Source organism: Streptomyces sp. NBC_00224 (assembly GCF_041435195.1).
In the GTDB taxonomy this organism is placed as follows: domain Bacteria; phylum Actinomycetota; class Actinomycetes; order Streptomycetales; family Streptomycetaceae; genus Streptomyces.
Genome location: NZ_CP108106.1, coordinates 3,026,737 through 3,083,624 on the forward strand (window position 1 = coordinate 3,026,737; position 56,888 = coordinate 3,083,624).

Here is a 56,888-nt window from a genome sequence, read left to right on the forward strand (position 1 = left end):
TGGTCTTCCTCGTCAGCCCGGTGTCCGGCCTGAATCCCTCGTACGGGACGGGGGACGCGCTGCTGGCGGCGCAGAGTTCGTACTTCGCCCGGTGGGGTGTCATCCCGAACGAACTCACGGCCGGTGACCCCGGCACGCTCGTCACCCCCCTCACGGCGCTCTTCGTGCACGGCAACTGGCTGCACCTGCTGGGGAACATGCTCTTCCTCTACGTCTTCGGCGTGATGGCCGAGGAGCGCATGGGCAGGATCGGGTTCGCGCTGTTCTACCTCGGCGCGGGCTACCTCGCCCTGCTCGCGTACGCGGTGGCGCACGCGTCGTCCGACCAGACGCTGGTGGGCGCGTCGGGGGCGATCTCGGCCGTCCTGGGCGCCTTCCTCTATCTCTTCCCCCGGGCCAGGGTGACCAGCCTCTTCCCCTTCCTCTTCTTCCTGCCTCTGCGCTTCCCCGCCGCGATGGTGCTGGTGTTCTGGTTCGTGCTGCAGTGGCTGGCGGTACGGGCGGCGCCGACGGGGCCCGGGGTGGCGTACTTGGCCCATCTCGTCGGCTTCGGCCTGGGGTTTCTCTACGCCTGGGGCCGGTTCCGCGGGGCGGCTAGAGTGAAACGACCGAAGCCACCCGCGTCGGCCGCCACCGAGGGAGAGAACCAGCCGTGATCACCGCGATCGTGCTCATCAAGACCAGCGTGGACCGGATTCCCGAGATCGCGGAGTCGATCGCGTCGCTGGAGAACGTCAGCGAGGTGTATTCGGTGACCGGCACCTACGACTTGATCGCGCTGGTCCGGGTGGCCCGCCACGACAACCTCGCGGACATCATCCCCGGGCGCATCAGCAAGATCCCCGGCGTGGAGGCGACGGACACGCACGTGGCGTTCCGGACGTACTCCCAGCACGACCTGGAGGCGGCGTTCGCCATCGGCCTGGATGCGTAGCCCTCGGGCGGGCGGCGGGACGGGACAGGGGTTTTCGTTCGTCTGCGGGTTCGGTGGGGGCTGGTCGCGCAGTTCCCCGCGCCCCTTCTCAGCCCGGTGTTTGTCTGCGGGCTGTGTGTGGCTGGTCGCGCCGTTCCCCGCGCCCCTAAAGGCAGAACGGGGGCCGGGCAAATTCAGCCCCTCCGGCGTTTGAGGAGCGGGGGCCGGGGCGGAGCCCCGTAGCGGGGTGCAGGGGCCGCAGGCCCCGCAAACGGGGGTCTGGGGGCGTAGCCCCCGGGAAACCCTCCTCCACCCCCACCCACCCCCGGAGGGTTAAGGGAACGGGCGGGGAGGGGCAACTCACACCGCCGGGACGCAGCGGCCCTCCTCCGTGCGGTACGTCCACTTCGCCCCACCCCGCACCAACTCCCGCACCGCCCCCACAAACCGCTCCACGTGCTCGTCCGGCGTCCCCGCCCCGAAGCTGACGCGGATCGCGTTGAGGGTGGGGGTCCCCCCGGACGAAGTCTGGGGGAGCTCGCCCGGCTCCGCCTCGGGCGCGCCGCACTCGCCCGGCTCCTGCGGCTCGCTGCCGAGGAGCGTGCGGACCAGGGGGTGCGCGCAGAACAGACCGTCGCGGACGCCGATCCCGTACTCCGCCGACAGCGCCGCCGCGAAGTGCGAGCTGTTCCAGCCGTCCACCACGAACGAGATCACGCCGACCCGGGGCGCGTCGTCGCCGAACAAGGAGAGGACGCGGACCTCCGGGACCTCCGCCAGCCCCTCCCGCACCTTCGCGATCAGGTGCTTCTCCCGCTCCACCAGCCCCTCGAAGCCCGCCTCGGTCAGCGCCTTGCAGGCGGAGGCGATGGCGTACACCCCGATCACGTTCGGGGATCCGGCCTCGTGGCGGGCGGCCGTGGTGTGCCACTCGACGTCCACCCCGCCGTCCGCGCGCCGGGCGACCTTGCGGGAGGCGCCGCCGCCCGCGAGGTACGGCTCGGACTCCCGCAGCCAGTCCGCGCGGCCCGCCAGCACTCCGGAGCCGAACGGCGCGTACAGCTTGTGGCCCGAGAAGGCGATCCAGTCGACGTCCAACTCCTGTACGGAGACCGGGTGGTGGGGCGCCAGCTGCGCCGCGTCGAGCACGATCCGCGCCCCGTGCGCGTGCGCCGCCGCCGCGAGCTCGCGCACCGGCCACAGCTCGCCTGTGACGTTGGAGGCGCCGGTCACGCAGACCAGGGCCGGGCCGTACGGGTCGCGGTCGGCCAGCGCGCGCTCCAGCGTCGCCACCGCCTGCTGCGGCGTACGCGGCGCGTTGAGGTACGTCACCCGCGCGTCCCGCCACGGCAGCAGCGACGCGTGGTGCTCGGTCTCGAAGACGAAGACCTCGCAGCCGGCCGGGATCACCTGGGCGAGGAGGTTGAGCGAGTCCGTCGTCGAGCGGGTGAAGACCACCTGGTCGCCCGCGCGGCAGTCCAGGAACTCCGCCACCGCCGCCCTGCTGTTCTCGAACAGGTCCGTGGACAGCTGCGAGAGGTAGCCCGCGCCGCGGTGCACGCTGCCGTAGTAGGGGGCGTACGCGGCCACGTCGTCCCACACCCGCTGGAGGGCCGGGGCGCTCGCCGCGTAGTCGAGGGCCGCGTACGTCACCTCTCCGCCGGTGACCAGCGGCACGGTGACGTCCCGGCCGAGCACCGGCAGCGGCGCCGCACAGCAGGGTTCGGCGGAGGAGTCGGAGGCGGCGGAGGACGTGGCGGTGGGCGTGACGGCGTATGCGGACATGGCGGTTTCTCCCGGCAGGACGAGGCGAGATGACTGTGGAGCCCCACGGAACGGCGGCGGCAGTCCAACTGGCGCCGGGTACACGGGGGTTGACCTCGAACACGGGCATGACGAGCCCGCGGAGGTGTACAGAAAGAGGGGCCGGAGGCCCTATCGCATTCGCTTGCTCACGAGACTGCTCCCTTGAGGACCAGGACCCCAGGGGCGCGCCACTCCGAAGGGAGTGCGCAGGGGTCCGCGCTTGCCGCAGACCTCGCTGCCTGCGACCTGGTCTTCACCCGGGGCACCCCGCCACGGACGGAGGGTTGCCGGACAGCGGGCCGGGGCCGTAGTCGCTGTCACTCATGACCTTGGAAAGCATCCTGCCATACGTCCGCGTACGCGCAAGGCGCAGTCCGGATGCCGGACTGCGCCTTGCGTCACACCTCGCGGGCTCCAGGCCCTGGCGGCCCTCAGGCGTTGCTGGCGGCCACCCAGCGCTCCAGGGCCCGCCGCGCCGCGCCCGAGTCCACCGACTCGGCCGCCACGGCGATCCCGGCCCGGATCTGCTCGACCAGGCTCCCCTCGCCCGGATCGAGCGCGACGAGCGCCGCCGCCGAGTTGAGCAGCACCGCGTCCCGCACCGGCCCGGTCTCGCCGGCGAGCAGCCGCCTGGCGACGTCCGCGTTGTACGAGGCGTCCGCGCCGCGCAGCGCCTCGACCGGCACCAGGTCGATGCCCACGTCCCTGGGGTCGAACGACTCCTCGCGCACGGCCCCGTCCCGTACCACCCAGACCCGGGAGGTCGCGGTGGTCGTCAGCTCGTCCATGCCGTCGTCGCCGCGGAACACCAGCGCGGAGGAGCCGCGCTCGGCGAGCACCCCGGCCACGATCGGCGCCATGCGCGCGTCCGCGACCCCGGTGGCCTGGGCCTTGACCCGGGCCGGATTGGTGAGCGGACCGAGGAAGTTGAAGGTCGTGCGGATGCCGAGTTCCCGGCGCGCGGCGGCGACGTATCTCAGGGCGGGGTGGAACTTCACGGCGAAGCAGAAGGTGACGCCCGCCTCCTCGGCGACCTGGACGACCTGCCGGGGCGTGAGGTCCAGGTTGACGCCGAGCTTCTCCAGGACGTCGGAGGCGCCGCTGGCCGAGGAGGCGGCCCGGTTGCCGTGCTTGACGACCTTGGCGCCGGTGCCCGCCACCACGATCGAGGACATGGTGGAGATGTTGACGGTCTTGGCGCCGTCGCCGCCGGTGCCGACGATGTCCACGGTCCGGCCGGGCACCTCGATCACATTGGCGTGCTCGTACATCGCGCGGACCATGCCGCTGATCTCGGTGACGGTCTCGCCCTTGGCCCGCAGCGCCACCGCGAACCCGGCGATCTGCGCGTCGGTCGCCTCGCCGCGCATGATCGAGTCCATCGCCCAGGCGGTCGCCTCGGCGCTCTGGTCGGTGCCGCTGAGCAGCGAGTCCAGTACGCCCGGCCAGGAGTAGGCCGCCACGCTGTCGCCGCCGACCGGGGTCACAACGTTCATGGTCCGCTCCTGGGTCCACCGACGGATAGGGATGGGAACACCCTATCCAGCCCCGGGGAACAGCGAAGAGCCCCGTCCATCGCGTGGACGGGGCCCTTTTGCTGTGTGGCGTACAGCAGTGTCGCTGAGAGGGGATCAGTGGTGGCCGTGGCCGCTGGTGATCTCCTCGTACTCCTCAGAGGTCGGCTTGGCGATCTGGCTCTGCTCGCCGTAGTAACCCTTGTGGATCTTGACGCGCAGCTTCTCCATGCGGGAGACCTTGCGCTTGACGCCGTTCTCGTCGACCGCCGCGGGCAGCTCGTGCGGACGGGGCTGCTCGTGCGCGGTGAGCTTGTACAGCTGGCCCGCGTCGAGCGGCTCGTGGACCTCGACGAACTCACCGTGCGGCAGCCGCTTGATGATGCCGGTCTCACGACCGTGCAGCACCTTCTCGGCGTCCCGGCGCTGCAGGCCCAGGCAGATCCGCTTGGTGATGATGAACGCGATGACCGGGCCGACGAAGAACGCGATCCGGACGAACCAGGTGATGGCGTTCAGCGACAGGTGGAAGTTGGTCGCCCACAGGTCGTTGCCACCACCGACGAGCATCACCATGTACGCGGTGATCCAGGCCACGCCGATACCGGTGCGGACGGGAGCGTTGCGCGGACGGTCGGCGATGTGGTGCTCGCGGGTGTCCTTGGTGATCCAGGCCTCGATGAACGGGTAGGCCGCGATCGCGAAGAGCACCAGCGGGAAGATCACCAGCGGGATGAACACGCCCAGGACCAGTGTGTGGCCCCACGCGTTGATCTCCCAGCCCGGCATCACTCGGATGAGGCCTTCGGCGAAGCCCATGTACCAGTCGGGCTGGGCGCCGGTCGACACCTGGTCCGGGCGGTACGGGCCGATCTCCCAGATCGGGTTGATCGAGGCGATCGCCGAGATGACCGCGATGACACCGAACACCAGGAAGAAGAAGCCACCGGCCTTGGCCGTGTAGACGGGCAGCAGAGGCGCGCCCACGACGTTCTTGTTGGTGCGGCCGGGGCCCGCGAACTGGGTGTGCTTGTGGTAGAAGACCAGGATCAGGTGAGTGACCATCAGGCCGAGCATGATGCCGGGCAGCAGCAGGATGTGGACCGAGTAGAACCGGGCCACGAAGTCGCCGCCGGGGAACTCGCCGCCGTAGATGAAGAACGACAGGTACGTGCCGATGACCGGCACGCCCAGGATGGCGCCCTCCATGAACCGGACGCCGGTGCCCGAGAGCAGGTCGTCCGGGAGCGAGTAGCCGGTGAAGCCGGTGAACATGCCGCAGAAGAACAGCAGGAAGCCGAAGAGCCAGTTGACCTCGCGCGGCTTGCGGAACGCGCCCGTGAAGAAGACGCGCATCATGTGCACGAACATCGCCGCGAGGAAGATCAGCGCCGCCCAGTGGTGGATCTGCCGGATCAGCAGACCACCGCGCACATCGAAGCTGATGTGCATGGTCGAGTTGAACGCCTCGGACATCTGCACACCCTGGAGCGGAACGTAGGAGCCGTCGTAGACGACCTCGTTCATGCTCGGGTGGAAGAACATCGTCAGGTACACACCCGTGAGGATGATGATGATGAAGCTGTACATGCAGATCTCGCCGAGCATGAAGGACCAGTGGTCCGGGAAGATCTTGCGCATGTTGCTCTTCGCCAGGGTGTAGATCCCCAGCCGGCCGTCGGCCCAGTCGGCGAACTTCTCGCCGTTCCCGGGCTCGCGCCGTTCGTCAGTCGTGGTGGTGCTCATCCGCGCTCCCAGAAGGCAGGACCGACGGGCTCTTCGAAGTCGCCGAGCGCTTCGAGGTAACCCTCGCTGTTCACGCCGATCCGCAGCTGCGGCAGAGCGTGACCGGCCGGGCCGAAGATGACGCGGGCCCCGTCGGAGAGGTCGAAGGTGGACTGGTGGCACGGGCAGAGCACGTGGTGGGTCTGCTGCTCGTACAGGCTGATCGGGCAACCGACGTGGGTGCAGATCTTCGAGAACGCCACGATGCCCTGGTGCGACCACTCCAGCTCGCGCTTGTCCTTGATGTTCTCCGGCTGCAGCCGGACGATCATCAGGGCCGCCTTGGCGATCTGGGTCTGGAAGTCGTGCTGGTCCTCCTCCAGGCCCTCGGGCTTGGCGAAGGTGAGCGAACCGACGGCCACGTCCTCGGGACGAAGCGGCTCGTTGGTGTTCATGTTGATGAGGGCCTTGCCCTTGGCCCACATCGTCTTGCGCAGCTTGTCCTCGGGCAGGGTGCCCAGGTCGCGCAGCAGCACCACACCGGCGAGCGGCACCATGGCCAGCGCGCCGTACATGGTGTTGCGGATGAGCTTGCGGCGGCCGAAGCCGGACTCGCGGACGCCGTCCGCCCAGTCCTGCATGACCTTCTCGCGGACCTCCGGCGGCGCCGCGATCTCGTGGCGCTCGTCGGACATCTCCTCGTCGGACATCAGCGTGCGGGCCCAGTGGACCGCGCCGGCGCCGATGCAGAACAGCGCGACACCCAGGGTCAGACCCAGGGAGAAGTTCAGCGCGCTGACGTGCCCGATCGGGAAGATGTAGACGATCTTGTCGATCGGGAAGATCACGAAGGACGCGATGAAGGCGACCGTCGCGACCATCGAGAGCATGAAGAGACCGGCGACCACGCGCTCGGAGCGCCTGGCAGCCGCCTCGTCGATGTCCTGGACGCGCGGCATGTGGGGCGGCAGCCCCGGGTCCGCGAACGGGTCGCGGGCGCGCTCTACCGAGCCGTGCTCGGGGTCCTGCTCGCTGGGCAGGTTCTCGGAATTGTCTTGGCTACTCATGACTTCTTGGCCTTAGCGGAGTGGGCCGCGATCCAGATGGCGACTGCGATGAGAGCACCGAGTCCGAAGATCCACGCGAACAGACCCTCGCTGACGGGGCCGAGGCCACCGAGCGAGAGACCACCGGGGCTCGCCGTCTTCTCACTGTTCACGGCGTCCAGGTACGCGATGATGTCCTGCTTCTGCTTCTGCGGCATCGTCGTGTCGGGGAACGACGGCATGTTCTGCGGGCCGGTCTGCATGGCCTCGTAGAGGTGCTTCGGTTCCACGCCCTCAAGGCTGGGGGCGTACTTGCCGTGCGTCAGCGCACCGCCCTTGCCGGAGAAGTTGTGGCACTGGGCGCAGTTGGTGCGGAACAGCTCGCCACCCTTGGCGATGTCCGCGCCTTCCGGGCTGTACTGCTTCTCGGTCGGCGTGATCGGGCCGGCGCCGAGGGAGGCGATGTACGCGGCGAGCTGGTCGATCTCGGCCTGCGAGTAGATGACCTTCTTCTTCGGCACCTGGGCGCCGGGCTGCTGCGCCGGCATACGGCCGGTGCCGACCTGGAAGTCCACGGCCGCGGAGCCCACGCCCACCAGGGACGGGCCGTCAGTGGTGCCCTGACCGCCGGTTCCGTGGCAGCTGGCGCAGCCGACGGAGTAGAGCTTCTTGCCCTCGTCGATGGCGAGGGACTGGGCGGTTTCGTCGGCCTTCGCCTTGTCCGCGGGCGCGAACGCGGCGTACAGCCCCCCGGTGGCCGCCAGCGCGAGGAGTAGGACGACGAGCGCCGCCAGCGGATGGCGTCGTCGTGCGGAGAGCTTTTTCACGGATTACCCCGGTGTCAGGATCTTCTGCGTCGATGCGGGATGGTGTCGGGTTCTGCGGACCCGATTACTTGATCAAGTAGATCGTGGCGAAGAGGCCGATCCAGACGACATCGACGAAGTGCCAGTAGTAGGACACGACGATGGCGGCGGTTGCCTGCTCGTGGGTGAATCTCTTGGCCGCGTAGGTCCTGCCGAGAACCAGCAGGAAGGCGATCAGACCGCCCGTCACATGCATGCCGTGGAAGCCGGTCGTCAGGTAGAACACCGAGCCGTACGGATCGGAGGACAGCGAGAGGCCGTCCTTCTTCACCAGCTCGGTGTACTCGAAGACCTGGCCTCCGATGAAGATCGCACCCATCACGAACGTGATCATGAACCAGGTGCGCAGCTTCTTCACGTCGCCCCGCTCGGCGGCGAAGACGCCGAGCTGGCAGGTGAGGGAGGAGAGCACCAGGATCGTGGTGTTCGTCGCCGAGAACGGAAGGTTCAGCGAGGACGCCATTTCCTTCCAGTGCTCGGCGCCCGTCACCGATCGCAGGGTGAAGTACATCGCGAAGAGGGCCGCGAAGAACATCAGCTCGGAACTCAGCCAGATGATGGTTCCGACGCTGGTGAGGTTCGGCCGATTGACCGACGGGTGCGCGTGCCCGGTTTCTACTGTCGTTGCTGTCGCCACGACCGACATTATGTCGGTCGCTTATCTCGCGCTCACTCCGGGGGGTGCCGTTCGGTGTGTCCGGACCCCGTGTCCTGCCCGAACGGCCCATCCCGGCGCCCGCCGAACCGGTGTTGACGCGGTGTCGGACGGAGTAGCATCCGCGCATCGGCTCCCGAGCCCGTACCGCCGTCGAATCGGAGGAACAATGCAGTCGAGCGCCACCGTACTTGTCTACAGCGACGACGCGAACACCCGTGAGCAGGTGCGGCTCGCCGCCGGACGCAGGCCCGCCTCCGACGTTCCCCCGGTGACCTTCCTGGAGTGCGCGACCCCACACGCCGTCCTCAAGGAGCTGGACCGCGGCGGCATCGACGTGTGCGTCCTGGACGGGGAGGCCGTCCCGGCCGGCGGCATGGGGATCTGCCGGCAGATCAAGGACGAGATCTTCCAGTGCCCGCCGGTGCTGCTGCTCATCGGGCGCCCTCAGGACGCCTGGCTGGCCACCTGGAGCCGTGCGGACGCCGCGGTGACCCTCCCGGTCGAGCCGGTCGAGTTCGCGGCCGCACTGGCCGCCCTGATCCGTTCGCGCCGCCCGGACGGCGCCGTGGCCACCCGGGCCTGATCCGCCCGCCCCAACCCCCACCGGGCAGGCCCTAGACCTGCGGCCGTAGCCGGGCGGAGTTCAGCTTGCTCTGCCCGGCCTTCAGGTCGGCCTGCAGCACGCTGCCCCTGTGCCACTTGTCCCAGCCCACGTTCCAGTCGCCGAACCCGTTGTCGAAGGGCGTCATGTCCTCGCCGATGCTGTTGACGACCTTGACGATGTCGCCCTCGGTCACGGTCTCGTAGAACCACGCGGCGTTCCCGGTGGACATGCCCGTACAGCCGTGGCTGACGTTCTCGGAGCCCTGCGAGCCCACCGACCAGGGCGCGGCGTGCACGTACTCGCCGCTCCAGGTGACCCGGGTCGCGTAGTAGACCGGCAGGTCGTACGCGTCGGCGCTGCCGGCCGAGATGCCGACCGTCTCCCCGCGCATCCGTACGAAGTACTGCTTGCCCAGCACCACCTTGACGCCGTTTCGGGTGGAAAAGCCCGGCTTTCCGGTGGTCACCGGAATGGTATTGATCACTTCTCCGTTGCGTTTGACCGTCATGTAGTGCGAGGACGCGTCGGTGATGGCCTCGATGCGGTCGCCGGTGGTGATCTTCAGGGGCTGCGCGGGGCCGCCGTACAGCTTGTCCGCGATCCGCACGCCCTCCAGGCGCGAGGAGGCCCTGATGGTCGCGTTGGTGGGCCAGTACTCCTTGGGCCGGTAGTGCAGCGTCTTGTCGTCGACCCAGTACCAGGCGCCCTCCACCGACGGCGTGGACTCCACCTTCAGCGCCCGCTCCACGATCGCGCGGGCCGCCTTGTCCTTGACCGGCTTGCCGAGCTCCGCCGTGATGGGCTGTCCGACGCCGTACTTGCCCGCGTCCGGGCCGAATTCGACCTTCACGACGTCTTTGGGCGCGGAGGTGTCGAACGTCAGCGTACGGCGCCCCGGAGCCCCGTCGGAGTCCTCCGTGGAGACCACCACCGTGTAGTGGGCGCCCGCGACCAGCGGGGCCGTGGAGTGCCAGCGGTTCCCGTCGCCGTCGAGCTCGCCCGCCAGATGGCGCCCCGCGGCGTCCATGGCCATCACGTCCGTGATGCGCCCGCGGCCGCCCCTGGCGGAGATCTCCAGGGGCTTCTCCGGATCCGCCTTCGCACTGCCCGCCGGGCCGTTGTACGCGATCTGGCCCGCCGCGTCGTACGGCTTGGCCGAGAGCGGGTTGCTGTCGGAGCGGCCGCACGCGCCGGCGCCCGCCCCGAGGGCAATGACCAGCAGGGTGCAGCTCAGGACGGTACGGGTACGCGGTGCGTGACTCATGACCACACGTTATGAAAAATAGTCATATTCAGCGCGCGGTATGACTGCAAACGGGCGGCACGCCCTCGGACGGCCCAAAGCGCCCCGCACGGGCCCCGCGTACGTGAAAGGGCCCCGCGGCTCGGATGAGCCGCGGGGCCCTTTCACAGGTACCTGCGAGGACCTACTGGTTCTGGTTCTCGCCCCGGTAGTACTCGAACACCCAGCCGTAGATACCGATCAGGATCAGCGGCGCCGAGAAGTACAGCAGCCACCAGCCCATCGCGATGGCCAGGAACGCGAGCGCGCCACCGATCGCCAGCGAGAGCGGCTGCCAGCTGTGCGGGGCGAAGAACCCCAGCTCACCGGCGTCGTCCGCGACATCGGCCTCCTTGTCGTCCTGCGCACCCGCATCGACCCGCTTGGCCGTGAAGGCCAGGTAGAAGCCGATCATCACGCTCAGGCCGAAGGCCATCACGAGAGCGGTCGCACCGGCCGGCTCCTTCGACCACACGCCGTACACGACGGCCATGATCAGGATGAAGACGGAGAGCCAGAGGAACATCTTGCCCTGGATCTTCACTTGCCCGCCTCCTTGCCGCCGGCGAGGGCTGTGTTAGTGGCGACACCATCGCCGCCGTGGTTCTCAAGCTGGTCGAGAGCCGCGATCTCAGGGTGGTGCAGATCGAACGCCGGCGATTCGGAGCGAATACGCGGCAGGGTGAGGAAGTTGTGCCGCGGCGGCGGGCACGACGTCGCCCATTCGAGCGAACGGCCGTAGCCCCACGGGTCGTCGACCTCGACCTTCTTGCCGTACTTGGCGGTCTTCCAGACGTTGTACATGAACGGCAGGATCGACAGACCGAGCAGGAAGGAGCTGATGGTCGAGATCGTGTTCAGCGCGGTGAAGCCGTCGGCCGCGAGGTAGTCCGCGTAACGACGCGGCATGCCCTCGGCACCGAGCCAGTGCTGCACCAGGAACGTGCCGTGGAAGCCCACGAACAGCGTCCAGAAGGTGATCTTGCCCAGACGCTCGTCCAGCATCTTGCCCGTGAACTTCGGCCACCAGAAGTGGAATCCGGAGAACATCGCGAAGACCACGGTGCCGAAGATGACGTAGTGGAAGTGCGCGACGACGAAGTACGAGTCGGATACGTGGAAGTCCATCGGCGGCGAGGCCAGGATGACGCCGGTCAGACCACCGAAGGTGAAGGTGATCAGGAAGCCGACAGCCCAGAGCATCGGTGTCTCGAAGGACAGTGAGCCCTTCCACATCGTGCCGATCCAGTTGAAGAACTTCACACCGGTCGGTACCGCGATGAGGAACGTCATGAACGAGAAGAACGGCAGGAGCACGCCGCCGGTGACGTACATGTGGTGCGCCCACACGGTCACGGACAGACCGGCGATGGCGATCGTCGCGCCGACCAGGCCCATGTAGCCGAACATCGGCTTTCTGGAGAACACTGGGATGACTTCGGAAATGATTCCGAAGAACGGCAAGGCGATGATGTACACCTCTGGATGGCCGAAGAACCAGAAGAGGTGTTGCCACAGCAGCGCGCCGCCGTTGCCGGCGTCGAAGATGTGGGCACCGAACTTGCGGTCCGCCTCCAGGGCGAACAGCGCGGCGGCCAGCACCGGGAAGGCCAGCAGGACCAGCACACCGGTCAGCAGGACGTTCCACACGAAGATCGGCATACGGAACATCGTCATGCCGGGAGCGCGCATGCAGATGATCGTGGTGATGAAGTTGACCGAGCCGAGGATCGTGCCGAAGCCGGAGAAGGCCAGACCCATGATCCACATGTCGGCGCCGACGCCCGGCGAGCGGACCGCGTCCGACAGCGGGGAGTAGGCGAACCAGCCGAAGTCGGCCGCGCCCTGCGGGGTGAGGAAGCCACCGACCGCGATGAGCGAGCCGAACAGGTAGAGCCAGTAGGCGAACATGTTCAGCCGCGGGAACGCCACATCGGGCGCGCCGATCTGCAGCGGCATGATCCAGTTCGCGAATCCGGCGAACAGCGGCGTCGCGAACATCAGCAGCATGATCGTGCCGTGCATCGTGAACGCCTGGTTGAACTGCTCGTTCGACATGATCTGCGTGCCGGGACGGGCGAGCTCGGCGCGCATGAGCAGCGCCATCACCCCGCCGATGCAGAAGAACACGAACGACGTGACCAGATACATCGTGCCGATCGTCTTGTGGTCAGTGGTGGTCAACCACTTCACGACGATGTTCCCCGGCTGCTTGCGCCGGACCGGCAGCTCGTTCTCGTACGAGTCGTCTGCTGCCGCGGCACCCTGAGATTCGTTGAGGATGCTCACAGTTTGTTCGTCTCCGCGTTCTTGGCGGGGTCGGTCTGAGCGATGCCTGCCGGCACGTAGCCGGTCTGGCCCTTCGCCGCCAGCTCCTTGAGGTGCTGCTGGTAGCGCTCCGGGGAGACGACCTTCACGTTGAAGAGCATCCGGGAGTGGTCGACACCGCACAGCTCGGCGCACTTGCCGAGGAAGGTGCCCTCCTGGGTCGGGGTCACCTCGAAGGAGTTGGTGTGCCCCGGGATGACGTCCTGCTTCATCAGGAAGGGGACCACCCAGAAGGAGTGGATGACGTCACGGGACGTCAGCACGAAGCGGACCTTCTCGCCCTTGGGCAGCCACAGCGTGGGCCCGGGGTTTCCGGTCTGCGGGTTCCGCGTGCCGGGGATGCCGACGTCGTAGACGCCGTCGGCACCGGCCGGGAAGTCCTTGGTGAAGCGGTCCGGAATGGCGGACAGCTCCTTGGACTTCGCGGCGTCGCCCGTGGCCGGGTTGCCGTCCACGTCCTCGACGTAGTTGAAGCCCCAGCTCCACTGGTAGCCGACCACGTTGACGGTGTGAGCCGGCTTCGGGGAGAGCTCAAGGAGCTTCGACTCATCACGCGCGGTGAAGTAGAAGAGCACCGAGACGATGATGAGGGGGACGACCGTGTACAGCGCCTCGATGGGCATGTTGTACCGGGTCTGCGGAGGTACCTCGACCTTGGTGCGGCTGCGCCTGTGGAAGATGACACTCCACAGGATCAGGCCCCAGACCAGCACGCCCGTGGCGAGCGCTGCCGCCCACGAACCCTGCCAGAGGGAGAGGATCCGCGGAGCCTCTTCCGTCACCGGGGTGGGCATACCCAGGCGAGGGAAGTCTTCCCAGTTGTACGAGCAACCGGACGCGGTAGCCAGGACCAGGCCCGCAGTCAGCGCCTGCAGCAGCTTCCGCCGCATCGGGCGCCTCGACGTGGGGGAACCGCCCGCGCCTTTCAGGCAGCGGGGGAGGTCGGAGCCGTTGGGACTCACGTAGCGCCTTCCCGAGAGTCTCGCCCGCGCCGGCCGGCTACGGCCGTCCGTCACGCTGGTCGGTCGCCGCCCTGGCCGCGGGCAGGGGTTTGGATGTTTATGCGGACCAAACCCTACTGGACGCTATTTGGGGTCGCGCGGGGAGGGTGCCCAACGCGCCGCCCGAGCCCCCAAAGGGATGGAATCCCCGCTTCCGGGGGGTATCTGACGGGGCTTCCTGTACGGGTGTACGGAGAGTGGTGCGGCGCGGGGACCCCTTGAAGGGGCGCGGGGAACTGCGCGCCCGGCCACAGCCGGGTCCGCGGCCGAACGACGACGCCCCAGCCGAACCCCCCACGGCGTTAGCGTGGCACCGTGCCCTACTTCGACGCCGCCTCCTCCGCCCCCCTGCACCCCGTGGCCCGCCAGGCCCTCCAGGCCTCGCTCGACGAGGGCTGGGCCGACCCGGCCCGGCTCTACCGCGAGGGCAGGCGGGCCCGGCTGCTGCTCGACGCGGCCCGGGAGGCCGCGGCCGAGGCGGTCGGCTGCCGGCCGGACGAGCTCGTGTTCACCTCTTCGGGGACGCGCGCGGTGCACTCCGGAATTCACGGCTCCCTCTCCGGCCGTCGGCGTGTCGGCCGCCATCTGGTGGTGTCGGCGGTGGAGCACTCCTCGGTGCTGCACGCGGGCGCGGCCCTGGAGGCGGACGGCGGCACGGTGACGGAGGTCCCGGTCGACCGGGCCGGGGCGGTCTCCCCCGCCGCGTACGCCGCCGCGCTGCGCCCCGACACGGCGCTGGCCTGCCTCCAGTCCGCCAACCACGAGGTGGGCACGGTCCAGCCGGTCGCCGAGGTGGCCGAGGCGTGCCGGGCGGCCGGGGTGCCGCTGCTCGTGGACGCGGCCCAGTCGCTGGCGTGGGGCCCGGTGGAGGACGGCTGGTCGCTGCTCGCCGCGAGCGCGCACAAGTGGGGCGGCCCCGCGGGGGTGGGGCTGCTCGCGGTCCGCAAGGGCGTCCGGTTCGCCCCGCAAGGCCCCGCCGACGAGCGGGAGTCGGGCCGGGCGCCCGGCTTCGAGAACATCCCGGCGATCGTGGCGGCGGCCGCGTCGCTGCGGGCGGTGCGGGCGGAGGCGGCGGCGGCCGAGGCGGAGCGGCTGCGGGCCCTGGTCGACCGGGTGCGCACCCGGGTGGCGGAGCTGGTGCCGGACGTGGAGGTGGTCGGGGACCCGGTGCGGCGGCTGCCGCATCTGGTCACCTTCTCGTGTCTCTATGTCGACGGGGAGACCCTGCTGCACGAACTGGACCGCGAGGGTTTCTCGGTCTCCTCCGGTTCGTCCTGTACGAGCAGCACGCTCACCCCGAGCCATGTGCTGCGGGCGATGGGCGTACTGAGCGAGGGCAACGTCCGGGTCTCGCTGCCCCTGGGCACGGCCTCCTCCGACGTCGACCGCTTCCTCGCGGTGCTGCCCGGGGTGGTGTCGTCCGTCCGCGAGAAGCTCGGCGCGCCGGTGTCCTCGCCGACCCCCGCCACCCCTCGCGGTGACCTGACCATCGACGCGCTCGGCAAGCGCTGCCCCATCCCGGTGATCGAACTGGCGAAGGTGATCACCGACGTCCCCGTGGGCGCCACGGTCACGGTCCTCGCCGACGACGAGGCGGCCCGGCTCGACATCCCGGCGTGGTGCGAGATGCGGGGGCAGGAGTACGTGGGGGAGACGCGGCGGGAGCGGGGGTCCGCGTACGTGGTGCGGCGGGTGGGGTGAGGCCGGCATGGGGGTACGGAGTACCCCCACACCGGTAAGGACGGGTGGGGCTAGGCCAGGTACTCCCGGACCTCGGCCGCCGCCTCGTCCCCGTACGCCTTCGTGAAGCGGTCCATGAAGTGGGCGCGGCGCAGCTGGTACTCCTGGGTGCCGAGCGTCTCGATCACCAGCGTCGCCAGCATGCAGCCGACCTGCGCGGCGCGCTGGTGGCCGACGCCCCACGACAGGCCCGACAGGAAGCCCGCGCGGAACGCGTCGCCGACGCCGGTCGGGTCGACCTTGGCCTCCTCCTCGGCGCAGCCGACCTCGATCGGGTCCTCGCCGACGCGCTCGATGCGCACGCCCCGCGAGCCGAGGGTGGTGACCCGGTAGTCGACCTTCCCGAGGATCTCCGCGTCGCTCCAGCCGGTCTTGGACTCGATGAGCCCCTTCTCGTACTCGTTGGAGAAGAGGTACTTCGCGCCCTCCAGCAACGTACGGATGTCGTCGCCGGACATCCGGGCGATCTGCTGCGAGAAGTCCGCCGCGAACGGGATCCCGCGCGTCTTGCACTCCTCGGTGTGCCGGAGCATCGCCTCGGGGTCGTCGGCGCCGATCAGGACCAGGTCGAGGCCGCCCACCCGCTCGGCCACCGCCTGGAGCTCGATCTGGCGGGCCTCGCTCATCGCGCCCGTGTAGAAGGAGCCGATCTGGTTGTGGTCGGCGTCCGTGGTGCACACGAAGCGGGCGGTGTGCAGGACCTCGGAGATACGGACCGAGTCCGTGTCCACCCCGTGCCGGTCCAGCCAGGCCCGGTACTCGTCGAAGTCGGAGCCGGCGGCCCCGACGAGGATCGGTCGGGTGCCGAGCTGCCCCATTCCGAAGCAGATGTTCGCGCCGACACCGCCCCGGCGCACGTCGAGGTTGTCGACGAGGAAGGAGAGGGAGACCGTGTGCAGCTGATCGGCGACCAGCTGGTCGGCGAATCGGCCGGGGAAGGTCATGAGGTGGTCGGTGGCGATGGAGCCGGTGACTGCGATACGCACGGCGAGGACACTCCTGCGTGGAGGACTGTTGACAGTTAACGCTACCGGGTCGCGGGGGTTCACCTGAAGGGCTGAAATTACCCGATAGTAGTCCTTTTTTCGCATGGTTCCTGATGCGTACGGTGCGGAATATGGAAACCATGGAGCAGACCGGGAACGTCATGACGTCCGAACCGGGCTTGGCGGAGCTGCGCGGCGACTGCGCACGGATGGCCCCCCACTGGGTGGTGCCAACGGAGGCCGGACCGGCGCCCGTCCCACCGTCCCGCATCCACGGGGTGTCCGTGCCACCCGACTCGGTCCGGCTGATCGCCACCATGTCCGAGTACGGCGACTGAGCGGACCAGAGCGGACCCGAGCGACGGGGCAGCGCGCGGAGGGAACCGTGCGCTCCCCCGCTCCGTCCAAGGCCTGTCCCCCGTAAAGGGGATGCGGGATACGACTGGACAGGAGCGATGCGGTGAGCAGCGAGCACACGCAGGACGAGTCGCAGCAGCGGCGGACGCGACGATCCCCCTTCGTCCTCGCCTCGGTCGCGGCCGCGGTGCTGGTCGCGGGCGGCGGCGGGGCCTACTGGGCGTCCACCGCCTCGGACGGCTCGCCCGCCGCCGGGGGCACCGCCGACGCGAAGGCCGGGGCGGGCGCGGACTCCACTCCGCCGCCGCTCGGCCTGGACAGCGGCAGGGAGGGCATCGCCCCCGGCGAACCGGACCCGAACGGCGTGGTCTACCGCGCCGAGGGGAAACTTCCCGACGGCCCGGCGAAGGCGTCGGTGTACCGCCCGGGCGGCACGGTCGGCGAGGCCGAGGTGGCGAAGCTGGCGAAGGCCCTGGGGATCGACGGTCCCCCGCGCCTGGAGGGGACGGTCTGGAAGGCCGGGATCACCAAGGACGGCGGCGGACCGGTACTGACGGTCAATCAGAAGGCGCCGGGCAGCTGGACGTTCGCCCGGTACGGCAGCGGCGGTACGGACAACTGCCCCAAGGGCAGCAAGTGTCCGATGCACACCACCGGAGCGGACACCTCCACGAGCTCGGTTCCGGGCATCGCGCCCGGCGAGCACGACCCCACGGGAGGCGGCTCGGCGGTGAGCGAGCAGGCCGCGAAGGCCGCGGCCGCCCCCGTACTGAAGGCGCTGGGCCAGGACGACGCCAAGCTGAACGCGTCCCAACTGATGGGCGCGGTACGGGTGGTGAACGCGGACCCGGTGATCGGCGGTCTGCCCACGTACGGCTGGACGACCGGCGTCCAGGTCGGCCCCGACGGCCAGGTGGTCGGCGGCAGCGGTCAGGTGAAGGCGCCGGAGAAGGGTGCCACGTACCCCGTGCTGAGCGCCGAGGAGACGCTGAAGCAGCTGAACGGATCGGGCGGCGGGCGCCCGGCGAGCAAGGACTGCACGGGCCCGGTGCCGCTGGAGGACCAGCCGCAGGGCGAGCCCACCAAGGGCAGGCTGCCGAGCGACCCGCAGCGCAAGCTGCCCAGTGACCCGCAGGGCAACATCCAGCGGCAGCCGTGCAAGCAGGGCACGCCCTCGACGGTGACCGTGGACAAGGCGGTGTTCGGGCTCTCCGCGCAGTACGTGGACGGGCAGCAGGTGCTCGTACCGTCGTGGCTCTTCGAGGCGAAGCCGACCGGCGCCGCGCAGCCGGTCACCATCACCGCCCCGGCGCTGGCCCCGCAGTACCTGGCGAAGCCGCCGGTGGCGCCGTCCGGGCCCGGCACTCCCCTGCCGACGCCGTCCGGGTCGTCACCGGTCGGCCACCAGGCTCTGCTCTCGTACGCGATCGGCCAGGACGGCCGGACGCTGACCGTGACCTTCTGGGGCGGGATCTGCGACACCTACGCGGCGACGGCGGACGAGAGCGGCACGGAGATCCGGGTCACGGTGGGCGTCGCGCACCACGACCCCAAGAAGATCTGCGCCATGATCGCCAAGAAGGAGACGGTCTCGGTGACGCTGCACCAGACGCTGGGCGAGCGTCAGGTGGTGGACGCCAACACCGGGAAGGCGCTGCCGAAGAGCTGAGCCGCGGTCGTACGGCATGCACCTACGACGAAGGCGGGCACCCCGGAAAGGGTGCCCGCCTTCGTCATGGCGCGAGTCGGCACGTATCGGCCGACGCGCGATTTAGCTGAAGGAGTCGCCGCAGGCGCAGGAGCCCGACGCGTTCGGGTTGTCGATCGTGAAGCCCTGCTTCTCGATGGTGTCCACGAAGTCGATCGAGGCGCCGCCCAGGTACGGGGCGCTCATGCGGTCGGTGACGACCTTCACGCCGCCGAAGTCCTTGACGACGTCGCCGTCGAGCGAGCGCTCGTCGAAGAAGAGCTGGTAGCGCAGGCCGGAGCAGCCGCCGGGCTGGACGGCGACGCGCAGCGCCAGGTCTTCCCGGCCTTCCTGGTCAAGGAGGGCCTTGACCTTGGCCGCGGCGGCGTCGGACAGGAGGATGCCGTCGCTCACAGTGGTGGTCTCGTCCGATACGGACATCTGCTTCTCTCCCGGGTTGTACGGAGACTGCTTGCCGACGGTGAAAACCGGCGGGACCCCGGATTCATTCCGGGCCGTGCGTGGGCCTTGGCCGTGCCTTGGCTCACCTTCATGCTCGCACACCCCGGCGCGGGCCGGAAAAGACCTGTGGACAACCGCGGGCGAGCGGCGGAGCGAGAGGGAAAGGGGATGTGTCACATCGACGCTATGGCCATCGTCAAACTGACGTGAAGCAGTTATGATAGATAGCGTCATTTAGACGAAAACTCGTCTGCGAAAGAGAAAGGGTGCGTGACGTGACCACCGCCCAGCCCCTGGATGTCCAGCCGACGCCGCTCGCCCTGCTGCTGCTCGGCCGCGAGGCCGACCCGAAGAGCGAGCGCGGCGTGGAGTGCCCCGGCGACCTGCCGTCGCCGTCGGACCCGAACCTCGTGGCGCGCGCCCGCGCGGCCAAGGAGAAGCTCGGTGACAAGGTCTTCATCCTCGGCCACCACTACCAGCGCGACGAGGTCATCGAGTTCGCCGACGTCACCGGCGACTCCTTCAAGCTGGCCAAGGACGCGGCCGCCAAGCCGGAAGCCGAGTACATCGTCTTCTGCGGTGTGCACTTCATGGCCGAGTCCGCGGACATCCTGACCTCGGGCGACCAGAAGGTCGTGCTGCCCGACCTGGCCGCCGGCTGCTCGATGGCCGACATGGCCACCGCCGAGCAGGTCGCCGAGTGCTGGGACGTGCTGACCGAGGCGGGGATCGCCGAGCAGGTCGTGCCCGTCTCGTACATGAACTCCTCCGCCGACATCAAGGCCTTCACGGGCAAGCACGGCGGCACGATCTGCACCTCGTCCAACGCCAAGAAGGCGCTGGAGTGGGCGTTCGAGCAGGGCGAGAAGGTGCTCTTCCTGCCGGACCAGCACCTGGGCCGCAACACCGCCGTCCGCGACATGGGGATGTCGCTGGACGACTGCGTGCTCTACAACCCGCACAAGCCGAACGGCGGCCTGACCGTCGAGCAGCTGCGGAACGCCAAGATGATCCTGTGGCGCGGCCACTGCTCGGTCCACGGCCGGTTCTCGGTCGACTCGGTCAACGACGTGCGCGCCCGCATCCCCGGCGTGAACGTCCTGGTCCACCCCGAGTGCAAGCACGAGGTCGTGGCGGCCGCGGACTACGTCGGCTCGACCGAGTACATCATCAAGGCGCTGGAGGCGGCCCCGGCCGGCTCCAAGTGGGCCATCGGCACCGAGCTGAACCTGGTCCGCCGTCTGGCGAATCGATTCGCCGCGGAGGACAAGGAAGTCGTCTTCCTCGACAAGACGGTCTGCTTCTGCTCGACGATGAACCGGATCGACCTGCCGCACCTGGTGTGGACGCTTGAGTCCCTCGCGGACGGCAAGCTCGTCAACCAGATCCAGGTGGACGCGGAGACGGAGAGCTTCGCGAAGCTGGCGCTGGAGCGGATGCTGGCTTTGCCGTAGGCGCCCGGTTTTCGTCTGCGGGTCGGCTGTGGCTGGTCGCGCCCACGCGGCGGAGCCGCAGATGTCACAGCCCCGCGCCCCTTGAATGCCGCTACGCGGCAATCCTCGGGGCGCCCCGAAGGGGCGCCCTTCAGAGGCGCGGGGGCCAAGACCCGGCTATTCCACCCTCGGCCGCACCAGGCCCGACTCGTACGCGATCACGACCAGTTGGGCCCGGTCCCGGGCGCCCAGTTTGGCCATCGCGCGGTTGACGTGGGTCTTCACCGTGAGGGGGCTGACCACCAGGCGTTCGGCGATCTCGTCGTTGGAGAGGCCGCCGGCCACCTGGACGAGGACTTCGCGTTCGCGGCCGGTCAGGGCGGCCAGGCGTTCGGCGTGGGCGCCGGGCGGGTCGCCGGAGCCGTCCCAGCTGCCGCCCTGGGCGAGGAAACTGGCGATGAGGCCCTTGGTCGCGACGGGCGAGAGCAGGGCCTCGCCCGCCGCCGCGATCCTGATGGCGTTCAGGAGCTCGTCCGGCTCGGCGCCCTTGCCCAGGAAGCCGGAGGCACCCGCGCGCAGGGACTGCACCACGTACTCGTCGACCTCGAAAGTGGTGAGCATCACCACGTGGACGTCCGTGAGTTCGGGGTCCTCGCTGATCATGCGGGTCGCGGCGAGCCCGTCCGTGCCGGGCATCCGGATGTCCATGAGGACGACGTCGGCCCGGGTCGCGCGGGCCACGGCGACCGCCTCGGCCCCGTCCGACGCCTCGCCCACCACGTGCATGCCCGGCTCGGAGTCGACGAGGACACGGAACGCGGAGCGCAGCAGCGCCTGGTCGTCCGCGAGTACCACCCTGATCGTCATGCGTAGCCTTCCCCCGGTCCCTCGGCCGCCCGGACGGCCTCGGCCTCCTTGCGGGTCCGCGCCGTACGGGCCGTGTCGGCCGTCTTGACCGGCAGTATCGCCTGCACCCGGAAGCCGCCGCCGTAGCGGGGTCCCGCCGTGCAGGTGCCGCCGAGCGCGCTGACGCGCTCGCGCATCCCGAGCAGACCGTGGCCCCCGCCGTCGCCCCCGGTGGCGCCGTCGCCGTTCCCGGTGCCGTTGTCGATGACCGTGATCTCCGTGTTCGGGCCCACCCGCACCACGCTGACCTCGGCCTTCGCGTCCGGGCCCGCGTGTTTGCGTACGTTGGTGAGCGCCTCCTGGATCACCCGGTACGCGGCGAGGTCCACGGCCGCCGGGAGCCCGGCGCGGACGGCCGCGTCGAGGGGGGCGAGCTCGACCGGGAGCCCGGCGCGGCGGAAGCCGCCCAGCAGGTCGTCCAGGAGCGCGAGGCCGGGGGCCGGCTCGGTGGGGGCCTCCGGGTCGCCGGACTGGCGCAACAGGCCGACGGTGGCGCGGAGTTCGTTCAGCGCCGAGCGGCTGGCCTCGCGTACGTGCGCGAGGGCCTCCTTGGCCTGGTCGGGGCGCTTGTCCATGACGTGCGCGGCGACCCCGGCCTGGACGTTGACCAGCGCGATGTGGTGGGCGACGACGTCGTGCAGATCGCGGGCGATGCGCAGGCGCTCCTCGGCGACCCGGCGGCGGGCCTCCTCCTCACGGGTGCGCTCGGCCCGCTCGGCGCGCTCGCGGATGGACTCCACGATGGCCCGGCGGCTGCGGACGGCGTCGCCTGCGGTCGCGGCGAGGCCGGTCCAGGCGAGCACGGCGACGTTCTCCTGCGCGTACCAGGGCGCGTCCCCGAAGCACATCGCGGTCGCGGTGAGGACGGCCATGGTGGTGATGCCGACGCGGTAGGTGGTGGGGCGGTCGGTGTGCGCGGCGACCGTGTACAGCGCGACGACCGGGCTGATCGCGATCGGGGCGGGCGAGTTGCCCGCGAGCAGGTCGGCGACGGTGACGGCGCCGGTCAGGCCGAGGACCGCGAGCGGGTTGCGGCGGCGCAGCACCAGGGAGACGGCGCCGAGCACGGCGAGGACGAGGGCGGTCACGCTGGGCGTCCTGGTCCCGAAGACGGGGCCGTTGGAGCCGTGGGGGTCGGCGAAGGAGCCGACGATCATGCAGATGAGGACGACCCCGGCGAGGGCGGCGTCCCCGGCGAGGGGGTGGGCGCGGAGCCATCCGTGGATGCGGGCGAACGTCACGCCTCCCTACGGTACGGGGCGCTGGCTGGTCGGGGCTGCGCCCCGAACCCCCCTTGTTCGGCTGATCGCCGTGGGTCCGTTGTGCCCACCCGTTCCGCCCCAGCGGAAGGACTGCCCACAACGGATGCCGGAACGTCAGCCCCGGCCCAGCGTCAGCCCGGGATCAGCCCGTCGTCGCTGAGCATCTCCCTGACCTCGTCCAGGGTCGCGTCCTCGGCCGGGAGGATGAGCTCCGACGGCTCCAGGGCGTCGTCCGGGAGGGGTTCGCCCAGGCGGCGGACCGCGTCGAGGAGGGCGCCCAGCGTGCGGCGGAAGCCCTCTGCGTCGCCCGCCTCCATCTCCTCCAGCAGCTCGTCGTCCAGCTTGTTGAGCTCGGTGAAGTGACTGTCCGCCAGCTTCACCTGGCCCTCCCCCATGATCCGTACGATCATGGCGACTCCTCCTTGGCCCTCGGCCCTACTGCTTGTCGAAGCGGGGGGTCTGCTGCTGCGGACGGTCCTGCGGGCCGGCGGTGCCGCCCTCGATGGCCTGCTGGCCCGACGTGCCGCCGGTGAGCTCGGCCTTCATCCGCTGCAGTTCCAGCTCTACATCCGTACCACCGGAGATGCGGTCGAGCTCGGCCTGGATTTCGTCCTTCTGGAGGCCGGACTGGTCGTCGAGGGCGCCGGAGGCCAGCAGCTCGTCGATCGCACCGGCCCGCGCCTGGAGCTGCGCGGTCTTGTCCTCGGCCCGCTGGATGGCCATGCCGACGTCGCTCATCTCCTCGGAGATGCCCGAGAAGGACTCGGCGATCCGGGTCTGCGCCTGGGCCGCCGTGTACGTCGCCTTGATCGTTTCCTTCTTGGTGCGGAAGGCGTCGACCTTCGCCTGGAGCCGCTGGGCCGCAAGGGTGAGCTTCTCCTCCTCACCCTGCAGCGTCTGGTGCTGCGTCTCCAGGTCGGTGACCTGCTGAGTGAGGGACGCGCGGCGGGTCAGCGCCTCGCGCGCCAGGTCCTCGCGGCCGAGCGCCAGCGCCTTGCGGCCCTGGTCCTCCAGCTTGGTGGACTGGCTCTGGAGCTGGTTCAGCTGCAGTTCGAGCCGCTTGCGGGAGGTCGCCACGTCGGCGACACCGCGACGCACCTTCTGAAGCAGCTCCAGCTGCTTCTGGTACGAGTAGTCAAGGGTCTCGCGCGGGTCCTCGGCCCGGTCAAGGGCCTTGTTCGCCTTCGCGCGGAAGATCATCCCCATACGCTTCATGACACCGCTCATGGGCTTCGCGCGCCCCCTTCTGACGGACTCCAGCTCCAGCTGCTGCAACAGAACCCACAGTACGGGCCCTGCATCCATTACCGCACTGTTCGGGCGCGGATGCGGTCATCCGCAAGGACGACTACGCCCCCGCCCGCTCCGGCGCAAGGAGTAGGTGACGGTCAGGGACCGCGCTGCTACTGCCCGCGAACCCGCCCTCTCACACCCCGAGGACGCAAGGCGTTGCCGGATCGTTCCCCACCGGCCTGTGGTCCATGCGCGCGACCCCGTACCCTTGGGCTTTGTGTTCCGTAGCCGTTCCAAGGAAGAGAAGGCCCCCACCGACAAGGTGACGGCGGACCTCTCCAAGCAGCCCCGCGACCCCGAGGCCCCCAAGGGCCGGCCCACCCCCAAGAGGAGTGCGGCCCAGACCCAGCGCCGTCGGGCGTCGACCGTGCCGAGCGACCGCAAGGAGGCCGCCAAGCGTTCGCGCGAGGTCCGCCGCATCGAGCTGGCCAAGCAGCGCGAGGCGCTCGCCAACGGCGACCAGCGCTATCTGCCGGCCCGCGACAAGGGTCCCGTGCGCAAGTTCGTGCGCGACTATGTCGACTCCCGGTTCTGCGTCGCCGAGTTCTTCCTGCCGCTCGCCGTGATCATCCTGGTCCTCTCGATGGTCCGGATCGGCAGCCTGCAGAACATCTCGCTGCTGCTGTGGCTCGCCGTGATCGTGCTGATCGTGATCGACTCCATCGGTCTGGCGTTCCGTCTCAAGAGGCAGCTCAAGGAGCGCTTCCCGGACGAGCCCACCAAGGGCGCGGTGGCGTACGGCCTGATGCGTACGCTCCAGATGCGCCGGCTGCGTCTGCCGAAGCCGCAGGTCAAGCGCGGAGAACGGCCCTGAGCACGGAAGTCGCCGCCTTCAGCGGCGCCTCCGGCCACTGGCTGAAGGGCCTGGGCGGACTGCGCAACACCGTGCGCCAGGAGCTCGTGGCCCGTCAGCTCGACGAGCAGATAGCCGCCCGCTTCCCGGTCGGCCAGCGGCTGCGCGTCCTCGACGTCGGTACGGGCCAGGGCACCCAGGCCCTGCGCCTGGCCCGGGCCGGGCACACGGTGACCGGCCTGGAGTCCGACCCCGAGATGCTCAGGGTGGCGCGCGAGTCGCTGTCCACCGAGCCGGAGGGCATCCGCGAGCGGGTCCGGCTGATCGAGGGCGACGGCAACGAGACCGGGGTGCACTTCCTGCCCGGCTCGTTCGACGTGGTGCTCTGCCACGGCGTGCTGATGTACGTCCAGGAGCCCGACGCCATGCTGGCGGGCCTGGCCCGGATGCTGGCCCCCGGCGGCCTGCTCTCGCTGCTCGTACGCAACGCGGACGCGCTCGCGATGCGCCCGGGGCTCGCCGGGGACTGGCCCGCGGCGCTCTCGGCCTTCGACACCGACGCGTACACCAACCGGCTCGGGCTCTCGGTCCGCGCCGACCGCCTTGAGAACCTGACCCGCACCCTGGACGGCATCGCGGCCCCGCTGCACGTCTGGTACGGCGTGCGCGTCTTCACGGACAACGTGCCCAACGACGTCCAGCTCCCGGCCGCCGAGGAGCTCGACCGGCTGCTCGCCGCCGAGGACAAGGCGGGCCGCACGGATCCCTACCGTCAGGTCGCGGCGCTGCTGCACCTGTGCGGAGTGCGGGGCTGACTACTCCGTCCGGGTGAGTCAGGTAAGGCGGCACTTTTCACGTCCTACCGGTGTGACCACTGACGACGCGAGCTCCAAGCTGCCCGCCCGGGAGACCTGGCGGGCGCTCTACCGCCACTTCCGGCCGCACCGCGCCACCGTCGCCCTCGGGGCGCTGCTGACCCTGGCGGGCGCGGCCACCGGGCTCGCCCAGCCGCTGGCCGCCAAGGCCCTGGTGGACCGGCTCGGCGGGGACGAGCCGATCGCGGGGGTGCTCGTCCTGCTCACCGCGCTCGTGGTGGTGGGCACGGTGGTCGAGTCGTTCGGGGCGTACGTCCTGGAGCGCACCGCCGAGTCCGTGGTCCTCTCCGCCCGGCGCACCCTGATCGGGCGGCTGCTGCGGCTGCGGCTGCCCGAGGTCGAGCGGCTGCCCCCGGGCGATCTGATGTCCCGGGTGACCTCCGACACCACCCTGCTGCGGGCGGTCACCACCCAGTCCGTGGTCTCGGCCGCCACCGGCGGGCTCACCTTCCTCGCGACGATCGCGATGATGGCGTACATGGACGCGGTGCTGCTCGGCGTCACGCTCGGCGTGATCGTACTGATCGGCTCGGCGGTGGCGACGGTGATGCCGCAGATCTCCCGGGCGACCGCGCGGGCGCAGGCGTCGGTGGCCGAGATATCCACCGTCCTGGAGCGGGCGTTCGGCGCCTTCCGCACGGTCAAGGCCTCCGGCGCCGAGGAGCGCGAGACGGCGGTGGTGGACGCGGCGGCCGAGGAGGCCTGGCGGCACGGGGTGCGCTCGGCCAAGTGGCAGTCGGTGGCCGGGACTTCGGTCGGCCTCGCGGTGCAGGTGTCGTTCCTCGCGGTGCTCGGCATCGGCGGCGCGCGGGTCGCCTCGGGCGCGATCTCGGTGTCGACGCTCGTCGCGTTCCTGCTGTTCCTGTTCTATCTGATCGACCCGGTCTCCAGGCTGGTGCAGGCGGCCACGCAGTACCAGGTGGGCTCGGCCGCGATCGCCCGGATCGAGGAGGCCGAGCGCCTGGAGACCGAGGAGCAGGGAGCCGCCGCCGCGTCCACGCCGCGCACCGGGCCCGCCTCGGTGGTGTTCGACGAGGTGACCTTCCGCTACCGGGACGACCTTCCGTACGTCCACCACGGGGTCTCCTTCACGGTGCCGGGCGCCGGGATGACCGCGTTCGTGGGGCCCTCGGGCGCGGGCAAGACGACCGTGTTCGGCCTGGTCGAGCGGTTCTACGAGGCGACCGGCGGCCGGATCCTGATCGACGGCCGGGACGTGCGCGACTGGCCGCTGGCCGAGCTGCGCGCCACCATCGGCTATGTCGAGCAGGACTCCCCCGTGCTGGCCGGGACCGTCCGCGAGAACCTGGTCTTCGGCGCCCCGGACGCCACGGACGCGGAGATCGCCGACGTCCTCGTACGGGCGAAGCTGGACGCGCTGGTGGAGCGGCTGCCGGACGGTCTGGACACCGTGGTGGGGCACCGGGGTTCGAAGCTGTCGGGCGGCGAGCGGCAGCGGGTGGCGATCGCGCGGGCGCTGCTGCGCAGGCCCCGGCTGCTGCTCCTGGACGAGGCGACCTCGCAGCTGGACGCGGTCAACGAGCTGGCGCTGCGGGACGTGGTGGCCCAGGCCGCCCGGGACACGACGGTCCTGGTGGTGGCGCACCGGCTGTCCACGGTGACGCTGGCGGACCGGATCGTGGTGATGGAGGCGGGCAGGGTACGGGCGGTGGGCACCCATACCGAGCTGGTGGCCGGGGACCCGCTCTACGGGGAGCTGGCGGCGACGCAGTTCCTGGCGACGGCGTGACCCGGCGGGCCTGGGGCCTGCGGGCCTGCGGGCCTGCGGGCCGACCTGATCGGACCGTCGTGGGAGGCCGTGCGGCGGGGCCGGGGCAATACTGCGGACCATGGATGGATCCGTGACACGCGGCCGGGTTCGCCGGCTGCTGCTCCCCCTGACGGCGGCCTTCGCCACCGCCACCCTGCTGGCCGGCTGCTCCGGCTCCGGCGCGTCGCACTCCTCCCCGGCGCAGGCCAACGCGGCCGCGCCGAAGAAGGCCGAGGCGCCCCGCAGGGCGGACGGCAACGGGCTGCAGGCCGACTACGAGCGGGTGATCAAGGACGTGCTGCCGTCGGTCGTCCAGATCGACGCGGCCAACAGCCTGGGCTCCGGCATCGTGTACGACGCGCAGGGGCACATCGTCACCAACGCCCATGTGGTGGGCGGCGAGAAGACCTTCAAGGTGTCCACCGCCACCGGCGGCGGCGCGATCGGCGCCAAGCTCGTGGCGGCCTATCCCGAGCAGGACCTCGCGGTGATCAAGCTGGACTCGGTGCCGAACGGGCTGAAGCCGGCCAGGTTCGGCGACTCCACGAAGGTCGCGATGGGCCAGATCGTGCTGGCCATGGGGTCGCCGCTCGGCCTGTCCAGCAGCGTCACCCAGGGCATCGTCTCCGCGACCGGCCGGACGGTGACCGAGAGCCGCGCGGGCGGCGGCACCGGCGCCACCATCGGCAACATGGTGCAGACGTCGGCGGCGATCAACCCCGGCAACAGCGGCGGCGCACTGGTCAACCTGGACAGCGAGGTCATCGGCATCCCGACGCTGGCGGCGACCGACCCGGAGATGGGCGGCAGCGCGGCCCCGGGCATCGGCTTCGCCATCCCGGTCTCGATGGTGAAGACGGTCGCGGACCAGATCATCAAGAACGGCAAGGTCACCGACTCCGGCCGGGCGGCCCTGGGCGTGACCGGGCGTACCGTCGTCGACTCCGACTACCGGCCCGCGGGCGTCGCTGTCGTCGAGGTGAAGGGGGGCGGGGCGGCCGACAAGGCGGGGATCAAGGCCGGGGACATCCTCACCCGGCTCGGGGACACCGACATCAGCACGATCACCTCGCTGTCGGAGGCGCTGGCCGCCGACAGGCCCGGCCAGACCGTCCAGGTGACCTACACGCGCGGCGGCTCGGTGAAGACCGCCCAGGCCACCCTCGGCGAGATCTGAGCGCACCCGCGCGGGGAGCGCACGGCGGCGCCCGCGGACCTCTCCGGTCCGCGGGCGCCGCCGTGTGCCACCGTGCGTCCGCGCGTCAGGACGCGTCGGCCTGCAGGCTCATCGGGCCGTAGATCTTCTTGCCGTCGTCGAAGAGGTGCACCTGGTCGGCCCCGCCCTCCAGCAGGTCCTTCCAGACCTCACCGATCCAGGACTCCGCGTCGCCCTGGGTGGTGAACTCCTCCGGTGCCACCGTCGGCTCGACCTCCGTCCCGTCGGACTTCTCGAATCGCCACGTCCACGCCATGTGCGCCTCCCGGGTCACGTTGCTGCCCGCAGCGTAGCCGGGCGCGCACCGGGTGCGGTGACGCGGGAGGATCGTCTTCGTGGAACTGACTCTCCTCGGCACCGGAGCCCCCGGCGGGCTGCCGAGCCCCGACTGTCCCTGCGCCGCGTGCGCCTCGGCCCGCGGCGACCAGGCGCGCGCCGCGACCGCCCTGCTCGTCGACGGCGCCCTGCTGCTCGATCTGACCCCCGGGGCGGCGCTGGCCGCCGCCCGGGCCGGGCACTCGCTCACGGGCGTACGGCAGGTCCTGCTCACCCATCCGCACGACGGGCCCGCGGTGGAGCTGCCGCCCGGGCTCCCGTCGGCCGGGCGGGTGCCGGACGGCCGGGTCCTGACGCTGATCAGCGGGCACCGGGTGCGGGCCGTGCCGATGGACGCGCCGGGCACGGGGTACGAGGTGACCTCGCCGGAGGGCGAGCGGCTGCTGTATCTGCCGCCGGGGGGCGCGCCGTCGGGGATGGCCGGTGCCTCGCCCCCGTACGACATGGTGGTCTGCGACGTCCTGGGGCGGCCGGACGCGCTGGCGCGGCTGCGGGCGGCGGGCGGCGTGGGGCCCGCCACCGATGTGGTGGCCGCGCACATCGACCACGGCGTGCCGCCCGGCCGGGAGCTCGCCCGGCGGCTGGCGGCGGCCGGGGCGCGGGTGGTGGCGGACGGGACGACGCTGATCGTCGGGGAGTACCACGCGGTGCCCGATCTGCCGCGCCGCACCCTGGTGCTCGGCGGGGCCCGCTCGGGCAAGTCGGTGGAGGCCGAACGCCGTCTGGAGGCCTTCCCGGAGGTCGTGTACGTGGCGACGGGCGGCACCCGGGACGGCGACGCGGAGTGGGCGGCGCGGGTGGGGCTGCACCGCGACCGGCGGCCCGGCGCCTGGCGCACGGAGGAGACCTGCGACCTGGTGCCGCTCCTCGCCTCGGCCGGGCCCGCGCTGCTCGTCGACTGTCTGGCGCTGTGGCTGACCGACGCGATGGACCGGACCGGGGCGTGGTGGGAGGAGGAGAAGCTGCCGGAGGCGGTGCGGGAGCGGGTGGCCGAGCTGGTCGCGGCGGTCCGGGCGACCTCCAGGACCGTGGTGTTCGTCAGCAACGAGGTGGGCTCCGGGGTGGTGCCCTCGACGCGCGCCGGACGGATGTTCCGGGACGAGCTCGGCAGGCTCAACGCGGCGGTCGCGGGCGAGTGCGAACACGTGCTCCTGGTGGTCGCCGGGCAGGCTCTGGTGCTGCGCGGCTGAAGCCGGGCCTGATCTTGCCGCACCACCCGTGGGGCGACCGCGAACTGCCGGTACTGTTCAGCGAATGAGCAGGCTGAATCTCGACGACTTCTCCGATCTGATCGAACGCCCCGACAGCGGTGTGCGGCGTGACGCCGAGGAACGCCGGGAGCGGCTGACCGTGCCGTCCGGCGCCCTCGGCCGGCTCGACGAGCTGGGCGAGTGGCTGTCCGCCGCGCAGGGCACGGTTCCGGTCAAACCCATCGAGCACCCGCGCATGATCCTCTTCGCGGGTGACCACGGCGTCGCCGAGCTGGGCGTCTCGGCCCGCCCGGCGGGCTCCGCGCACACCCTGGTGCGGTCGGTGCTCGACGGCGCGGGCCCCGTCTCCGTACTGGCCCGCCGCCTCGGCGCCCCCGTACGGATCATCGACGCGGGACTGGACTGCGACCCCGAGCTGCTGCCCGAGGACGTCGTACGGCACCGGGTGCGGCGCGGCAGCGGGCGGATCGACATCGAGGACGCGCTGACCGTCGAGGAGGCCGAGGCGGCCGTACGCCTCGGGATGCGCATCGCCGACGAAGAGGCCGACTCCGGCACCGACTTGGCCGTGCTCGGCGACCTCAGCGTCGGCGGCACCACCGCCGCGGCCACCCTGATCGCGGCGCTCTGCGGAACCGACGCCTCCGTGGTCACGGGGCGTGGCGGGGCCGCGATCGACGACCTGGCGTGGATGCGCAAGTGCGCGGCGATCCGGGACGCGCTGCGCCGCGCGCGGCCGGTTCTGGGCGACCAGCTGGAGCTGCTGGCGGCCGTCGGCGGCGCCGACCTTGCCGCGACCACCGGTTTTCTGCTTCAGTGCGCGGTGCGCCGAATGCCGGTCATCCTCGACGGGGTGGTCTCCTCGGCCTGCGCGCTCGTTGCTCAGCGGGCCGCCTTCCGGGCTCCGGACTGGTGGCTGGCCGGTCAGCTGAGCGGTGAACCGGCCCAGTCCAAGGCACTGGACCGGATGGCACTCAACCCTCTGCTCGATCACGGCGTCACTGTCGGTGAAGGAACCGGGGCCCTGCTCGCTCTCCCTCTCGTGCAGGCCGCCGCCGCCCTGGCCGCGGAGCTGCCCGAGCGCGCGGAGACCGAGAGGGATCGCGCCGAAGACTGAGCCGCGGCGCGGCCGGGCACCGCCCCGGCCGCGGCCGTGACCGCCATGAGGCGCGATGTCCGATGCCCCATATGATCGCGTTTCATGGGAGAAGTCCGCTTGACCACCGAAGGATTGAACCGGAGTACCGTCCGGTCGCGACGCAGTGCGGCATTCGCCGTCTGGTACCTGCGCGCCGTGACGTTCATCAACTTCCTGAGCGCCGTATGGGTTTCGCTGGGCCAGGACCTTCGGCGTCACAACACGGACGAGTACTTCACGCCGTATCTGCTCGACGCCGGTTTCGCCTCGGGCGTGCTCACGCTCTTCCTCGCGGTCACCATGCGCCGCCGCAAGCGGGCCGCCTGGATCCTGAACATGGTGCTCAGCGGCCTGGTCCTGCTGCTGTACGCGTTCGTCATGGTCTTCCCGGACTTCCGGCAGTACGCGCAGAACTGGGTGTCCCTGGTCCTGACCGCCGCCTTCGTGCTCGCGCTGCTGTTCAGCCGGCGCGAGTTCTACGCGAAGGGCGACCGCTCCAACCCCAGGCTCGCGGCCGCCGTCGCGGGCGTCGGGCTGCTGGTCACCTCGCTGGTGGCCACGCTCCTGGTCACCGTCGCCAACACGTACGAGGGCAGCCAGCACTCCACGTTCCTGGGCCGCTGGCGGTACGGCGTGATGCGGCTCGTCTCACTGGTGCCCGACGACCACGACATCACCGGGATCGACACCCCGGGCTGGGTCGACGTCACCATCAACGTCCTGTCCACGCTGCTGCTCATCGCCGTGATCTACGCGGCCTTCCGCAACCGCAAGGCCGTCGACCCGATCACCGTCGAGGACGAGGAGAAGCTGCGCGCGCTCCTGGACAAGCAGGGCGAGCGCGACTCGCTCGGCTACTTCGCGCTGCGCCGCGAGAAGAGCGTCATCTGGTCCCCCACCGGCAAGGCCGCCGTGGCCTACCGGGTGGTCGGCGGCGTCTCGCTGGCCTCCGGCGACCCGATCGGCGACCCCGAGGCGTGGCCCGGCGCGATCGAGCCGTGGCTGGCCGAGGCGCGCGAGCACGGCTGGACCCCGGCGGTGATGGGGGCCAGCGAGGAGGCGGGCACCATCTACGCCCGGCACGGCCTGGACGCGCTGGAGCTCGGTGACGAGGCACTCGTGGAGACCGCCGACTTCACCCTGGACGGCCGCGCCATGCGAACCGTCCGCCAGGCGTACAACCGGGTGAAGCGTGCCGGGTACGAGGTGAGGATCCGCCGTCACGCGGACATTCCTGCCGATGAGATGAGTGAACTGCTGCGCAAGGCCGACGACTGGCGCGACGGCGCCACCGAGCGCGGTTTCTCCATGGCCCTGGGCCGTCTGGGGGACCCGGCGGACGGCCAGTGCGTGATGCTGGAGTGCACCGACGGCAACGGCGACCTGCGGGCCGTCCTGAGCTTCGTGCCGTGGGGCCCCAACGGACTCTCCCTCGACCTGATGCGCCGCGACCGGGACTCCGAGAACGGCCTGATGGAGTTCATGGTCATCGAGCTCCTCCAGCGCGCCAAGGAGATCCAGACCACCCAGGTCTCACTGAACTTCGCGATGTTCCGCTCCGTCTTCGAACGCGGCTCGAAGCTCGGCGCCGGTCCCGTGCTGAGGCTGTGGCGCTCGCTGCTCAGCTTCTTCTCCCGCTGGTGGCAGATCGAGTCGCTGTACCGGGCCAACGCCAAGTACCGCCCGATCTGGGAGCCCCGCTTCATGCTCTTCGAGAAGTCCGCCGACCTGCCGCGCATCGGTATCGCGGCCGCGCGCGCGGAAGGCTTCCTGGAGGCCCCCGGGCTGCCCAAGTGGCTGCACCGCAAGCACCTGGAGTCCCAGAGGTGAAGGCCACCCGCTCCCTGATCGGCAACGGACCAGTACGTCGGTTCGCCCGTCGGGAGTGGGGTCCGCTCCACCTGGCCGTCCGCTACGCGCTCACCACCCAGCGCTGGCGGGCGGTCCCCATGACACTCGGCGCGGTCGCGCTGACATCGTTGTTCCAGGTCATCCAGAACCAGCCCTGGGGCTTCCGGCCGGTCCAGCTGATCGGCTCGGTCAAGGCCGAGGACGCGCTGTGGATCTCGCTGCTGCGCACCCCGCTCTCCCTCTTCGTCCCGGCCCTGGACCTGCCGGTCTGGGGCGCGCTCGGCCAGCTGCTGCTGGTCTTCGGGATCGCGGAGATCTGCATCGGCCGCCGCCACACCCTGCTCATCGCGTACGCGGCGACCCTGGCCGGGACGATGTACGCGCGCGTGGGCATCGCACTCGGCCCCGACAGCGTCCTGGGGCTGCCCGCCTCGGACGCCAAGATGGTCGACACCGGCCCCTCGGCCGCGGTGGTGGGGCTCGCGGTGTACGTGTGCTGGCGCTACCGGGCGTACTGGACGGCCGGGGTCGTGGTCGCGTCGATGGTCGGCGAGGTGCTGCTCAAGGACAACCTCGCGGGCAAGGAGCACCTCGCGGCGATCGTCGCGGTGGGCGTGCTGTGCTGGATCACCACGGTGCGCCAGAAGCGCCGCCGCGACCGCGCCGCTCAGGGGCGGCGCACCGGCAGCCTGTCCGGGGCACCGCCGATAAAGTCCTGAGCCCGGCGCCGCAGCCGCGTCCAGCGCCGGTCGTGCCGGTAGACCCGCATGGCCGACCGGGCGCGGGCCCGGGGCCGCTCGCGGTAGAAGCGGCGGGCCCACGGCGAGCCGGGCCGGGCGAGCCGGATCGCCCCGACGAGCGCCACGAACGGGATGAGCGTGCCCATGATGGCGAGCCGGAACTTGCCCTTGAAGAGCGCGAGCAGCACGAAGCAGAAGTTGATCGAGAGGGTGAGGATGAACGACGCCCGGTCGTGCTGCTCCTGCGCTGTCATGTCGTTGACGCCGAGCGGCGAGAACCCGCCGAGTGCGAGCAGCACCAGGGCGGCGGTCAGCACCACCACCTCGACGCTCTTGCGGCCCTGCTCGGTCCAGTAGACGTCGTCCAGGTGCAGGATCAGCGCGAACTCGTCGAGGACCAGGCCCGCGCCGACCCCGAAGACCACCGCGAAGACACCGGCGCCGATCCCGTGCCGCCCGCTGCCGACCGCCCCGAACCCGCCCACCACGGTGAGGATCACCCCGGGCACCACATGGTGGATGTGCATCCCGCCCGGCCTGATGTTGCGGAACGGGCCGCGCCCGGCCCGGATGAGCCGGGTGATCGTACGGGTGACGAGGAAGGTCAGCACGAACGACGCCAGGGCGAGCAGCATCGGAAGCTTGCCCGGCTCGACGAAGTTCCGGTTGAACCAGCTCATCCCCATCCGCCCTGAATCGGAGGAGTGCACGCAATACGCGCAATTTACCCCGGTGGGGCCGGGGACGGCGCCCGGGATACCCTGCGGCCGATGAATCCCATGGACGGCATACGCTTCGCCTTCGGCACGCTCACCGCGCTCCCGGTACGGGTCACCCGCTGGGACCGCGAGGCGGCCCGGGCAGGGATGCTCTGGGCGCCGCTGGCGGGTCTGGTGATCGGCGCCTGCGCGGCGGCCACCGGGGGGATCCTCCTGCTCCTCGACTCGGGCCCGCTGCTCGCCGCCGTCGCCACGGCCGCGGTCCCGGCCGCGCTCACCCGGGGCCTGCACCTGGACGGCCTGGCGGACGTGGCCGACGGCCTGGGCAGCGCGAAGCCCGCCGAGGACGCGCTGCGGATCATGAAGCAGTCGGACATCGGCCCGTTCGGCGTGCTCACCCTGGTCTTCGTGCTGCTCGGCCAGGTGGCCGTGTTGGCGGAGCTGTACGCGGCGAGCTGGGAGCGGGGCGCGGTGGCGGCCGTCGTCGCGGCCGTCACGGCCCGCCTGGCCCTCACCCTGGCCTGCCGCCCGGGCGTCCCTGCGGCTCGGCCGAACGGGTTGGGGGCGGCCGTGGCAGGCGTGGTGCCCCTGCGGGCGGCAGCGGGGGTGGCGGTGCTGGTCGCGGCCGGGTGCGCGGCCGGGGCGTGGGTGCTGCTGGGCCCCGGCGCGGCCCTCCACCACGCACTGGCGGTCGCGGCGGGCCTGCTGGCGGCCCAACTGCTCCTGACCCACTGCGTACGCCGCTTCGGCGGGGTCACGGGGGATGTGTTCGGCGCGCTGGCCGAGACGGCGACGACGACGGCCCTGATCGTGTCGGCGCTGGGGGCGAGCTAGGGCCTGCGGACCGTGCTGGGCCGAGCGCGCAGTTCCCCGCGCCCCTTCATGGCCCGGTGTTCGTCTGCGGACCGTGCTCGCTTCTCGCGCAGTTCCCCGCGCCCCTTAGGTAGTCCGCCGCAACCGGAGAACCCAGCTCAGCCACAGGCTTTTAGGGGCGCGGGGAACTGCGCGACCAGCCCAGCACGGTCCGCAGCCGAAATCGCTAGCAAGCCTTACGCCACGTACCCAGCTCCAACTGCTTCTGCATGGAGCTCAAGTGCAGCTCCCGCGCCTCGGCGCAGAACCTCGCGGGCGCCTTGTCGTACTCGACATGGAACACCGCTTTCCCGGCGCGAGTGAACGCGCCGAGCACGTCGCACTCGCCGAACTCCGCGCACTGCTCGTTCACCGCGAAGTCGAAGTCCCCCACCAGCTCCGGGATCTGGTCGAGGTCGTTCTTCAACCCGACCGCCAGCCCCCGGTCATGGGCGAGCCGCGCGACGAGCCGGTTGTACGCGAGCTGCTGCGCGGCCGTGAGAGGGAACCCGGTCTCGTTGTCGTAGCCGTCCATGTTGTCCGGCTCGACCGCGTCGAACCCCTTCTCCCGGCACATGTCGAACCGCTTGGCCATCAGCGGCCCCAGCACGTCCGTGCGGCGGACGTCGAGCCAGCGCTCGCCCTTCCAGCCGTTGCTCTTACCGAGCACCGACTTGGGGAACCGGTCGGCGTCCGGGCGGAAGTCCTCCCAGGCGCCGGTCGAGACGTAGCAGATGACCTTGCGCCCGCGCCGGTGCAGATCGTCGATCTGGGCCTTGGTGACGTTGAAGCCGTCGACGTCGTACACCGGCACGTCCACCGTCGGGTCGAGCTTCCCGGTGAGCTGCCACTGCCAGGCCAGCCCGGGCCGCGGCTGCCAGCGCGCGCCGATGGGCGTCGGCGAGGGGGTGGAGGGGGTGGAGGGACTCGGGCGGGACGCGGACGGGGTCGGCGCGGTCGGGGTCGGCGCGGCGCTGGACTCGTCCGGCCCCGGCCTGTCGTCGTCGTCCGACGAGGACGAGGAGCACCCCGCCACCAGGAGCAGCAGCAGGACCAGCGCGAGCGGGAGGCGTCTCATCGGGCGGACTCCAGGAGGTGCGGCAGGGTGCCCCACGGGTGCGGCGCGTCCCCCGGCACCGCGCAGTGCACGGACGTGGCGGGCCGGGCGCCGGGCGGGGCCGCGTACACGAGGTGGCAGAAGCGCTCGGGCGGGTGGCCCAGGGTCCACTCCGGGGCGCGCACCTCGGGATAGGCCGCCCAGGTGCCCTCGAACGTGACGAGCAGGTCCGCGAGTTCGGCGTAGCCGGGGTCGGGGTGGGCGCCGTGGTTGAGGACCAGGGTGCGGGCCCCGGCGGCGCGGGCGGCGACCGAGAGCCGCCGGTAGTGCGGCAGCAGCCCCGGGTCGGTGGCCACCTGGTCGAGGAAGGCGCCGTCGGCCCCGTACCAGTCGCGGTGGCGCAGCAGGTCGCGTACGACGTCGGCGTGCGGGCGGCGGCCGTAGTCCGTGTCCGCGTAGCCGAGGACGGGGACGTCGGCCGCCCGCAGCCGGGCCGCGGCCTCGGCGAACGCCGGGTCGGGGGCCTCCCCCGCGCCGCTGGCCGGGTTGAGCACCACCCCGTACAGCAGGGGGGCCGCCGCGATCAGCGTCTCCCAGGCCTCGGGCCGGTCGGCCGGGTGGTCGTAGAACGGGACGAGGAGGTTCCGCTCCGGGGCGGAGGTGAGGGGTGCGGCGTGCATGGTGTGCGTGACTTCCGTCCTGATGCGCGCGGCTGCTGCGGGCCCCGCTCCGAATGCGGTCATACCCGATGTGGTCGTCCCCGATGCGATCATGCCCGGTGGGCCGTAACCCTTCCCAGCAGTGCCCCCACCAGACCGGCGAGCACCACCGCCGCCGCGCCCGTCACCACCGGCCCGACCTCGCGGGGGTGGCCCGCCCCGGCCGCCAGGGCGAGGACCTGCACCCCGCCCGCCGTGCAGCACACGGCGGCGGCGCTGCGGACCGCCCCGAACGACTGGAGCAGCAGCGCGGTCCACAGGACCATGCCGGTGAACAGCAGCCCGGTGAGGCGCAGCGCGCCCAGTGCGGGGGCGTCCGGCCACAGGAGCGTGCCGACGACGGTGAGGGCGAAGAGCACGGCGAGATAGCCGCTCAGACAGACCACGATGGTGATCACGGTCGCCTTGCGGAAGCCGTACGCGGTGGTGCTGGCCCGCAGCCCGGCCACGCTCTCTCGGCGGAAGCGGTGGAGCAGCCACTCGGCGGGCCCCATGCTCAGGGTGAGCGCCACGGCCGAGGGCGCGGCCACGGCGGCCCCGGCCCCGTCGGCGAGCACCTCCCCGACGGCCGCGTAGAGCACCAGGACGCCGGTGCCCAGGCCGAACAGGGCGTACGGGACGGAGGCGGCGAGCCGGGGGCCCGGCCGGTCGTCGTCCGCTCCCCCGCCGCCGCCCGCCGCACCGGCCAGGGCCCGCCGGGCGAAGCCGGCCGCGGCGGCGAGCGAGAGCAGCAGCAGCCCGGTGCGCAGGGCCTCGGGCAGGTCGTACGGGACGGTGAGCGCGGCGCCCGCCGCCATCGGCAGCAGCGCGCACAGCAGGTCCCGCTCGCGCCCCATGGCGAGCAGCACGGTCGCCGCCGCCAGATAGACGGCCTGCCCGGCGGCGAAGCCGGCCGCGGGCAGTTCGCCGGGCCCGCTCGCCGCCAGCGCCACCAGGGCGCTCAGCACGGCCCCCAGCGGCGCCCCGGTGCGCAGGGCGGCGGCCGCGGCGGGCCGGTCGCCGAGGCCCAGCCAGGAGTACGCCCGGTGCGAGAGGCCCTGGTTCCACGCCCAGCCGATGATGGCCCCGGCGAGCAGCGGGACCGTACCTGCGGGCAGGCCGAAGCCGTCCGGGGGCCCGGCGAGCAGCGGCGCCCCCAGGACGTACGCGAGGCCGGGCAGGGCGAAGACCAGGCCGCGCAGCAGACAGGCGGGCAGACCGGTGTGCCAGGGGTCGGCGGCCGGGGACGCGGCGGGCGGGTAGCGGCGCTCCACGCGCGCGTAGAGGTCCTCGGCGAGCTCGAAGGAGTCCTGGCGGCCGTAGGTGGTGCGTATGTGGGCGTCGGTCATCCCGTCGGATTCGAGGATGGCCGCCACCTCGTCGGGGTGGACGGCGGCGGCGATCAACTCCTCCAGGCGGGCGGCCAGTTCGTCGATGGGGTCGGGGGCGGCGGCGTGCGGGCGCTGCCGCGGGATGAAGGGCAGGGTGTCCTGCCCCTCCTTGCCCAGCCAGAGCGAGCCGCTCACCAGACGGATCCGTCCGACGCCAGCTCCCGGTACCAGGGGTCGGCGAGTTCGAGCGTCCAGTCGTCCGACTCCCGCGGCACCTCGACACGCCGCTCGGCGGCCGCCGCGTACCGCGGTACGGGCTCCGGGTCGCCGGCGAGCTCCAGATAGATCCGGCGGAAACCGTCCACGGACCGGTGCAGCGTGAACTGGTCGACGACCCGGCTGCGGGCCCGCGCGCCCAGTTCGGTGCGGTACGCGTCGTCACGCAGCAGCGCGAGGGTGGCCTCGGCCATCAGCGCGGGCTCGCGCGGCGGCACCACGAGACCGGCGTCCCCGACGGCCTCGCGCACCCCGCCCACGTCCGTGGACACCGTGGCGCGACCGCAGGACATCGCCTCTATCAACGAGAAAGGGAACCCCTCACTGATGCTGGAGAGCATCACCAGGCTCCCCGCCGCGTACGCGCCGGCCACATCGCTGACGCGGCCCTCGTAGCTGATGCCGTCGGTCACGCCGAGCTCGGCGGCGAGCTTCTCAAGGCGGGTGCGGTAGTCCTCGTTGCCCGCCGGGACGGGGCCGAACAGCCGCAGCCGTACCTCCGGCAGCTCTGCCCTGACCATGGCGTACGCCCGGATCAGGGTCTCCAGGTCCTTGATGGGATCGATGCGGCCGCACCAGCTGAGCGTGGGCACCGCCGGGTCGGGTCCCGCGTGCGGGAAGAGGTTGGGGTCGACCCCGTTGTAGACGGTCCTGATGCGGTCCACCGGCGCCCCGCCGCGCTCCTCCCAGCGGCGGTTGTACTGGTTGCACGGGGTGATGAGGTCGGCCTGGCGGTACCCCATCGAGTTGAGTTCGCGGTAGAAGCTGAGGATCACCGACTTCACCGGCCAGGTCTGCTCGCCCGTGCGGTAGCCGAGGTAGCGCTCGCGCAGATAGATGCCGTGTTCGGTGAGGAGAAAGGGCACGCCGTCGAAGTGCTGGGCGGCGAGCGCGGGAAGGGTGGCGAGTCCGCTGCTGACCGCGTGCGCCACGCAGTCCTCCGGGAGCCGGGCGGTCAGCGGGCGCAGCGCGTGTTCGAGGAGGTCGGTGGCGGTCAGGGCGTCGTGCACGGTGGGCCGGGCCGCGGCTATCTGAAGGTGCGGCATGGTCCAGATCCACATCAGCGACCGCAGCGCGGCCTCCGAGCGCAGCGCCGCCGAGAGCCGCCCGGCCCGGGCCAGCCGCGCCAGGGCGTACAGCCCCTGGGTGAAATCGCAGCCGGACTCCGGGTCGAGCATCGAGAGCAGGAACCGCTCATAGACGTCTATGAAACGGCGCCGCTCCTTGCCGAGGAGTGGCCGCCGCCCCGGCGCCGGCCCCCACAGGGGGAACGCCGTGTGCCGGTACACGTTCGGCGGGAGCTCCCAGGTGACCGGCTCGCGGCCGCTGCCGGTGAGGGCAAGGACGTTGAAGTCCACCTCCGGCATACCGCGGACGAGCTGGTCGCACCAGGTGCTCACACCCCCGTGAATGTGCGGATAGGTGCCTTCCGTGAGCATGGTGACATGACGGCCACTGCTCGGCATTGTTGTCCCCCCTGGACAGCGAATGTCAGTCGGCTGGTCAGGCCGGAAGCTTCAGCGTGATCGCCGCCTGCAGCGGTCCGGGTGCGGACCAGGCGGAGCGCTGACCCGCGTACGGCGTGCCGAACACGGTGGTACCGAGGAGCTGTTGCTGACGGGTGCCCTCGGGAGCGGTGACGGGTGCCACCACGCCCGACGGCCCCTGGACGGTCACGGCGGTGCCGATGCGGTACGCGGTGACCTTGCCGTCCGCGACCGCCTTGGCCCACGCGGACTGGCGGCCGAGTTCGGTGCCGATGTCCCGCTGACGCAGGTTGACCACGGGCGCGCTGTCCGCGAACAGACCACGGTAGTCGCCGAGCACCTTGTCCAGGACCGGGTAGAGGATCCGCTCCTCGGCGAGGTTGGACTGGTGGACGTAGTGCGGCCGCGGGTCGTTGCCGAGCACGTGGCGCAGTGCGGTGCCGGCCTCCTGGGGAACGATGTGGGACTGGTAGCCGGTGGCGGTGTCCAGCGGCGCGGGCAGGCAGGTGGACGTCGGGTTGTCCTCGCAGATCCCGCTGCCGCCGTCCGCCTTCGAGGTGTAGATCCAGTTGTACTCGTCGGTCATCTCGGCCGCCCTGCCGACGTTGTAGTACACGTTCATCGGGTAGCGCGGCACCGTGAGGGCCTTGCCGACCGGGCGCTGCTGCGGCTCGCGCGAGTTGTCGCTGCCGGTCCACTTGACCCCGGCGTCGAGGAGCCCGGCGGCCAGGTTGGGGTTGTCCTGGGGCTGCTGCGGCAGGGTCTTCAGGCCGGAGTGCTCACCGGTGACCAGTTCGGTGCGGTCGACCGGAAGGCCCTTCTGCACGCCCCAGTTGTAGTTGTTGTTGATCTGGCCGGAAATGTCGCTCCGGCTCACCCACTTGGTGCTGCCGTCCGCGTTCTTCGCGCAGGTCCAGGGAACGGTGGTGGTGTCCTGGACGCAGCCGAGGAACTCGTGCGTGTAGGTGTGGTTCTCCCAGCGGAACTTGGCCTTGTCGGCGAGGAGCTGGGTGGTGAGCGCGTCGGTGCCGCCGTTCTCGGCCTTCCACTCCTCACCGGAACCCGCGTTGTACAGCAGGTCGAGGGTGAAGCCGCTGGTCTGCTCCCACTGGGCGGCGTACTGCGCGTCGGCCGCCGTCATCCGGATGTCGCTCGTCTGACCGCTCCCCCCGGCACAGTCGAAGTCACCGGGCGTGCAGTTGAGCGTGGTGTCCCAGCGGGCGTCCGGCGCGAAGACATCGTCGACATGCACCGCAAAGTAGTTGCGGCTCTGCCCGAGGTGTACGCCTTGAGTCAGCCATTCCACCATGCCGCGGGCAAGTACCTTGAACTGCTCCTGGTACTGGTTGTACGCGAAGGTGACGACGAGTTCGCTGCGCCCGTCGTGGGTGTAGGACCCGACCAGGGAACCGCCGGTGGGCGCGGTGAGATAGCTGCTGTAGCCCTCCCGGGGATGGCCCGCGTACCCGTAACTCTCCGACACCATGGCCGAGTTGTCCTCGAAGAGGACCGGCCCGTCGAGGTAGTTGAACGGCCCGGCCTTGCCATCCGCGGTGACCTGGGTCGTGGCGCCGTCCAGGACGCCCGCCCAACCGCCGTTCTGGTCGGTGTAGTCGAGCCCGACCTCGGGGTGGGCCCAGGTGTAGGCGTCAATCTGGCGGATGCCGAAGGTCTTCTCGTACGCCGCGAGCGCGGTCTGCTCGGGGGCGTCGGCCGCGCCGAACGGGATCTCGTTGGGCGCCACCACGCCCTGGAACTTGGCGCGGGGCCGCCCGTTCACCGTGTCGCTCAGGAATGCCGCATCGATCGTCTGGCGCCCGGCGTCGTTCAGCTTCACCGTCTGGTACGGCAGCCCGATGCTCTTCAGCTGGGCCACCAGCGCGTCCACCGCGCTGCCCCCGTCGTCCAGGACGAGCACCTTGAGGTCGATGCGCGGAGGTGTCGCCGTCGTGTCGGCCGCGGCGGCGGGTATGCCCGCCACCAGGACGCCGGCGGTGAGCAGCGCGACGGTGGCTCTGCCCGCGTTCAAGCGGTTCGCCTTCTTCAATGTTTCCCCCCTCATGGGGGTCCTTCCGTATGCGCGCACATGGGAGGACCTGTGGAGATGATGCAAAGGAGCCCCGTGCGCCCTTGCCCGAACGGGCCGAGTGTGACTGAGCGCTCACAGTCTGGCGGGGAAACGTTGAAGAGACACCACGGATGAGTGAATTGCCGCCACCGTGATCGAAGCGCATCCGCGCGCGTACGCTCGTATCCGCGCCCAACTCGGCCGATTTACGATGCGCCGGGGCACAGCCGACCCATCCCTCGGCTCGAAAACTCAACGGAAGAGAGACTTCACCACCGTGACTGCTCTGACTCTCAGCACTGCCGGTGCCGCGACGCTGCGCGCCGACGCCGTGGTCGTCGGCATCGCCAAGGGCACCGGCCCCAAGGCGGGTCCGGTCGTCGCGCCGGGCGCCGAGGCCGTGGACAAGGCGTTCGGCGGCAAGCTCGCCGGCGTTCTGGAGACCCTGGGCGCCTCCGGTGCCGAGGGCGAGGTGACCAAGCTGCCGTCGCCGTCCGGCCTGAAGGCGCCGGTCGTGCTGGCGGTCGGGCTCGGCACGGCCCCCGAGAAGGACGAGGCGTTCGCCGCCGAGGTGCTGCGGTCCGCCGCCGGCGCCGCGGCCCGCGCACTCACCGGCACCAAGAAGGCCGCGTTCGCGCTGCCCGTGGAGGCGGCCGAGGACGTGGCGGCCATCGCGGAGGGCGCGCTGCTCGGTGCGTACGCCTTCACCGCGTACCAGGACGGCGGCAAGAGCGCGAAGGCGCCACTGGCCGAAATCGCCTTGATCGGCGCCAAGCCGCGTGACAAGGCTCACAAGGCGGCCGCCGAGCGCGCCATCACGCTGGCCGAGGAGATCAACCGCGCCCGCGACCTGGTGAACACCCCGCCGAACGACCTCTACCCCGAATCCTTCGCCGCAGTCGCCACCGCGGCCGGCAAGGAGCACGGCGTCAAGGTCCAGGTGCTCGACGAGAAGGCGCTCACCAAGGGCGGCTTCGGCGGCATCCTCGGCGTCGGCATCGGCTCCGCCAACGCGCCCCGCCTGGTGCGCATCGCCTACACCCACCCGGCCGCGGCCAAGTCCCTCGCCTACGTCGGCAAGGGCATCACCTACGACTCGGGCGGCATCTCGCTGAAGCCGGCCGGCCACAACGAGACGATGAAGTGCGACATGGCCGGCGCCGCCGCCGTCTTCGCCGCCGTCGTCACGGCCGCCCGCCTCGGCCTGAAGGTGAACGTCACCGGCTGGCTGGCGCTCGCCGAGAACATGCCGTCCGGCACCGCCACCCGCCCCGGTGACGTGCTGCGCATGTACAGCGGCAAGACCGTCGAGGTCCTCAACACCGACGCCGAGGGCCGGCTCGTGCTGGCCGACGCCCTGGCCAAGGCCTCCGAGGAGAACCCGGACGCGATCGTCGACGTGGCGACCCTGACCGGCGCCATGATGATGGCGCTCGGCAGCCGCACGTTCGGCGTGATGGCCAACGACGACGCCTTCCGCACCGCCGTCCACGAGACGGCCGAGGAGGCCGGCGAGCAGTCCTGGCCGATGCCGCTCCCCGCCGACCTGCGCAAGGGCATGGACTCCCCGACCGCCGACATCGCCAACATGGGCGAGCGGATGGGCGGCGGCCTGGTGGCCGGTCTGTTCCTGAAGGAGTTCGTGGGCGAGGGCATCACCTGGGCCCACCTGGACATCGCGGGCCCGGCCTACAACGAGGGCGGCCCCTTCGGCTACACCCCCAAGGGCGGCACCGGTTCCGCGGTCCGCACCCTGGTCCGCCTCGCCGAGCGCACCGCCGACGGCGAGCTCGGCTGACGCCGTGTGACACCGATGGCCTCGGGCATATGCCTGAGGCCGTTCGTGTTCACCCCCCGTATACGTGTGGATTCCGCTCTGGACGAAATCCACAGGTACGCAGACGGCGATCGCCCTCCCGAGGGGACGGTCGCCCGTCTCAGAGCCCGGCCCCGCGTCCCGCCTTCCGGCAACAAGTGCGAAGATGGGTTCTCGGCAGGACAGGGCCCCCACCACAGGGCCGACGAAGACAAGCGGCCGAACACCAGCCGCCGCCCGGTCATCACCCGAAGGGGACAAAGATGTCCGGCGCCCGGCGCACATGCATGGAGGACGTGACGTGGCGAACGACGCCAGCACCGTTTTCGACCTAGTGATCCTCGGCGGTGGCAGTGGCGGCTACGCCGCGGCCCTGCGCGGAGCGCAGCTGGGCCTGGACGTCGCACTGATCGAGAAGAACAAGCTCGGCGGCACCTGCCTGCACAACGGCTGCATCCCCACCAAGGCCCTGCTGCACGCCGGTGAGATCGCCGACCAGGCGCGCGAGGCCGAGCAGTTCGGTGTCAAGGCCACCTTCGAGGGCATCGACATCGCGGCCGTCCACAAGTACAAGGACGACGTGATCTCGGGCCTCTACAAGGGCCTCCAGGGCCTGGTCGCCTCCCGCAAGGTGACGTACATCGAGGGTGAGGGCCGTCTGTCGTCGCCCACCTCGGTCGACGTCAACGGGCAGCGCGTCCAGGGCCGCCATGTCCTCCTGGCGACCGGCTCCGTGCCGAAGTCGCTGCCGGGCCTGGAGATCGACGGCAACCGCATCATCTCCTCGGACCACGCGCTGACCCTGGACCGGGTCCCGCAGTCCGCGATCATCCTGGGCGGCGGCGTCATCGGCGTCGAGTTCGCCTCGGCGTGGAAGTCCTTCGGCACCGACGTCACCGTCGTCGAGGGCCTCAAGCACCTCGTCCCGGCCGAGGACGAGAACTCCTCGAAGCTTCTTGAGCGCGCGTTCCGCAAGCGCGGCATCAAGTTCAACCTGGGCACCTTCTTCCAGAAGGCCGAGTACACCCAGAACGGTGTCAAGGTCACGCTGGCCGACGGCAAGGAGTTCGAGGCCGAGGTCCTCCTCGTCGCCATCGGCCGCGGCCCGGTCTCGCAGGGCCTCGGTTACGAGGAGCAGGGCGTCGCGATGGACCGCGGCTACGTCCTCGTCGACGAGTACATGCGCACCAACGTGCCCACCATCTCCGCGGTCGGCGACCTCGTCCCGACCCTCCAGCTCGCGCACGTCGGCTTCGCCGAGGGCATCCTGGTGGCGGAGCGTCTGGCCGGTCTCAAGACCGTCCCGATCGACTACGACGGTGTGCCGCGCGTGACGTACTGCCACCCCGAGGTCGCCTCCGTCGGCATCTCCGAGGCCAAGGCCAAGGAGATCTACGGTGCGGACAAGGTCGTCGCTCTGAAGTACAACCTCGCGGGCAACGGCAAGAGCAAGATCCTCAAGACCGCGGGCGAGATCAAGCTCGTCCAGGTCAAGGACGGTGCCGTGGTCGGCGTCCACATGGTCGGTGACCGTATGGGCGAGCAGGTCGGCGAGGCCCAGCTGATCTACAACTGGGAGGCTCTGCCGGCCGAGGTCGCGCAGCTCATCCACGCGCACCCGACGCAGAACGAGGCTCTCGGCGAGGCGCACCTGGCGCTGGCCGGCAAGCCGCTGCACTCCCACGACTGATTGCCCTCGGGCGCGACGACCACTTCCGCAAATCTGTAAGGAGAAACTGAAACCATGTCGGTTTCCGTAACCCTTCCGGCGCTCGGCGAGAGCGTCACCGAGGGCACTGTCACCCGTTGGCTGAAGGCCGAGGGCGAGCGCGTCGAGGCCGACGAGCCGTTGCTTGAGGTCTCGACCGACAAGGTCGACACCGAGATCCCGGCCCCCGCCTCCGGCATCCTGGCCTCCATCAAGGTGGCCGAGGACGAGACCGTCGAGGTCGGCGCCGAGCTGGCGATCATCGACGACGGCACGGGCGCTCCGGCCCCGGCCGCGGCTCCGGCCGCCGAGCCCGTCGCCGCTCCCGCCCCGGCCCCCGTGGCCGAGGCTCCGGCCGCCCCGGCGCCCGCCGCCGAGGTCCCGGCCGCCGCCCCCGCCGGTGGCGCCGCCGGCACCGACGTGACGCTCCCCGCCCTGGGCGAGTCCGTCACCGAGGGCACCGTCACCCGCTGGCTGAAGCAGGTCGGCGAGGAGGTGGCCGAGGACGAGCCGCTCCTTGAGGTCTCCACCGACAAGGTCGACACCGAGATCCCCGCCCCGGTCGCCGGTGTGCTGCTTGAGATCGTGGTCGGCGAGGACGAGACCGCCGAGGTCGGCGCCAAGCTGGCCGTCATCGGCGCCGCCGGTGCCGCGCCCGCCGCCGCTCCGGCCCCGGCCGCCCCGGCTCCGGCCGCTGCCCCTGCTCCGGCTCCGGTCGCCGCTCCGGCGCCCGCCCCGGCCGCTCCGGCTCCGGCTCCGGCCGCCCCCGTGGCCGCCCCGGCCACCCCGGCGCCCGCGCCGGTCGCCGCCCCGGCTCCGGTGACCCCGGCTCCGGCTCCGGTCGCCACCTCCGGCGACGACGGCGCGTACGTCACGCCGCTGGTCCGCAAGCTCGCCTCCGAGTCCGGTGTGGACCTGGGCGCGGTCAAGGGCACCGGCGTCGGTGGCCGTATCCGCAAGCAGGACGTCATCGCCGCGGCCGAGGCCGCCAAGGCCGCCGCTCCGGCGCCGGCCGCCGCCGCTGCCCCCGCCGCGAAGGCCGCCCCCTCCCTGGAGGCGTCCCCGCTGCGCGGCCAGACGGTCAAGATGACGCGCATGCGCAAGGTCATCGGCGACAACATGATGAAGGCGCTGCACTCGCAGGCCCAGCTGACCTCGGTCGTCGAGGTCGACATCACCAAGCTGATGAAGCTGCGCGCGGCCGCGAAGGACTCCTTCGCCGCCCGTGAGGGCGTCAAGCTGTCCCCGATGCCGTTCTTCGTGAAGGCGGCGGCCCAGGCGCTGAAGGCCCACCCGGTCATCAACGCCCGGATCAACGAGGACGAGGGCACCATCACGTACTTCGACTCGGAGAACATCGGCATCGCCGTGGACTCCGAGAAGGGTCTGATGACGCCGGTCATCAAGGGTGCGGGCGGTCTGAACCTCGCCGGTATCTCCAAGGCCACGGCCGAGCTGGCCGGCAAGGTCCGCGCCAACAAGATCACCCCGGACGAGCTGTCCGGCGCGACCTTCACGATCAGCAACACCGGCTCGCGCGGTGCGCTGTTCGACACGGTCATCGTGCCGCCGAACCAGGTCGCCATCCTGGGCATCGGCGCGACGGTCAAGCGCCCGGCGGTCATCGAGACGGCCGAGGGCACGGTCATCGGCATCCGCGACATGACGTACCTGTCGCTCTCGTACGACCACCGTCTGGTGGACGGCGCCGACGCGGCCCGCTACCTGTCGGCCGTCAAGGCGATCCTTGAGGCCGGCGAGTTCGAGGTCGAGCTCGGCCTGTAGGACCCGCGGCCGTACGGTCTGTGACGAAGGCGCCCCCGCCCGGAGTGATTCCTGGTGGGGGCGCCGCCGTATTGTCTAGAGGTCACCGCTCGCGTGAAGGAGCTCTTCATGACCCCGCCCGTCGTCCACTCGCTGCGCGAGCAGATCCGCGAGCACATCGTGGAGGGGATCGTCAGCGGCCGCTGGAAGCCCGGTGAGCGGATCGTGGAGCGCCGGATCGCCGTCGAGCTCCAGGTGAGCCAGACGCCCGTCCGGGAGGCCCTGCGGGAGCTGGAGTCCCTCCGCCTGATCGAGTCGGCCCCCAACAAGGGCGTACGCGTACGGAACCTGACGGCGGCCGACCTGGAGGAGAGCTATCCCGTCCGGGCCGGCCTGGAGCAGATCGCGGCCGAGCTGGCCGCGGACCGCCTCGCCGCGGACTGCTCGGCGCTGGAACCGCATGTGGCGGCGCTGTACGAGGCGGACGCGGCGGCCGACGGGACCGCGCAGGTCCGGCACACGGTGGGGTTCCATCGGGAGCTGGTGCGGGCGGCGGACAACAGCGTCCTCCTCCACACCTGGGAGGGCCTCGGTATCGAGGTCTTCACGGCCCTGTCCATCCGCTGGCTCGGCACGGTCCAGAAGTCGTACGCGGAGGAGCACGAGGAGCTGGTGGCGGCGTTCCGGCGGCACGATCCGCGGATCGGCACCCTGGTCAAGTCCCACGTCCTGGGCTGCGCCCCACGGGCGTAGCCCCCACCCCGCCCGTTGCCTGAACCCTCCGGGGCGGTCTCCCGGGAGCCGCACCCCCGGACCCCCGCGTCGGGGCTCCGCCCCGGACCCTGTTCGTCTGCGGGTCGCCTGTGGCTGGTCGCGCAGTTCCCCGCGCCCCTTGAATGCCGCTGCGCGCCATCCCCTGGGCGCCCCGAAGGGGCGCTTTCAGGGGCGCGGGGAACTGCGCGACCAGCCCCCACCGAACCCGCAGACGAGCACCGGGCCTACCAACCCCCCGCTCATACTCCCGCACCCCCGCTCATCCGAACCCCGCCCCACCTGCGAAAACAAGGCACCCCGTGCCCCCATCCACGGCACCCTGTGCCGACTTTGTCGATATCGAGAAGTTTTTCGCTCAACGCTTTGATCGATCATCGATCGGCGGCTTACAGTCGACGGCGGACTTACCCGGTCCACCGCCCTGTCCTGCCAGACATGGCTCTTTTCTCCACCCCCCTCCTGTCCGGAAGGCGGCGATCATGATCGACCCCACGCCCAAGTCTCCGAGCGAGCTCGACCAGCTCCCGGATCGTGACACCGAGGAGACCGCCGAGTGGGCGGCCTCCCTCGATGCCGTCGCCAAGGCCGCCGGCCCCCACCGGGCCGCGTATCTGATGCGCCGCACGCTCCAGCACGCCGAGGGCGCGGGCCTGGCCCTGCCCAAGCTGCTGGAGACGGACTACGTCAACACCATCCCCAGCTCCGCCGAGCCCGTCATCGACGGTGACGAGGAGATGGAGCGCCGGATCACGGCGTGGAACCGGTGGAACGCCGCCGCGATGGTCACCCGCGGCTCCAAGCACGGCGTCGGCGGCCACATCGCCACCTTCGCCTCCGCCGCCTGGCTGTACGAGACCGGCTTCAACCACTTCTTCCAGGGGAAGGAGCGCGACGGGTCCGGCGACCAGCTCTACATCCAGGGCCACGCCTCCCCCGGCATCTACGCCCGCGCCTTCCTCGACGGCCGCCTGGGCGAGACGCACCTCGACAACTTCCGGCAGGAGTCCGGCGGCAACGGCCTGCCCTCCTACCCGCACCCGCGCCGACTGCCCTGGCTGTGGGAGTTCCCGACCGTTTCGATGGGTCTCGGGCCGCTCTCCGCCATCTACCAGGCCCGGTTCAACCGGTATCTCACCAACCGCAACATCAAGGATGTCTCCGGCTCCCACGTGTGGGCCTTCCTCGGTGACGGCGAGATGGACGAGCCCGAGTCGACCGCCGCACTCGCGCTCGCCGCGCGTGAGGGCCTCGACAACCTCACCTTCGTCATCAACTGCAACCTGCAGCGCCTCGACGGCCCGGTCCGCGCCAACTTCAAGATCGTGCAGGAGCTGGAGGCCCAGTTCCGCGGCGCCGGCTGGAACGTCGTGAAGTCGCTGTGGGGCGGCGCCTGGGACGAGCTGTTCGCGCTCGACACCACCGGCGCGCTGGTCCGCCGGCTGCGCGAGGTCCCGGACGCGCAGGTGCAGACGTACCAGACGCGTGACGCGGCCTACATCCGCGCGGACTTCTTCGGCAAGGACCCGGCACTCGTCGAGATGGCGAAGCTGCTCTCCGACGACAAGATCCTTGAGTGCTTCCACCTTTCGCGCGGTGGCCACGAGCCCCGCAAGGTGTACGCCGCGTACAAGGCCGCCCTGGAGTTCAAGGGCGCGCCGACGGTCATCCTGGCGCAGACCGTCAAGGGCTTCACCCTCGGTGAGGGCTTCGCGTCCAAGAACGCGAACCACCAGATGAAGAAGCTCTCGAACGACGAGTTCAAGAACATGCGGGATCTTCTCGAACTGCCGATCTCGGACTCGCAGTTCGTCGACGGTGTCGTGCCCTACGGCCACCCCGGTGTCGACTCTCCCGAGGTCCGTTACCTCCAGGAGCGGCGCGCCGCCCTCGGTGGGCCCGCCCCGGCCCGTCGTACGCACGCGCTCGCCCCGCTGCCCGCCCCGGCCGACAAGGCGTTCGCCGCCTTCGACAAGGGCTCCGGCAACCAGTCCATGGCCACCACCATGGCATTCGTCCGCCTGGTCAAGGACCTCATCCGCGACAAGGAGACCGGCAAGCGCTGGGTCCCGATCGTCCCGGACGAGGCCCGTACCTTCGGTATGGAGTCGCTCTTCCCCTCGCTCGGCATCTACTCGCCGAAGGGTCAGACGTACGAGCCGGTCGACCGCGACCAGCTGATGTACTACCGCGAGGCGAAGGACGGCCAGATCCTCAACGAGGGGATCACCGAGGCCGGTTCGATGGCCGACTTCATCGCCGCGTCGTCCGCGTACTCCACGCACGGCGAAGCGATGATCCCGTTCTACATCTTCTACTCGATGTTCGGCTGGCAGCGCACCGCCGACCAGATGTGGCAGCTCGGCGACCAGCTCGGCCGCGGCTTCCTGGTGGGTGCCACCGCCGGTCGTACGACGCTGACCGGTGAGGGCCTGCAGCACGCCGACGGCCACTCGCCGGTGATCGCCGCGACCAACCCGGCGGCGCTCACCTACGACCCGGCGTTCGCGTACGAGATCGGCACGATCGTCAAGGACGGTCTGCGCCGGATGTACGGCGAGGCGGCTCCGGACGAGGACCAGAACGTCTTCTACTACCTCACCGTCTACAACGAGCCGATGCCGCAGCCCGCCAAGCCTGCCGGGATCGACGAGGGCATCATCAAGGGCCTCTACCGCTTCAACACGGCCGAGTCGGCCGGGCTGAACGTGGCGGCCGCCAACCCCGCGCGCATCCAGCTGCTCGGCTCGGGCACCGCGATCCACTGGACCCTTGAGGCCCAGAAGCTGCTCGCCGAGGAGTGGGGCGTGGCCGCCGACGTGTGGTCCGCGACCTCCTGGACCGAGCTGCGCCGCGACGCCCTGGAGGCGGACGCCGCGCTGCTGCGCGGCGAGGAGCGCGTGCCGTACGTACGCCAGGCGCTGGCCGGTGCCGAGGGCCCGGTCCTCGCGGTCAGCGACTACATGCGCCAGGTCCCGGACCAGATCGCGCAGTGGGTCGAGCAGGACTACTCCTCGCTCGGCGCCGACGGGTTCGGCCTCTCCGACACCCGCGCCGCGGCCCGCCGCCACTTCGGCGTCGACGCCCAGTCGATCGTGGTCGCGGCCCTGGCCCAGCTGGCCCGCCGCGGCGAGGTCAAGGCCTCGTCCGTGAAGGAAGCCCGCGAGCGGTACGGCCTGTAAGGCCGGAGGAACCAGTACGCCCGAGGGGCACGGCTGCTGCCGTGCCCCTCGGGCGTACCCGCGCTTCCTTCGGCGGCTGGGGCGAGTGGTTCGATCCGGCCGCCCGAAGGGCTGATTTGCGCGGCTCCGCGTGCGCGGCCACCCGCCAGCCACGATGCTGGATCCCGTGATGGACGAGACGGAATTCTGGGAGCTGATCGACAGCACCCGCGAGGACGCCGAGGGCGACCCCGAGGACCATGCGGAGCTGCTGGTGGAGCGCTTGCTGCAGCTCGACCCGGAATCCGTCCTGGACTTCGCCAGGCACTTCGAGGCCCGCTACAACCGCGCCTACGCCTGGGAACTGTGGGGCGCGGCGGCGGTGCTGCTCGGCGGCGCCAGCGACGACGCGTTCGACTACTTCCGCTGCTGGCTCATCGGCCAGGGCCGTGAGGTGTTCGAGGGCGCCCTGCACGGCCCGGACCACCTCGCCGAGCTCCTGGAGGACTTCGACGAGGAGATCGACGGCGACGGCGAGGACCTCGGCTACGCGGCGGACGAGGCGTACGAGCAGCTCACCGGGGCCGTGGCGCCCGATCTGGGCATCTCGCCCCAGCCCTCCGAACCGCTGGGCACACCGATCGACTTCGAGGACGACCGCGCCCTGGCGGATCGGTTCCCCCGTCTGTGGGAACGATTCGGCACGCCGGTCTAGGGCCTGTCCGGCCCTAGGAGCCCTGGTGGCCGTTCACTGGGGCCAATGCGAGCAGGGCCACGTCGTCCTTGGCCCGGCCCGCGTACCGGACCAGGTCGTCCCGTACCGCCTCGGTGAGTGCGGCGAGGCCGTCGCCCGGGGCCAGCGCCGCCAGCCGCTCCCCCAGCGGATAGAAGGCCCCGGCCGCGTCGCGCGCCTCGGTCACCCCGTCCGTGTACGCGAGGATCCTGTCCCCCTCGGCGAGCTCCACCCGTAGCTCCCGGGGCGGCGCGAGGCCCGCGAGGCCGAGGCCCAGTGGCGGCGCGGGCTCGGCGGCCAGTTCGGCAGCGGTGCGGCCGCGCAGCAGGAACGGCCGGGGGTGGCCGCAGCTCACCACCCGTACGACGGGCTCGTCCGGCGGGAACTCCAGGAGCAGCGCGGTCGCGAACAGCTCGCCGGACCCGTCCGGCTCCGCGTCGACCACCAGGCGGCGGTCGAGGCGGGCGGCGACGCCCGGCAGCGTGGGCTCGTCGAGGACCGCCTCGCGGAAGGCGCCGAGCAGCGCGGCCACCGTGCCGACCGCCGCCAGGCCGTGGCCCTGGACGTCCGCGACCACCGCCCGTACGCCGTGCGGGCCCTCGCGCACGTCGTAGAAGTCGCCGCCGACCAGGGTGCCGCGCTGCGCGGCCTGGTAGAGCCCGGCGCAGCGCACCCGCCCCACCTCCTCCGGCAGCGGCGGCAGCACCGCGAGCTGGGCGGCCTCGGCGACGGTACGGACGGTCACCAGCTGGTGGTCGCGGCGCTGGCGCAGCCGGGCCACCACGATGCTGAAGACCACGACGACCGCGAGGGTGAGGATGTCGCCGGGGTGCGGGTACCAGTCGCGGGTGTGCGGCAGCAGGACGCCGGCGAAGGTGACGGTGGCCAGGACGACGGTGCCGACCGGGCCGTAGGCGAAGGCGGCGAGGGGCGGCACGGCGGCCAGGAAGTAGCCGAGCTCGACCCCGTTGGGGGTGCCGAGCTGGGCGGCCGTGATCCCGGCGAGGACCACCACCGGGAGCGCCCGCTGCCACAGCGGCCGGGGGGCGACCGGCAGCAGCCCGGACGCGCCCTCGTCCACCATGGCGAAGCTCCTCGGCCGCCGGGTTTCTGCTGCTATCTCCTGTTCTACGTCACTCGGTGAGCGAGCGCCCCATCAGCACGTCGTCCACGTACTCCCCGTCCAGCAGGAACTCTCCGGGCAGAACGCCCTCGACGGCGAAGCCCTCCGACTCGTAGAGCCCCCGGGCGGGCGTGTTGTGGCCCAGGACGCGCAGGGTCAGCCGCCGGGCGCCCTGGCGCCTCGACTCGTCCATGGCAGCGCGCAGCAGGGCGCGGGCCACGCCCTTGCCCCGGGCGCGGTCGGCGACGGCCAGGCCCTGGATCTGGCGTACGTGGTTGTTGCAGTCGAGCCGGGTGGCCCGGACCAGACGCAGATATCCGGCCACCCGGCCGTCGAGCTCGGCCACGAGGTAGTACGCGGGCGGGTTGGCGGGGTCGAAGAACGGCGCGAACGGCGGCTCGGGCCGGGGCTGGACGGAGTGCACCGGCGACCAGACGTCGCGGTCGAGCTCGGCGAGGGCGGCTTCGTCGATGTGACGGGCGGGGCGTATGTGCGGATCGGGCATGGGGCCACTGTGCCATCGGGGGGCCGGTACGGAAGCATGGTTTCCGCCCCGGAGCGGGGCACCCTCCACCATCGGGAGAAGGCGGCATGCGGATCGCGATCACGGGCTCGACGGGGCTCATCGGCACGGCGCTCGCGCAGTCACTGCGGGCGGACGGGCACGACCTCGTCCGGCTGGTGCGGCGCCCGGCGCGGGCCGGCGACGAGGTCGAGTGGGACCCGAAGCGGCAGTATGTGGACACGGCCGGGCTCGCCGGGTGCGAGGCCGTGGTCCATCTGGCCGGTGCCGGGGTCGGGGACCACCGGTGGACCGCCGCGTACAAGAAGGAGATCCGCGACAGCCGGGTGCTCGGCACGGCCGCCCTCGCCGAGGCCCTGGCCTCGCTCGACGTGCCGCCGAAGGTGCTGGTGTGCGGCACGGCGATCGGCTACTACGGCGATACGGGCACGCGCGCGGTGGACGAGGAGGCGCCGCCCGGCGACGGCTTCCTGGCGGGGGTCTGCGTGGAGTGGGAGGAGGCGGCGGCCCCGGCGCAGGAGGCGGGCGTCCGTACGGTGTTCGCGCGCACCGGTCTGGTGGTGGCCCGCGAGGGCGGCGCCTGGGGCAGGCTCTTCCCGATCTTCCGGGCGGGGCTCGGCGGGCGGCTGGGCAGCGGCCGCCAGTACTGGTCGTTCATCTCCCAGCACGACCACATCGCGGCGCTGCGGCACCTGCTCGACACCCCCGAGCTGTCCGGCCCGGTGAACCTGACGGCCCCTGAGCCGGTCACCAACCGCGAGGTGACGGCGGCGATGGCCCGCGCCCTGCACCGCCCGGCGCTCTTCCCGGTCCCGGCCCCGGCGATCCGGCTGGCCCTTGGCGAGTTCGCGGAGGACGTCCTGGGCAGCCAACGGGTCCTCCCCCGCCGCCTCCTGGACTCGGGCTTCCGGTTCGCCTTCCCGGGGATCGACGAGGCGATCGGGGCGGTGGCGCGGTAGGGGTGGCGCGGTAGCGGTAGGGGCAGGACGGCGGCAGCGGCCCCTACCTGTCGCCCGTCCGGAACAGCACCGGCGCACGGCATGCGGGCGCGTGCCTCCGTGCCCGGTCGCGTGCGCGAGTCGCGGATTCGACCGCGCTTTCTACTCTCTCTCCGAACTCCTGCATTTCGTGGGCCGGTTGGGGGCATGAGGCCTCCACCAATCCGCGCCGACCTCAGGGAGGGGCACGTGCTCAGCACCGCACACCATGCGGACGTCGTCATCGTGGGGGCCGGGCTCGCCGGCCTGTCAGCGGCTCATCAGCTGACCGGCGCGGGGGTCACGGTCATGGTTCTGGAGGCCGCCGGGGAGGTGGGCGGGCGCATGTCCACCGAGCACCTCGACGGCTTCCGCCTCGACCGGATCGGCCAGCTGCTCTCCACCTCGTATCCGGAGCTGATGCGCACGCCCGGCCTGGACGGCCTGGCCCTGAGCGCGTTCGCGCCCGGGGTGCTCGTCCACAGCGCGGGCCGCCATTACCGGGCGGGCGTGCCACGGAGCGCGCGGGGCGCACTCGCCGCAGCGCGCGCCCTGGCGAGCGCCCCCCGGGGAGGCCCCAGGGGCGTGCCGAGGAGCTCCGCGCGGGGCGGCTCCCGCGGCGCCCCGACCCCGCTCGGCGGCGCGCTCGACCAGGCCCGGCTCGGCGCGTCGCTCGCCCGCCTCGCCGCGACCCCCGTCGAGCGGCTGCTCGCCCGGCCCGAACTGCCCATCGGGGCAGCCCTGCAGACCCGCGGTCTGCCCGCCCGCACCCTGGACGGGTTCGTACGCCCCCTGCTCTCCGCGCTCCTCTGCGACCCCGACCTCACCACCTCCAGCCGCTGCGCCGACCTCGCCCTGCGCGGCTTCGCGCGCGGCCGGCTGTGCGTGCCGTCGGGGGGCGCCTCGGTGCTGCCGGAGCTGCTCGCGGCCGCGCTGCCGCCCGGCACGGTCCGTACCGGTGTGAAGGTCACCTCGGTCGCCACGACCTCCGTGACCACCGCCGACCACGGCGTCCTCGGCTGCCGCTCGCTGCTGCTCGCCACGGACGCGCGCGCCGCCGCCGAGCTGCTGCCCGGACTCCGGGTGCCGCCGTTCCACCCGGTGACGGTGGTCCACCACACCGCCCCCGCGCCCCCGCTGGCCGAACCCGCGCTGCTGCTCGACGCGGACAGGAGCGGCCCGGTGGCGCACACGGTGGTGATGAGCGAGGTCGACCCGGCGCGCGCGCCGCACGGCCGGGCGCTCGTCAGCTCCACCGTGCTCGGGCCCCCGCCGCCGGACCTGGAGGCCTCGGTCCTGGCGCATCTGGCCCGGCTGTACGGGACGTCGACGGCCGGCTGGGACCTGCTCGCCGTCCGGCACACCCCGGAGGCGGTCCCGGCGATGCCCGCGCCCCATGACATACGCCGCCCGGTGCGCCTCCTGGCCGGCCTGTACGTCTGCGGGGACCACCGCGACACCAGCACCGTCCAGGGCGCCCTGTACTCGGGCCGCAGGGCCGCACACGCGATCCTGGCGGACCTGGGGTTGCGCACGGCGTCCCAGGCTCCCTCGGCAATCCGGCCCGCGGCCTGACCCGCTTCCGCCTGCGGTGGTTCGTCTGCGGACCGTCGACGGCTGGTCGCGCAGTTCCCCGCGCCCCTGAATGCGCCCCTTCGGGGCGCCCAGGAAGTTGCCGCACAGCGGCATTCCTAGGGGCGCGGGGAACTGACGCGAGCAACCCAGCACGGTCCGCAGACGCAAGAGGGTTTAGGGGCGCGGGGAACTGCGCGACCAGCCACCCACACGGGGCGGCCGCGAGGCAACAGCAACGCACCCGCCCCGTGGGCGCCCCACCACCTACCCGAGCGCAGCCACCCGGTCGCGATACGTCCGTACCGCCGCCGCGTCCCGGTACGGCTCCAGGCGGCGCTCGAAGTCCCGCACATACTCCGTCGCCCGGACCGACCGCATCTCACTCGCCTGCTGCGCAGCCTCCGCGGCCAGCGCACAGGCCTGGTCGAGCTCGCCCAGGCCGAGCCGGG

General features: G+C 71.3%; 50 protein-coding genes and 1 riboswitch (2 of these 51 only partly in view). Of the genes, 24 read left to right on the forward strand and 26 right to left on the reverse strand.

The annotated features are described in order from the left end of the window. Together OG965_RS13500 and OG965_RS13505 are read left to right on the forward strand one after the other, a co-directional pair. Nucleotides 1–656 carry the 3' portion of a rhomboid family intramembrane serine protease gene (locus tag OG965_RS13500; protein ID WP_371652289.1) on the forward strand. The gene continues 79 nt to the left of window position 1, outside the view, so the window shows 656 of its 735 coding nt (coding positions 80–735); the start codon falls outside the window, past its left edge; its stop codon occupies nt 654–656. Next, nucleotides 653–934, forward strand: a complete 282-nt coding sequence (locus OG965_RS13505; protein WP_371652290.1) for an Lrp/AsnC family transcriptional regulator — start codon at nt 653–655, stop codon at nt 932–934. The genes OG965_RS13500 and OG965_RS13505 overlap by 4 nt, the downstream gene beginning before the upstream one ends. 339 nt (nt 935–1,273) lie before the next feature. Here OG965_RS13505 and OG965_RS13510 read toward each other — a convergent pair whose 3' ends face one another. From OG965_RS13510 to OG965_RS13535, 6 genes are all read right to left on the reverse strand, one after another. After that, nucleotides 1,274–2,698 (reverse strand): aminotransferase class V-fold PLP-dependent enzyme, encoded by a 1,425-nt coding sequence (locus OG965_RS13510; RefSeq protein WP_371652291.1) that lies wholly within the window; start codon nt 2,696–2,698, stop codon nt 1,274–1,276. A gap of 232 nt (nt 2,699–2,930) precedes the next feature. Further along, nucleotides 2,931–3,048: riboswitch (SAM riboswitch) on the reverse strand. 102 nt (nt 3,049–3,150) lie between these two features. Then, nucleotides 3,151–4,215, reverse strand: a complete 1,065-nt coding sequence (gene trpD, locus OG965_RS13515; protein ID WP_371652292.1) for an anthranilate phosphoribosyltransferase — start codon at nt 4,213–4,215, stop codon at nt 3,151–3,153. Nucleotides 4,216–4,350: 135 nt separating this feature from the next. Then, nucleotides 4,351–5,979 (reverse strand): cytochrome bc complex cytochrome b subunit, encoded by a 1,629-nt coding sequence (locus OG965_RS13520; protein WP_371652293.1) that lies wholly within the window; start codon nt 5,977–5,979, stop codon nt 4,351–4,353. Beyond that, on the reverse strand, nt 5,976–7,025 hold the full coding sequence (locus OG965_RS13525) for a Rieske 2Fe-2S domain-containing protein (protein ID WP_371652294.1): 1,050 nt from the start codon (nt 7,023–7,025) through the stop codon (nt 5,976–5,978). Before OG965_RS13525 ends, OG965_RS13520 begins: the two co-directional genes overlap by 4 nt. After that, nucleotides 7,022–7,831 (reverse strand): c-type cytochrome, encoded by an 810-nt coding sequence (locus tag OG965_RS13530; RefSeq protein WP_371652295.1) that lies wholly within the window; start codon nt 7,829–7,831, stop codon nt 7,022–7,024. The genes OG965_RS13525 and OG965_RS13530 overlap by 4 nt, the downstream gene beginning before the upstream one ends. 64 nt (nt 7,832–7,895) lie before the next feature. Further along, nucleotides 7,896–8,516: a heme-copper oxidase subunit III gene (locus OG965_RS13535; protein WP_371652296.1), complete on the reverse strand. Its 621-nt coding sequence runs from the start codon at nt 8,514–8,516 to the stop codon at nt 7,896–7,898. 178 nt (nt 8,517–8,694) lie between these two features. Here OG965_RS13535 and OG965_RS13540 point away from each other — a divergent pair, with 178 nt between their 5' ends. Continuing rightward, nucleotides 8,695–9,111, forward strand: coding sequence for a hypothetical protein (locus OG965_RS13540; RefSeq protein ID WP_371652297.1), 417 nt, complete (start codon nt 8,695–8,697; stop codon nt 9,109–9,111). 31 nt (nt 9,112–9,142) lie between these two features. On the opposite strand, the gene OG965_RS13545 is transcribed toward OG965_RS13540, so the two are convergent. The 4 genes from OG965_RS13545 to coxB form a co-directional block, all read right to left on the reverse strand. Continuing rightward, nucleotides 9,143–10,396, reverse strand: coding sequence for an Ig-like domain-containing protein (locus OG965_RS13545; RefSeq protein ID WP_371652298.1), 1,254 nt, complete (start codon nt 10,394–10,396; stop codon nt 9,143–9,145). 163 nt (nt 10,397–10,559) lie between these two features. Further along, nucleotides 10,560–10,958 carry a cytochrome c oxidase subunit 4 gene (locus OG965_RS13550; RefSeq protein ID WP_371652299.1) on the reverse strand — a complete coding sequence of 133 codons (399 nt, stop codon included), beginning with the start codon at nt 10,956–10,958 and terminating at the stop codon, nt 10,560–10,562. Next, a complete protein-coding gene (ctaD, locus tag OG965_RS13555; RefSeq protein ID WP_371652300.1) occupies nt 10,955–12,703 on the reverse strand; it encodes a cytochrome c oxidase subunit I in 1,749 nt (582 codons plus the stop codon). The genes OG965_RS13550 and ctaD overlap by 4 nt, the downstream gene beginning before the upstream one ends. Further along, nucleotides 12,700–13,704, reverse strand: coding sequence for a cytochrome c oxidase subunit II (gene coxB, locus OG965_RS13560; protein ID WP_371652301.1), 1,005 nt, complete (start codon nt 13,702–13,704; stop codon nt 12,700–12,702). Before coxB ends, ctaD begins: the two co-directional genes overlap by 4 nt. Before the next feature lie 354 nt (nt 13,705–14,058). On the opposite strand from coxB, the gene OG965_RS13565 reads away from it, so the two are divergent. Beyond that, nucleotides 14,059–15,444: a cysteine desulfurase/sulfurtransferase TusA family protein gene (locus OG965_RS13565; protein ID WP_371652302.1), complete on the forward strand. Its 1,386-nt coding sequence runs from the start codon at nt 14,059–14,061 to the stop codon at nt 15,442–15,444. A gap of 50 nt (nt 15,445–15,494) precedes the next feature. Here the strand turns inward: OG965_RS13565 and OG965_RS13570 are convergent, their stop codons facing one another. Next, complete coding sequence (locus OG965_RS13570) at nt 15,495–16,469, reverse strand: carbohydrate kinase family protein (RefSeq protein ID WP_371652303.1); 975 nt, start codon at nt 16,467–16,469, stop codon at nt 15,495–15,497. 140 nt (nt 16,470–16,609) lie between these two features. On the opposite strand from OG965_RS13570, the gene OG965_RS13575 reads away from it, so the two are divergent. Both OG965_RS13575 and OG965_RS13580 read left to right on the forward strand, forming a co-directional pair. After that, nucleotides 16,610–16,807, forward strand: a complete 198-nt coding sequence (locus OG965_RS13575) for a hypothetical protein (RefSeq protein ID WP_371656934.1) — start codon at nt 16,610–16,612, stop codon at nt 16,805–16,807. 122 nt (nt 16,808–16,929) lie between these two features. Continuing rightward, nucleotides 16,930–18,495, forward strand: a complete 1,566-nt coding sequence (locus tag OG965_RS13580; protein ID WP_371652304.1) for a hypothetical protein — start codon at nt 16,930–16,932, stop codon at nt 18,493–18,495. A 102-nt stretch (nt 18,496–18,597) separates the two neighbouring features. Here the strand turns inward: OG965_RS13580 and OG965_RS13585 are convergent, their stop codons facing one another. After that, nucleotides 18,598–18,954 (reverse strand): iron-sulfur cluster assembly accessory protein, encoded by a 357-nt coding sequence (locus OG965_RS13585; RefSeq protein WP_371652305.1) that lies wholly within the window; start codon nt 18,952–18,954, stop codon nt 18,598–18,600. A gap of 287 nt (nt 18,955–19,241) precedes the next feature. On the opposite strand from OG965_RS13585, the gene nadA reads away from it, so the two are divergent. Then, entirely contained in the window at nt 19,242–20,429 is a 1,188-nt protein-coding gene (gene nadA, locus OG965_RS13590; protein ID WP_371652306.1) for a quinolinate synthase NadA, read from the forward strand. A gap of 156 nt (nt 20,430–20,585) precedes the next feature. On the opposite strand, the gene OG965_RS13595 is transcribed toward nadA, so the two are convergent. From OG965_RS13595 to OG965_RS13610, 4 genes are all read right to left on the reverse strand, one after another. Next, on the reverse strand, nt 20,586–21,275 hold the full coding sequence (locus OG965_RS13595) for a response regulator (protein WP_371652307.1): 690 nt from the start codon (nt 21,273–21,275) through the stop codon (nt 20,586–20,588). Beyond that, nucleotides 21,272–22,555 carry a sensor histidine kinase gene (locus tag OG965_RS13600; RefSeq protein ID WP_371652308.1) on the reverse strand — a complete coding sequence of 428 codons (1,284 nt, stop codon included), beginning with the start codon at nt 22,553–22,555 and terminating at the stop codon, nt 21,272–21,274. The genes OG965_RS13595 and OG965_RS13600 overlap by 4 nt, the downstream gene beginning before the upstream one ends. A 152-nt stretch (nt 22,556–22,707) precedes the next feature. Beyond that, nucleotides 22,708–22,986 (reverse strand): hypothetical protein, encoded by a 279-nt coding sequence (locus tag OG965_RS13605; RefSeq protein ID WP_371652309.1) that lies wholly within the window; start codon nt 22,984–22,986, stop codon nt 22,708–22,710. Nucleotides 22,987–23,011: 25 nt separating this feature from the next. Further along, nucleotides 23,012–23,881 (reverse strand): PspA/IM30 family protein, encoded by an 870-nt coding sequence (locus OG965_RS13610; RefSeq protein ID WP_371652310.1) that lies wholly within the window; start codon nt 23,879–23,881, stop codon nt 23,012–23,014. Between the two features lie 205 nt (nt 23,882–24,086). On the opposite strand from OG965_RS13610, the gene OG965_RS13615 reads away from it, so the two are divergent. The 4 genes from OG965_RS13615 to OG965_RS13630 all read left to right on the forward strand — a co-directional run bounded on the left by OG965_RS13615 (nt 24,087) and on the right by OG965_RS13630 (nt 28,485). Next, entirely contained in the window at nt 24,087–24,683 is a 597-nt protein-coding gene (locus tag OG965_RS13615; RefSeq protein ID WP_371652311.1) for a DUF3043 domain-containing protein, read from the forward strand. Nucleotides 24,684–24,754: 71 nt separating this feature from the next. Beyond that, a complete protein-coding gene (locus OG965_RS13620) occupies nt 24,755–25,477 on the forward strand; it encodes a class I SAM-dependent methyltransferase (RefSeq protein ID WP_371652312.1) in 723 nt (240 codons plus the stop codon). Between the two features lie 52 nt (nt 25,478–25,529). Further along, on the forward strand, nt 25,530–27,287 hold the full coding sequence (locus OG965_RS13625) for an ABC transporter ATP-binding protein (RefSeq protein ID WP_371652313.1): 1,758 nt from the start codon (nt 25,530–25,532) through the stop codon (nt 27,285–27,287). 100 nt (nt 27,288–27,387) lie between these two features. After that, nucleotides 27,388–28,485, forward strand: a complete 1,098-nt coding sequence (locus tag OG965_RS13630; RefSeq protein WP_371652314.1) for a S1C family serine protease — start codon at nt 27,388–27,390, stop codon at nt 28,483–28,485. An 85-nt stretch (nt 28,486–28,570) separates the two neighbouring features. On the opposite strand, the gene OG965_RS13635 is transcribed toward OG965_RS13630, so the two are convergent. Continuing rightward, nucleotides 28,571–28,780: a hypothetical protein gene (locus OG965_RS13635; RefSeq protein ID WP_371652315.1), complete on the reverse strand. Its 210-nt coding sequence runs from the start codon at nt 28,778–28,780 to the stop codon at nt 28,571–28,573. 79 nt (nt 28,781–28,859) lie between these two features. On the opposite strand from OG965_RS13635, the gene OG965_RS13640 reads away from it, so the two are divergent. The 4 genes from OG965_RS13640 to OG965_RS13655 all read left to right on the forward strand — a co-directional run bounded on the left by OG965_RS13640 (nt 28,860) and on the right by OG965_RS13655 (nt 33,779). Next, entirely contained in the window at nt 28,860–30,050 is a 1,191-nt protein-coding gene (locus OG965_RS13640) for a bifunctional adenosylcobinamide kinase/adenosylcobinamide-phosphate guanylyltransferase (RefSeq protein WP_371652316.1), read from the forward strand. A gap of 64 nt (nt 30,051–30,114) precedes the next feature. Further along, entirely contained in the window at nt 30,115–31,188 is a 1,074-nt protein-coding gene (cobT, locus tag OG965_RS13645) for a nicotinate-nucleotide--dimethylbenzimidazole phosphoribosyltransferase (RefSeq protein WP_371652317.1), read from the forward strand. Between the two features lie 84 nt (nt 31,189–31,272). After that, entirely contained in the window at nt 31,273–33,039 is a 1,767-nt protein-coding gene (locus tag OG965_RS13650; protein WP_371652318.1) for a phosphatidylglycerol lysyltransferase domain-containing protein, read from the forward strand. Beyond that, nucleotides 33,036–33,779 (forward strand): hypothetical protein, encoded by a 744-nt coding sequence (locus tag OG965_RS13655; RefSeq protein ID WP_371652319.1) that lies wholly within the window; start codon nt 33,036–33,038, stop codon nt 33,777–33,779. Before OG965_RS13650 ends, OG965_RS13655 begins: the two co-directional genes overlap by 4 nt. Here the strand turns inward: OG965_RS13655 and OG965_RS13660 are convergent. After that, the gene (locus OG965_RS13660) at nt 33,728–34,486 is read right to left on the reverse strand and encodes a hypothetical protein (RefSeq protein ID WP_371652320.1); all 759 of its coding nucleotides are present in this window, start codon (nt 34,484–34,486) and stop codon (nt 33,728–33,730) included. The genes OG965_RS13655 and OG965_RS13660 overlap by 52 nt on opposite strands. Nucleotides 34,487–34,570: 84 nt before the next feature. On the opposite strand from OG965_RS13660, the gene OG965_RS13665 reads away from it, so the two are divergent. Continuing rightward, nucleotides 34,571–35,353: an adenosylcobinamide-GDP ribazoletransferase gene (locus tag OG965_RS13665; protein ID WP_371652321.1), complete on the forward strand. Its 783-nt coding sequence runs from the start codon at nt 34,571–34,573 to the stop codon at nt 35,351–35,353. A 205-nt stretch (nt 35,354–35,558) separates the two neighbouring features. On the opposite strand, the gene OG965_RS13670 is transcribed toward OG965_RS13665, so the two are convergent. The 5 genes from OG965_RS13670 to OG965_RS13690 all read right to left on the reverse strand — a co-directional run bounded on the left by OG965_RS13670 (nt 35,559) and on the right by OG965_RS13690 (nt 42,282). Continuing rightward, nucleotides 35,559–36,449, reverse strand: a complete 891-nt coding sequence (locus OG965_RS13670) for an endo alpha-1,4 polygalactosaminidase (RefSeq protein ID WP_371652322.1) — start codon at nt 36,447–36,449, stop codon at nt 35,559–35,561. Next, on the reverse strand, nt 36,446–37,108 hold the full coding sequence (locus OG965_RS13675; protein WP_371656935.1) for a spherulation-specific family 4 protein: 663 nt from the start codon (nt 37,106–37,108) through the stop codon (nt 36,446–36,448). The genes OG965_RS13670 and OG965_RS13675 overlap by 4 nt, the downstream gene beginning before the upstream one ends. Before the next feature lie 89 nt (nt 37,109–37,197). Beyond that, nucleotides 37,198–38,652, reverse strand: coding sequence for a hypothetical protein (locus OG965_RS13680; RefSeq protein ID WP_371652323.1), 1,455 nt, complete (start codon nt 38,650–38,652; stop codon nt 37,198–37,200). Then, nucleotides 38,649–40,199 (reverse strand): GT4 family glycosyltransferase PelF, encoded by a 1,551-nt coding sequence (gene pelF / locus OG965_RS13685; protein WP_371652324.1) that lies wholly within the window; start codon nt 40,197–40,199, stop codon nt 38,649–38,651. The genes OG965_RS13680 and pelF overlap by 4 nt, the downstream gene beginning before the upstream one ends. Before the next feature lie 37 nt (nt 40,200–40,236). Continuing rightward, nucleotides 40,237–42,282, reverse strand: a complete 2,046-nt coding sequence (locus tag OG965_RS13690) for a hypothetical protein (protein WP_371652325.1) — start codon at nt 42,280–42,282, stop codon at nt 40,237–40,239. Nucleotides 42,283–42,565: 283 nt separating this feature from the next. Between OG965_RS13690 and OG965_RS13695 the strand changes: the two genes are divergently transcribed. From OG965_RS13695 to OG965_RS13720, 6 genes are all read left to right on the forward strand, one after another. Further along, on the forward strand, nt 42,566–44,086 hold the full coding sequence (locus OG965_RS13695; protein WP_371652326.1) for a leucyl aminopeptidase: 1,521 nt from the start codon (nt 42,566–42,568) through the stop codon (nt 44,084–44,086). A 319-nt stretch (nt 44,087–44,405) separates the two neighbouring features. Continuing rightward, the gene (lpdA, locus tag OG965_RS13700; protein WP_190088689.1) at nt 44,406–45,794 is read left to right on the forward strand and encodes a dihydrolipoyl dehydrogenase; all 1,389 of its coding nucleotides are present in this window, start codon (nt 44,406–44,408) and stop codon (nt 45,792–45,794) included. A gap of 54 nt (nt 45,795–45,848) precedes the next feature. Beyond that, nucleotides 45,849–47,597: a 2-oxoglutarate dehydrogenase, E2 component, dihydrolipoamide succinyltransferase gene (sucB, locus tag OG965_RS13705; RefSeq protein ID WP_371652327.1), complete on the forward strand. Its 1,749-nt coding sequence runs from the start codon at nt 45,849–45,851 to the stop codon at nt 47,595–47,597. Between the two features lie 108 nt (nt 47,598–47,705). Then, a complete protein-coding gene (locus OG965_RS13710; protein WP_371652328.1) occupies nt 47,706–48,329 on the forward strand; it encodes a GntR family transcriptional regulator in 624 nt (207 codons plus the stop codon). A gap of 500 nt (nt 48,330–48,829) precedes the next feature. Continuing rightward, nucleotides 48,830–51,529 carry a pyruvate dehydrogenase (acetyl-transferring), homodimeric type gene (aceE, locus tag OG965_RS13715; protein WP_371652329.1) on the forward strand — a complete coding sequence of 900 codons (2,700 nt, stop codon included), beginning with the start codon at nt 48,830–48,832 and terminating at the stop codon, nt 51,527–51,529. Nucleotides 51,530–51,698: 169 nt separating this feature from the next. Continuing rightward, complete coding sequence (locus OG965_RS13720) at nt 51,699–52,223, forward strand: DUF4240 domain-containing protein (protein WP_371652330.1); 525 nt, start codon at nt 51,699–51,701, stop codon at nt 52,221–52,223. 13 nt (nt 52,224–52,236) lie between these two features. Here the strand turns inward: OG965_RS13720 and OG965_RS13725 are convergent, their stop codons facing one another. Next, complete coding sequence (locus tag OG965_RS13725; RefSeq protein WP_371652331.1) at nt 52,237–53,325, reverse strand: PP2C family protein-serine/threonine phosphatase; 1,089 nt, start codon at nt 53,323–53,325, stop codon at nt 52,237–52,239. 49 nt (nt 53,326–53,374) lie between these two features. Next, nucleotides 53,375–53,869, reverse strand: coding sequence for an N-acetyltransferase family protein (locus OG965_RS13730; protein ID WP_371652332.1), 495 nt, complete (start codon nt 53,867–53,869; stop codon nt 53,375–53,377). Between the two features lie 86 nt (nt 53,870–53,955). Between OG965_RS13730 and OG965_RS13735 the strand changes: the two genes are divergently transcribed. Continuing rightward, nucleotides 53,956–54,846, forward strand: a complete 891-nt coding sequence (locus OG965_RS13735; RefSeq protein ID WP_371652333.1) for a TIGR01777 family oxidoreductase — start codon at nt 53,956–53,958, stop codon at nt 54,844–54,846. A 228-nt stretch (nt 54,847–55,074) separates the two neighbouring features. Further along, the gene (locus OG965_RS13740) at nt 55,075–56,439 is read left to right on the forward strand and encodes an NAD(P)/FAD-dependent oxidoreductase (protein ID WP_371652334.1); all 1,365 of its coding nucleotides are present in this window, start codon (nt 55,075–55,077) and stop codon (nt 56,437–56,439) included. Nucleotides 56,440–56,703: 264 nt separating this feature from the next. On the opposite strand, the gene OG965_RS13745 is transcribed toward OG965_RS13740, so the two are convergent. Further along, nucleotides 56,704–56,888, reverse strand: the end of a protein-coding gene (locus tag OG965_RS13745) for a regulator (RefSeq protein ID WP_371652335.1). The gene runs 1,282 nt beyond the window's last position; 185 of the gene's 1,467 nt are visible here — the last part of the coding sequence; the start codon falls outside the window, past its right edge — the gene reads right to left on this strand; the stop codon is at nt 56,704–56,706.

What these genes read in the sequence shown, in the direction of transcription:
- OG965_RS13730 (WP_371652332.1), bottom strand. Translation starts at nt 53,869, where the DNA reads ATGCCCGATCCGCACATACGCCCCGCCCGTCACATCGACGAAGCCGCC.
- trpD (WP_371652292.1), bottom strand. Translation starts at nt 4,215, where the DNA reads ATGAACGTTGTGACCCCGGTCGGCGGCGACAGCGTGGCGGCCTACTCC.
- OG965_RS13710 (WP_371652328.1), top strand. Translation starts at nt 47,706, where the DNA reads ATGACCCCGCCCGTCGTCCACTCGCTGCGCGAGCAGATCCGCGAGCAC.
- sucB (WP_371652327.1), top strand. Translation starts at nt 45,849, where the DNA reads ATGTCGGTTTCCGTAACCCTTCCGGCGCTCGGCGAGAGCGTCACCGAG.
- OG965_RS13520 (WP_371652293.1), bottom strand. Translation starts at nt 5,979, where the DNA reads ATGAGCACCACCACGACTGACGAACGGCGCGAGCCCGGGAACGGCGAG.
- OG965_RS13665 (WP_371652321.1), top strand. Translation starts at nt 34,571, where the DNA reads ATGAATCCCATGGACGGCATACGCTTCGCCTTCGGCACGCTCACCGCG.
- OG965_RS13675 (WP_371656935.1), bottom strand. Translation starts at nt 37,108, where the DNA reads ATGCACGCCGCACCCCTCACCTCCGCCCCGGAGCGGAACCTCCTCGTC.
- OG965_RS13670 (WP_371652322.1), bottom strand. Translation starts at nt 36,449, where the DNA reads ATGAGACGCCTCCCGCTCGCGCTGGTCCTGCTGCTGCTCCTGGTGGCG.
- OG965_RS13540 (WP_371652297.1), top strand. Translation starts at nt 8,695, where the DNA reads ATGCAGTCGAGCGCCACCGTACTTGTCTACAGCGACGACGCGAACACC.
- OG965_RS13735 (WP_371652333.1), top strand. Translation starts at nt 53,956, where the DNA reads ATGCGGATCGCGATCACGGGCTCGACGGGGCTCATCGGCACGGCGCTC.
- aceE (WP_371652329.1), top strand. Translation starts at nt 48,830, where the DNA reads ATGATCGACCCCACGCCCAAGTCTCCGAGCGAGCTCGACCAGCTCCCG.
- OG965_RS13610 (WP_371652310.1), bottom strand. Translation starts at nt 23,881, where the DNA reads ATGGATGCAGGGCCCGTACTGTGGGTTCTGTTGCAGCAGCTGGAGCTG.
- OG965_RS13660 (WP_371652320.1), bottom strand. Translation starts at nt 34,486, where the DNA reads ATGGGGATGAGCTGGTTCAACCGGAACTTCGTCGAGCCGGGCAAGCTT.
- OG965_RS13635 (WP_371652315.1), bottom strand. Translation starts at nt 28,780, where the DNA reads ATGGCGTGGACGTGGCGATTCGAGAAGTCCGACGGGACGGAGGTCGAG.
- OG965_RS13585 (WP_371652305.1), bottom strand. Translation starts at nt 18,954, where the DNA reads ATGTCCGTATCGGACGAGACCACCACTGTGAGCGACGGCATCCTCCTG.
- OG965_RS13720 (WP_371652330.1), top strand. Translation starts at nt 51,699, where the DNA reads ATGGACGAGACGGAATTCTGGGAGCTGATCGACAGCACCCGCGAGGAC.
- OG965_RS13650 (WP_371652318.1), top strand. Translation starts at nt 31,273, where the DNA reads ATGGGAGAAGTCCGCTTGACCACCGAAGGATTGAACCGGAGTACCGTC.
- OG965_RS13545 (WP_371652298.1), bottom strand. Translation starts at nt 10,396, where the DNA reads ATGAGTCACGCACCGCGTACCCGTACCGTCCTGAGCTGCACCCTGCTG.
- OG965_RS13725 (WP_371652331.1), bottom strand. Translation starts at nt 53,325, where the DNA reads ATGGTGGACGAGGGCGCGTCCGGGCTGCTGCCGGTCGCCCCCCGGCCG.
- OG965_RS13510 (WP_371652291.1), bottom strand. Translation starts at nt 2,698, where the DNA reads ATGTCCGCATACGCCGTCACGCCCACCGCCACGTCCTCCGCCGCCTCC.
- pelF (WP_371652324.1), bottom strand. Translation starts at nt 40,199, where the DNA reads ATGCCGAGCAGTGGCCGTCATGTCACCATGCTCACGGAAGGCACCTAT.
- cobT (WP_371652317.1), top strand. Translation starts at nt 30,115, where the DNA reads ATGAGCAGGCTGAATCTCGACGACTTCTCCGATCTGATCGAACGCCCC.
- OG965_RS13605 (WP_371652309.1), bottom strand. Translation starts at nt 22,986, where the DNA reads ATGATCGTACGGATCATGGGGGAGGGCCAGGTGAAGCTGGCGGACAGT.
- OG965_RS13595 (WP_371652307.1), bottom strand. Translation starts at nt 21,275, where the DNA reads ATGACGATCAGGGTGGTACTCGCGGACGACCAGGCGCTGCTGCGCTCC.
- OG965_RS13690 (WP_371652325.1), bottom strand. Translation starts at nt 42,282, where the DNA reads ATGAGGGGGGAAACATTGAAGAAGGCGAACCGCTTGAACGCGGGCAGA.
- OG965_RS13535 (WP_371652296.1), bottom strand. Translation starts at nt 8,516, where the DNA reads ATGTCGGTCGTGGCGACAGCAACGACAGTAGAAACCGGGCACGCGCAC.
- OG965_RS13630 (WP_371652314.1), top strand. Translation starts at nt 27,388, where the DNA reads ATGGATGGATCCGTGACACGCGGCCGGGTTCGCCGGCTGCTGCTCCCC.
- OG965_RS13575 (WP_371656934.1), top strand. Translation starts at nt 16,610, where the DNA reads ATGGAGCAGACCGGGAACGTCATGACGTCCGAACCGGGCTTGGCGGAG.
- OG965_RS13525 (WP_371652294.1), bottom strand. Translation starts at nt 7,025, where the DNA reads ATGAGTAGCCAAGACAATTCCGAGAACCTGCCCAGCGAGCAGGACCCC.